Origin of the sequence: Microvirgula aerodenitrificans DSM 15089, from assembly GCF_000620105.1 — a bacterium.
Taxonomy (GTDB): domain Bacteria; phylum Pseudomonadota; class Gammaproteobacteria; order Burkholderiales; family Aquaspirillaceae; genus Microvirgula; species Microvirgula aerodenitrificans.
Genome location: NZ_KK211072.1, coordinates 1 through 55,099, shown reverse-complemented (window position 1 = coordinate 55,099; position 55,099 = coordinate 1). Strand labels below are relative to the sequence as shown.

Sequence of the window (55,099 nt, the reverse complement as noted above, 5' to 3'; positions counted from 1 at the left end):
GCCGCCGGGCCAGGCGCTCGCCCTTTTCCAGGCAGTCGGCCATCGACACGCCGTCATGCCAGTTCGCGCAGACGTGCAGCCGTTCGCCTGCCAGCACGCTGGCGGCATGGGCGATCGGCAATGCACGCTCGTCGTACTGCGGCAAGGCCTCCGCCCAGCGTGTCAGCCGCTGCCGCAGTGGTGCGGCCCGGGTCCGGCAAGTGCGCGCCAGCTCATCATTGACCCCGGCCAGCAGGGCCTGGTCATCGACGGCGTAGCGGTCGACGAACTGCATGCCGCCGACAAAACTGGTCAGCAGGGTTTCTTCCGCCGGCACGCAGTCGGGGAACAGGGAGCCGGACCAGATGGCACCGGCGGCGAACGGCCGCTCGGCACGCGGATGCAGCGCGCCGAAGCCGTCCAGCGCATGGCCAACGTCGGTGCGGCGGAACACCGTGTGCACCACCGCCATCGGCGCATAGCCAAGGCCGGCCAGATCCTGCGCCTGGCGCGGCAGCCACGGTTCGACCAGCGCCGCAGCTGCCGGCGCCGGCAGCGCCAGCACCACGGCGTCGGCCGCGATCGGCCCGGCGGCCGTCACGACCGTCCAGCCGTCGTCACCCCGTTCCAGCCCGAGTGCCGGGCACGACAGTCGCACGTCCAGCCCGGCGGCCAGCGCGCGCGGCAGGCTTTCCAGCCCGTGCCGCAGCGTGAAGCTGTCGCGGCGACGCAGGGTGTGCATGCGCTTGAGCATGCCCAGCAGGATGGAACCGGCATCGCGCTCGGCGTCATAGATCGCGGGCAGGGTCAGCGAGGCCAGCAGGTGTTCGGGATCGCCGGCAAACACACCGCCGATAAACGGGTCGATCAGCCGCTCGACCATCTCCTGGCCCAGCCGGCGGCGAAAGAATGCCGCTACCGTTTCCGGCGTCTGCCGCGGCCGGTTGCGGCGGAACGGTTCGGTCAGCAGCCGCCACTTGCTGCGGGCGCTGAAGGCGCCCCCGCACAGAAAGGCCAGCGGCCCGCCCGGCAAGGTGCGGTATTCGCCACCACGCAGCACATGACGATGGCGCGCCACATCGGCAACCGGGACGATGTCACCGTCCAGTCCGAGGCGGGCAAGCAGTGCGCGATGGCCATCATGGGCATACAGGGTGTTCGGGCCGAGTTCCAGACGACAACCGGCCTCCTCGACCGTCCTGACCTTGCCGCCGACGCGGTCCCCCGCTTCGAGCACGACCACCTCGACGCCGGCTTCGCGCAGATGCCACGCGCACGACAGACCCGACAACCCGGCACCGATCACGACGATCATGCGCGTTTCCCCCACCCCATGGATACAGCCCCCGTCAATGCGACAACGTCACCAGTATAGTGAGACGTTCCGCGCCGCCGGTTGACTGTCGACAAGGCGGGGCCCGGCGGACTCAGGCGCCGGACGGCGGAACCGGCGCTACCTTGCCGATGCCCGGTGCCGTTTTCAGCGGTGCGCCGTACTTGAAGATTTTCAGCTCGTTGGCCTCGAACGGGGTCCAGACCTCGTTGTCGGTCAGCGGCTGGGTGGCGATCACGGCCACCCGGTCGTTCGACGTGGTCAGATCGGCAAAATCGACACTGACGTCCTCGTCGACCAGGTGGGCGGTCGTGAACGGCGCCTGGCGCACGATGTAGTACAGGCTGGTCGAGCAGTGCGCGAGCATGAACTTGCCGTTCGACAGGATGAAGTTGAACGTGCCATGGCTGCGGATCCAGGCCACGGTCTCGCTGACCAGCCGGTACAGCTCGACGAACGGCGGTTCGTGGTCGAAGCGCTGGCGCAGCGTGTCGAGCAGGAAGCAGAACGCGCGTTCGGAGTCGGTGCAGCCGACGGGACGGTAGTGGCGCCCTTCCGGCGGCGCAAAGCCGTCCAGATTGCCGTTATGGGCGAACACCCAGTAGCGCCCCCACATCTCGCGCTGGAACGGGTGGGTATTCGCCAGCGACACGCCGCCCTGGGTCGCCTTGCGGATGTGGGCGATGACATTTTCGCTCTTCAGCGGATAATCGCGGATGAAATCGGCCACCTGCGATTGCGCCGACGGTTCGACATCGAGAAACACCCGGGCGCCGGCCCCCTCGAAAAAGGCGATGCCGAAGCCGTCCGCATGATGGTCGGTCAGTCCGCCGCGACGGCGGAAACCCTCGAATGAAAAGACGATGTCGGTCGGTGTATTGCAGTTCATGCCCAGAAGCTGGCACATCGGTGTGGATTCCCTGGTCTGGAGCGACGCGGGCGACCAAAGGCGGGCCCGCGCTTGCGTTTTCGGTGTACGGACCCAATCTTACCGCCTTTGCTGATGCCGGAAAGCCTGTCATGACAACCATAGTGGTGGTGAAGAAAGGCGACGAGGTGGCAATTGCCGCCGATTGCCAGTCCACCTTCGGCGACACCCGCCTGTCCGCCGTTCACGATGCCCGTTACAACAAGATCTTCCAGCTCGACGACAGCTATATCGCCATCGCCGGCTCGGCCGCGCACGACCTGGTGCTCCAGTCGGCGCTGGCCCGCCTCAAGCACCGCGATCTGTCCAGCCGCCCGGCGATCTTCGAGACCTTCCGCAAGCTGCATCCGAAGCTGAAAGACGACTTTTTCCTCAAGACCGAGGAAGAGGAGGACGACCCGTACGAGTCGAGCCAGATGACCGTGCTGATTGCCAATCCGCACGGGATCTTCGCCATCTACTCGATGCGTGAAGTCTATGAATACAACCGCTACTGGGCCATCGGCTCGGGGCGCGATTTTGCCATCGGCGCCATGTACGCCGGCTTCGACAGCGCCAGCGGTGCCGCCGATCTCGCCCAGCTCGGCGTCAGGGCCGGCTGCGAATTCGACGTCGGCTCGGCACTGCCGATGACCCTCTATACCGCCCGGCTGAGCACCGGTACCGACACCGAAACGGAGACGATTCCGACATGAAAAAAGACACGCTGCAACGCTTCCTGTTCGACGAGGCACCGGTCCGGGGCGCACTGGTGCGCCTGGACGACAGCTGGCGCGAGATCAACGCCCGCCACGACTACCCGCCGGTGCTGCGCGACCGCCTGGGCGAACTGGCCGCCGCCGGCATCCTGCTGGCCGCCAACCTGAAATTCGACGGCCAGCTGATCCTGCAGATCCAGGGTCAGGGAGCACTGCGACTGCTGGTGGTGGAAGTCAATGCGGCCACGCGCACCCTGCGCGCGACCGCACGCTGGGATGGCGAGTTGCCGGCCGATGCCGACCTCGCCACCCTGACCGGCCAGGGGCAGTGCGTGATCACCCTCGATCCGAAACAGGCCGGCGCCGAGCCTTACCAGGGCATTGTCGCACTGGAAGGCGGCAGCGTCGCCAGCCTGCTGACGCACTACATGGAACGCTCGGAACAGCTCGACACGCTGATCATGCTGGCTGCCGACGGTGATTGCGCCGCCGGCATGCTGCTGCAGAAACTGCCGGGCAGCAGCGGTGACGAGGATGACTGGCCGCGTGCGCGCGAACTGGCCGCCACGCTGAAACAGGAAGAACTGCTGACGCTGTCGGCCGATGACATCCTGTATCGCCTGTTCCACCAGGAAGTCATCCGCGCCTTCGACGCCGAAAGCGTGGCCTTCCAGTGCAGCTGCAGTCGCGAGCGCGTCGGCGGCATGCTGCGCATGATCGGCCGCGACGAGGTCGAGAGCATCCTGTCCGAACAGGGCAGCGTCGAGATCGCCTGCGAATTCTGTCAGCAGAAATACGTGTTCGACGAAGACGATGCCGCCGAGCTGTTCGCCGGTCCGCAGGACCCGATCGAGCCGGCCAGCCCGACCCGGCACTGAGCAGACTGCAGGCAAAGGTGGGCACCGACGGTTGCAGTGGCGTCGGTGCACGCCCGACTGACAGAATCCGTCATGGGCACGGCAGTCTGCCTGATTGAGCCCTGCCCCTTCCGTCCCCGCCGCCGCGGGGAAACCTCGCTTCGCTCGTCCGTTCTTTGCGGGCAAGGTCTATGGACGGTCTGACTGCTGATTAAAGGTGGGCACCGACGGTTGCAGTGGCGTCGGTGCACGCCCGACTGACAGAATCCGTCATGGGCACGGCAGTCTGCCTGATTGAGCCCTGCCCCTTCCGTCCCCGCCGCCGCGGGGAAACCTCGCTTCGCTCGTCCGGTCTTCTCAGGCAAGGGGTGATGGTCAGTCCAGAACGCCCCCGTTCATCACGGGGGCGTCTGTTCATGCACCGGTCACGACGCGGTCAGTACACCACCCGGCAGCGGATGGTGCCCGGCACCGCCGACAGTGCCTCGACCGCCGCTTCCGGCGCCGGGCTGTCGGTGTCGATGACGACATAGCCGAGCGTCGGCGTGGTTTGCAGGTACTGGGCCGAGATATTGATGCCCAGCCGGCCGAAGGTCTCGTTGATGGCGGCCAGCACGCCGGGCTGGTTCTCGTGGATATGCAGCAGCCGCGCGGTGCCCGGATGCGCCGGCAGCGATGCCTCCGGGAAGTTCACCGCGCTCAGCGTCGAGCCGTTGTTCGAGTAGCGGATCAGCTTGGCAGCAACTTCGGCGCCGATATTGGCCTGCGCCTCGACCGTGCTGCCGCCGATATGCGGAGTCAGGATCACGTTGTCGAGTCCGCGCAGCGGACTGAGGAATTCGTCGTCATTGCCCTTCGGCTCGGCCGGGAACACATCGATCGCCGCACCGGACAGGTGACCGGCATTGAGTGCCGCCGCCAGCGCATCGATGTCGACTACCGTGCCGCGCGAGGCATTGATCAGCTTGGCGCCGGCCTTCATCGCCGCCAGTTCGGGCGCACCGATCATGTTCTGCGTTTCGCGGGTTTCCGGCACGTGCAGCGTGACCACGTCGGCCGCCGCCAGCAGTGCCGCCAGCGATGCAGCCGGCTGCGCATTGCCCAGCGGCAGCTTGGTTTCGACATCATGGTAGATCACCCGCATGCCGAGGCTCTCGGCCAGGATGCCGGTCTGGGTGCCGATATGGCCGTAGCCGATGATGCCCAGCGTCTTGCCGCGCACCTCGTAACTGCCATCGGCCGATTTCAGCCAGCCGCCGCGATGCGCCAGCGCGCTGCGCTCGGGAATGCCGCGCATCAGCATGATGGTTTCCGCGATCACCAGTTCCGCCACCGAGCGGGTGTTGGAGAACGGGGCATTGAACACCGGGACACCACGCCTGGCGGCGGCGTCCAGATCGACCTGGTTGGTGCCGATGCAGAAGCAGCCAACCGCCATCAGCTTTTTCGCCGAACCGAAAACGGCGTCGGTCAGCTGGGTACGCGAACGGATGCCGACCATGTGTGCATCGGCGACCGCTTCCGCCAGCGCGTCGCCGGACAGCGACTTGGCATGACGCACGATATTGGTGTAGCCATCCGCCAGCAACGCGTCGACCGCGTTCTGGTGCACGCCTTCGAGCAGGACGATGCGGATCTTGTCTTTGTCGAGCGAATATCTGGCCATGACGCATGAACTCCTGTGCAATGAATTCCGACTTATTTACTCGGGATTATAGGCATGCGGCAGCCACGCCCGGCAAGCTTCGCGCGGCATCGCCGGCCGGGGGCTTTACGCCGCCCGCACCCTGCCGCTAGAATGCGCGCTCTTCTCGCCCGGTTCTGCCGGGCACCCAGTCCTGGGGGAGTAGCCGGCCCGCGGCAGCACAGCGGGGGCGCGTGTCAACAGACTTGGCCGACAGGCCGTGGCACGCGACGGAAAGCACAGACTTTTCGCGGCAAGACCCATGATCGCCGTCCGCTCTCTTTCGAGGCTCGGGCGACGCGCGATCATGGTGTCGTATCGAGCCTCGGGAACTCCACATGTCCGCATTCTTCATCTCCACTGGCGTCGTCGCGCTGGCCGAAATCGGTGACAAGACCCAGTTGCTGGCCTTGCTGCTCGCCGCCCGTTTCCGCAAACCGCTGCCTATCGTCGCCGGCATCTTTGTCGCCACCATTGTCAATCACGCCATCGCCGGCAGTCTGGGCGCGTGGCTGGTCACGCTGGTTTCCCCGGACGTCCTGCGCTGGGTACTGGTCGCGTCGTTTGTCGGCATGGCCGTCTGGATGCTGATTCCCGACAAGATCGACGAGGACGAAATCCGCATCCGTGATGGCGCCGGCGTGTTTACCGCGACCGTGATCGCCTTCTTCATGGCCGAAATGGGTGACAAGACCCAGATCGCGACGGTGATGCTGGCCGCCAAGTACGACGCGCTGTTCGCCGTCGTCGCCGGCACCACGGTCGGCATGATGCTGGCCAATGCGCCGGCGGTCTGGATCGGCCACAAGGCAGCCAATGTCCTGCCGACCCGCGCCGTGCACATCGTCTCGGCCTGTCTGTTCGCGGGACTCGGCATTGCGGCGGCCATGGGGATGGCGGCGGCCTGATCTGCTGCGGAAAAACACAAACCGGCGGAGTCATGCCGCCGGTTTGCTGTTTCACGATGACTCCCGTACCGTATTTCGCCGGGTGGTGCCAGCACTCGATACGGCAGATTTATCAATGACCTGGGCGCATCCGCTCGTGCACCATGTTCTCACCCGGTGCGGCACCGTGACATCACTGCCATTCCAGCTGATCCCCTGGACGGTCACAATATTCGGCATCCCTGTTGAATTCTCAAGCCAAGCTTAAGCGCCCAATCCATATTCATCAGCGATGCAACACAAGCGTACGTCATAAAAGGAGATCAAACCGGATGCAATACCTGAAGAATGCGTGTCAGCGCGTCGGCCAGCGCTCGAACGCCAGCGGCATGCCGTGCTGGCTGCCGTCGGTCAGTTCGATCTTGTCGACCCGGGCGTCGGCGGGACCGCTGTGCGCCCAGTTGATGAATGCCTCGACCGCTTCGGTCGCGCCGCAAACCAGCGCTTCGACCGTGCCGTCATGCCGATTGCGCACCCAGCCCGTGACACCGAGCTCGCCCGCCTGGGCCACCGCATTGTCCCGGTAGTACACCCCCTGGACCTTGCCGTGGATGCGCAGCAACTTGGAGTTCATTTTTCGATTTCCTCTGAGGTTGTCATTGGACAACCGCCAGTTGCCCCTGACCGGCAGGGTCCGGGCGCACGAAAGCCCGCCGTCGCGGAACGCGTCGACGGGCGAGACAGGGCACACAGCGGATACGGGCAGGCACGGGGCAATCTGGACAGGGCGGAGCGGAACCGGTCCGCGGACCGTCCAACGGTCATCACTGGGCGCAATTATGTCACAAAAATTGACCCAAAACCCCGGTACTACATTTCGGAACGCGACGCTGCACGATGGTTACGCGCAATGAACTCAGGGGTCCACGCGCTGGTAGCGCACTTCCAGGATCTCGATCTGCTCATCGCCGTCAGGGCCGCGAAACAGGATTTCGTCTCCCTCGCGTGCCTGGATCAGGGCCCGGGCAATCGGTGACACCCAGCTGATATGGCCGCGTGCCACGTCGATCTCGTCGACGCCGACAATGCTGACCGTCTGTTCCTGCCCGTTGCCGCGCAGCATGACGACGGTCGCGCCGAAGAAAATCTGGTCGGTCGGCTCGCGCCGTTCCGGATCGACCACCTCGGCCACTTCCAGCCGTTTGGTCAGAAAACGGATGCGACGGTCGATTTCCCGCAGCCGGCGCTTGCCATACAGGTAGTCGCCATTCTCCGAACGGTCGCCATTGCCGGCCGCCCAGTTGACGATCTGGGTGACTTCCGGCCGTTCCCGATGTACCAGGTGGTACAGCTCGTCCTTCATGCGCTGCCAGCCACCTGGCGTCATGTAATTCTTGCCCGAACGCGGCAACTGACGCTCGACCGGCAGGTCGTCGTCCTGTTCGTTGTCATCTTCCTGGGTAAAGGCTTTGTTCATGGCGGAACCCGGGGGAAAGGCCCGTGCCGTGGCGACGCGGAAAACCGCCGCCAGCGGCACGCAGGCGGCGGGACGCGCCAGTGCTTACTGTCGCGTCAACGTGTAATTCAGCTTGCTGTCGACCGGATTGCCGTCACTGTCCAGCATCTGCAAGTGCTTGCCGGCCAGCTGGAAATAGCGGCCCTGACCCGGCTTGTCGTAGTCGATCTCGATCTTGCGCGTGCCATCGACCACATTCCACTTGCCGGTCGACACGAACGGCTTGCCCTTGCCGAGATAGGTTTCGCTCAGCTGGTAGCTCATGTCGGCATTCAGCGTCAGGTCGGTGTCGATGCCGCTGCAGTCCGCGCACGGCAACTCGCCACGGAAACGGCCAACCATCGCCTGCTTCAGCACATCCACATCCACAGTATCGGCGATCTGCGCCGGCAGTGCCGCCGTATCGGCAGCCGGTTCCGCCTGCGCGGGACTGCCACCGCAGGCGACCAGCAAACCGCTAAGCAGCGAGGCCATGACGGCAACGATCCATCGGGACCGGTTCATGGGCTTGTTCCTCCAGGGATAAAGACGCAGCGCCCCCTCGCGGCGGCGCTGCAGACGATCAGGCGTCGTCGCTGGTTCCGGCCAGCGTCAGGCCGGCCCACTGCACCAGCTTGGCGACTTCCAGTTCATTGAGTTCGTAGAACTGCCCGCGCTTGAGCCGCGACGGCAGCGTGACGATGCCGAAGCGGACACGAATCAGGCGGCTGACGGTCAGGCCGAAGTGTTCGAACAGACGACGGACTTCACGATTGCGCCCTTCGCGCAGGCCGACACGGTACCAGTGGTTCGCACTTTCTTCCTTGTCGTCTTCCTCGCGGATGAACTGGAAGCGCGCCGGTCCGTCCTCGAGTTCGATGTCCCGGGTCGATTCCTTCATCTGATCCGGCGTCAGCGCGCCCAGTGTGCGCACGGCGTATTCACGATCGACTTCAAAGCTCGGGTGCGTCATCCGGTTCGCCAGCTCACCCGAGGTGGTGAAAATCAGCAGCCCGGAAGTGTTGACGTCGAGGCGGCCAACGGCGACCCACTTGCTGGAGCGCGTCTGCGGCAGACGCTCGAACACCGTGACCCGGCCTTCCGGGTCGTCACGGGTGACGATTTCGCCTTCCTGCTTGTGGTAGACAATGACGCGCGGCAGGCGGTCCGGCCAGCGGATGGCCAGTTGGCGACCATCGACGCGCACCTTGTCACCCGGCACGACGCGCGTGCCCGGTTCGGCCACTTCGCCATTCACGCTGACGCGGCCCTGGGTGATCATCTCGTCCATGTCGCGACGCGAGCCCAGCCCCATCAGTGCCAGCGCCTTCTGCAGGCGCATTTCGTGCAGCCCCTTGTTCGGGTCGATACGTGTTTCGCGCAGCTTCAGCATTTTCTGCTCAAGCTTGCCCGACAGATGGCGCTGCGGCATTTTCTTGGCACGAAGCACCGGCAGATAGCTGCCCGGGCGGCTTGCCGCCGGTCCGCCATTGCCTGCCTTCGGGCCACGATAGGCATTGCCTTCGCCACCGAACGGCTTCGGGCCGGACGGGCGACGGTCGCCACCGTCGCGCGGGCCGGACGGACGGCGGTCACCGCCATCACGCGGACCAGCATAGGCCGGGCGGTCGCCGCCCTGGCGCGGCGGACGATCGCCATACGGCTTCGGACCGCGGTTGAAATCACTGTCGCCACGTGGACCGGACGGACGGCGGTCGCCGCCGTCACGCGGGCCAGCATAGGCCGGGCGATCCCCGCCCTGACGCGGCGGACGGTCGCCATACGGCTTCGGACCGCGGTTGAAATCGCTGTCGCCACGCGGGCCGGACGGACGGCGGTCGCCGCCATCACGCGGACCAGCATAGGCCGGGCGGTCACCGCCCTGACGCGGCGGACGATCGCCATACGGCTTCGGACCCCGGCTGAAATCACTGTCGCCACGCGGGCCGGACGGACGGCGGTCGCCGCCGTCGCGCGGGCCACCATACGCCGGGCGATCCCCGCCCTGACGCGGTGCACGGTCACCGAACGGCTTCGGACCACGGCCGAAACCGCTGTCGCTGCGCGGGCCGGACGGACGGCGGTCGCCGCCGTCACGCGGAGCACCGAACGCCGGACGGTCGCCGCCCTGACGCGGCGGACGATCGCCATACGGCTTCGGACCACGGTTGAAATCACTGTCGCCACGCGGGCCGGACGGACGGCGGTCGCCGCCGTCACGCGGAGCACCGAACGCCGGACGGTCGCCGCCCTGACGCGGCGGACGATCACCATACGGCTTCGGGCCACGGCTGAAGCCGCTGTCGCTGCGCGGGCCGGACGGGCGACGGTCGCCGCCGTCACGCGGACCACCATAGGCCGGGCGGTCACCGCCCTGACGCGGCGGACGGTCGCCATACGGCTTCGGACCCCGGTTGAAATCACTGTCGCCACGCGGGCCGGACGGACGGCGGTCGCCGCCGTCACGCGGGCCACCATAGGCCGGGCGGTCACCGCCCTGACGCGGCGGACGGTCGCCATACGGCTTCGGACCACGGTTGAAATCACCATCACCGCGCGGGCCGCCATAGGCCGGGCGGTCACTGCCCTGACGCGGTGCGCGGTCGCCAAACGGCTTCGGGCCGCGGCTGAAGCCGCCCTCGCCACGCGGGCCGGACGGACGACGGTCACCGCCGTCACGCGGGCCACCGAACGCCGGACGGTCTCCCCCCTGGCGCGGGCCACCATAGGCCGGACGATCCCCGCCCTGGCGCGGCGCACGGTCGCCAAACGGCTTCGGGCCACGGCTGAAGCCGCCCTCGCCACGCGGGCCGGACGGACGACGGTCACCGCCGTCACGCGGGCCACCGAACGCCGGACGGTCTCCCCCCTGGCGCGGGCCACCATAGGCCGGACGATCCCCGCCCTGGCGCGGCGCACGGTCGCCAAACGGCTTCGGGCCACGGCTGAAGCCGCCCTCGCCACGCGGGCCGGACGGACGACGGTCGTCATCACGCGAGCCGCCGTAGGCCGGGCGATCTCCGCCCTGGCGCGGCGCGCCACGGCCCGCTTCCCCTTCCGGGCGGCCAAACGGCTTCTGGTTGCCACCACGCGGCGCGGAGTACGGCGCCTTCGGCTGGTCGCGGTGCGTTCGCGCGGCCGGCTGGCGGGCAGTGCGCTGGTTACTGGGCTTCGGTTTCGACATCTTCTGGGCTTTCGTTCAATGCTTGCGCCGACGCGGCGTCTTTTGCGCCCGCGTCGTCATTCGGTATTTCGGGTATGACCAGCGCGCCGATATCGGCGAGCGGTGGCAGGTCCTTCAGCGACTTCATGCCGAGATCGTCGAGAAACTTGCGGGTCGTGGCGTACAGACCGGGACGTCCCGGCACGTCCTTGTGGCCGATGACTTCGATCCAACCCCGTTCGGACAGGGTCTGCATCACATGGCTGGAAACCGAGACGCCACGAATGGACTCGATGTCCCCGCGCGTCACCGGCTGCCGGTAGGCAACGATGGCGATGGTTTCCATCACCGCGCGCGAATAGCGCGGCGGTTTCTCCGGGCTCAGTCGTTCCAGGTAAGGCTTGAATTCGGCCCGGGCGCGAAAGCGCCAGCCGCTGGCCAGCTTGACGAGTTCGATGCCCCGACCCCGCCATTCGTTCTGGATTTCCTCCACCATTTCGTAGATCAGGCCCGACTGCAGCGATTCGGTGAACAGCCGCTTCAGGTCATGGACCGACAGCGGCTCGGTCGCGACCAGCAATGCGGTCTCGATCACGGTCTTCAGGTACTTCAGATCGGTCAGTGTGCTCATGCGGGCCGTCGGTTTCGCGCGAATCAGCGGTGCAGCTCGCCTGCGGCTTCCGGCTGCCAGATCACTTCATGCACGGTCAGGCGCAGCGTCGCGCCGTCCGGCATCGGCCATTCGATCGTCTGCCCGACCGACAGGCCGAGCAGCGCCGCGCCAACCGGCGCCAGCACCGACAGCCGGTCCGGGTTGCCGTTCATGTCTTTCGGGTAAACCAGTGTGTATTCGCGGATTTCGCCATTGTCGGCGGCAAAACGCACGCGCGAATTCATCGTCACAACGCCGGCAGGCATGTCGGCGGGCTCGGCCACTTCGGCACGATCGAGTTCGCGGGCCAGTTGCCCGGCTGCGGGGAAAGCCTTGCTGTCGATATTCTCCAGCAGGGCCTCCAATCGGTCGAGATCGAGGGTGGATACGGTGATGACAGGCTGTTGCATGGTGTGCTCCGACGGAAACTCGCCCGTGCCGGGCGTGCCCGTGTCGATCCGCGCAGGCCGGCGAAATCGCCAACGGCGACAGACGCCGGGTCCGGCTACCCGACTCGGTATCCGTTCCGGCGTCTCCGCCTGCATGCTGCCACAGATGCCTTCGGGCTCGCTGCGCGGGCCGATCAAGCAAAACGGGCTGCCGGCCAGGGCAACCCGTTGCATCGCTATCTATAGACGCGATTCTAGCCGCAAATGCCCCGCTCGGCTATCGAATGTAGCGCGCGGCGACATTTTATCAAACAAAATCATTGGCTTGCATTGGAAAGCCCGGCCTCGCCAGACAGTAGCCATTCAACAATCAAATTTAAAATCAACGAGTTAGACATGATTCCGGCCAATCCAGCGCCCAGGGATCATCAAAACGGCCGAGCGCTGCCGCAAACGGCGCCGCCAGGAAATGCGTACCGGTCGTCGGCGGCTGGACATAGCGCCAGCGGCGCCCGCCCAGCTCGAAGGCGAACGCGTAGTGATGCAGGTAGGCGCGATCGGCCGCCGCATTCGCCGCATCGGCCGCGTGATACAGCGGATCGCCCAGCAGGGGGCTGCCGAGGCTTTTCAGTGCCACGCGCAACTGATGGGTGCGGCCGGTACACGGCCGCAGCAGAAAGGCGCGCACGCCGGGTTCGACCGAGACGGAGAAGAACCGGGTAATGGCCGGATTGACCCGGGTCGGCAACAGGCGCCAGCTGCCGCGGCGGCCGCGGTCCATGTCGCCGGTCACCCAGCCCTGCTTGCGCGCCGGCTTGCGATCGGACAGCGCCAGATAGAACTTGTCGACCTGGTGGTCATGAAACGCCTGCGACAGCGTACGCGCGGCATCGCGATGCGTCGCCAGCACCATCAGGCCGGAGGTGATCGCATCGAGACGATGTACCAGATGCAGGCTGTCGCACCCCAGATCCGCGCGCAGGACATCAAGCAGGCCCTGCGCTTCCTGGTCGCGATGCACGGCAACGCCCGGTGCCTTGTCGATAATGATGAAGTCGGGCTGGCGGTCGATCAGTCGGTACATGGCAGGCGGGTTTCTGGCAGGGGCGCACAGCCTAGCAGCACGCCCGCCATCGCGCCCGGCACTTTACTGTACCGTCCGGACGGTTTACATTCGGTGCCATGACGACAACGGACACCCAGAACCGCATTCTCGATGCGGCCGAACATTGCGTAATGGAACACGGCGTCGCCAATCTGACTCTGGACAGCGTGGCGGCACGGGCCGGCGTCAGCAAAGGCGGCCTGCTGTACCACTATGCCGGCAAGTATGCACTGGTGGCGGCCCTGATCGCCCGGCTGACCCGGGCGGTCGATGCCCGCATGGACGCCTACCGGCAGGCTGACCCCAGCCACGGCGCTGGCGTCCGCGCCTACCTGCTGGCCGCGCTGCCGCCTGATCTCGACAGCGAAACCGTTGCCCGGCGCGAAGCCTCGCTGATCGCCGCGCTCGGCACCCGGCCGGAGCAGGTCGCCCGCTATGCCGACCGCCAGCGCGACTGGCAGGCGCAGATCGCCGCAGACGTGGCCGACCCGCTGCTGGCCCACATCGTGCGGCTGGCCGTGGACGGCATCTGGATGAATGAAGCGTTCGGTATCGAACCGCTGGACCCGGTCACGCGGACAGCGGTGATCGAACGCCTGCTGACACTCACGCGGGAGACTTCGCTCCCCGCACAAGGAAAGGACTGACCATGGCCTGGCTCATGCTGTTTATCGCGGGTCTGTTTGAAATCGGCTGGGCCATCGGCCTGAAATACACCGAGGGCTTCACCCGGTTGCTGCCGTCAGTGCTGACCGGCATCTCGATGCTGTTCAGCATCGTCCTGCTCGGGCTGGCGCTGCGCGACCTGCCGATCGGCACCGCCTATGCCGTCTGGACCGGCATCGGCGCCGTCGGCACCGCCGCCCTCGGTATCGTGCTGTTCAACGACCCGGCCACGGCGGCGCGGCTGGTCTGCATCGGCCTGATCGTGGCCGGCATTCTCGGGCTGAAAATGGCGTCGTGAATGAATCAGACCAGCGCTGGCGCCGCCATCATCATGGCGCCAGCCGGTCGCGGCTCCAGCTGCCGTCGGCCTGCAACTGGTACAGCACGCGATCGTGCAGGCGGGACGGACGCCCCTGCCAGAACTCGATCCGCTCCGGAATCACCGCAAAGCCGCCCCAGTGCGGCGGACGCGGAACATGCAGCGCGTACTTGGCCGCGTACTGCGCAAACCGCGCCATCACCACATGGCGACCGGCAATCGGCTGGCTCTGCTCGCTGGCCCAGGCGCCGACCCGGCTCTTGTAAGGCCGGCTGTCGAAATAGCTGTCCGATGCGGCGGACGGCAGGCGCTCGACCACGCCCTCGATATTGACCTGGCGCTCCAGCCCCGGCCAGAAAAAGGTCAGGGCGATGACCGGGTTGGCTTCCAGGTGCCGCCCCTTGCGCGACTGGTAGTTGGTGAAGAACACGAACCGGCCGTTCTCGACCCCCTTCAGCAGCACCACCCGTGCCGCCGGCCGGCCCTCGGGGCTGACGGTCGACACCAGTACTGCCGTCGGTTCGACCAGTTCGGCGGTAATGGCCTCGTCCATCCAGATTTCAAACTGCCTGACCGGGTCGGCCAGACAGTCGGTTTCATTCAGCTCGCGGCTGGCGTAATCCTTGCGGATGTCGGCAATGCTTTTCATGACGATTTTCCTCCCCCGGCGCCTGACCGGCGCCGACCTGATGATGTCCAATCATACCCGCGACTCAGACGCCTTCCAGCAGCAGCAGCTCGGCCGCCGCCAGGTGTTCGGCCGAACCCAGCAGCACCAGCACGTCGTCGGCCTGCAGCACGAAGGCATCGTCCGGACCGATCACCCGACCCTGCTTGCGCTTGACCGCCCGCACCTGTACATGCAGTGCACCGAGGTCCAGTTCGCCCAGACACTGGCCGATCGATGCCGCGCCCGGCGCCAGCAGCACCGTTCCCAGCCGTGACTGCTTGGAGTCGTCCAGTGCCAGCGTGTCGTCGGTAATGCCGCGGAAGAAGCCGCGGAACAGGCTGTAGCGCTCCTCGCGCACCGAGCGGATGCGGCGCAGTACCCGGTTCATCGGCACCCCCATCGCCATCAGCGCATGGCTGGCCAGCATCAGGCTGCCTTCCATGACCTCGGCCACCACTTCGTCCGCCCCGCCCTCGCGCAGCAGGTCGATATCGCTGTCGTCGACGGTGCGCACGATAATCGGCAGGTCTGGCCGCAACGTCTGCGCCACGCGCAGGATCTGCATGCTGGCATGGGTATCGGCGAAGGTAATCACCAGCACCTTGGCCCGCATCAGGCCGGCAGCCAGCAGCACTTCCCGCTTGCCGGCATCGCCAAATACCACTGCATCGCCGGCCGCCGCCGCCTCGCGCACCCGCTCCGGATCGAGATCGAGCGCGAACAGGCTCATGTCCTCTTTTTCCAGCAGCCGCGCCAGCGCCTGGCCGCTGCGACCGTAACCACAGATGATCGCGTGCTCGTTGCGCATCATGCTCGACACCAGGATCTGGTGCAGATCGGCCGCCTGGCTGACCCAGTCCGAACGGATCAGCAGGCGCACCAGCCGCGGCGTCTGCTGGATCAGGAATGGCGACATCAGCATCGAGATCAGCACCGAGGTGATCGCCGCCTGTTCGATCGCCGGCGCCACCAGTCCCAGGTTGCCGGCCAGCGCGATCAGCACGAAACCGAACTCACCCCCCTGTGCCAGCGCCAGTGCGGTTCGCAGTGCGTCATTGGCCCGATAGCGGAAGGTTCGCGCCACCGCGAACATGACGATGGCCTTGCCCGGTACCAGCACGGCCACAAAGGCGAATACCAGCCAGAAACGCTCGGCCAGCGCGGCGAGATCGAGCCGCATGCCGATGGTGATGAAAAAGAAGCCGAGCAGAATGTCGCGGAACGGCCGGATGTCTTCCTCGACCTGGTAGCGATATTCGGTTTCGGCGATCAACATGCCGGCGACGAAAGCCCCCAGTGCCAGACTCAGCCCGGCCAGTTCGGTCAGCCACGAAATCGACAGCGTGATCAGCAGCACATTGATCATGAACAGTTCGCCCGAGCGCTGCCGGGCGACCACATGGAACCACGGCCGCAGCAGCTTCTGACCCACGGTGAACAGCAGCACCATCACCAGCACGACCTTCAGGAAGGCGATCGCCAGATCCAGTGCCAGCGTTTCGGCATTGCCGGCCAGCGCCGGCAGCAGAATCAGCATCGGCACCACCGCCAGATCCTGGAACAGCAGCACGCCGATCGACATCTGCCCGTGCGGCGCATTGAGTTCCAGCCGCTCGGTCAGCAGCTTGGACACGATCGCGGTCGACGACAGGGCCGCCACCGCGCCAAGCGTAAAGCCGGTAAGCGGCCGCCCGCCCAGCGCGATGAACAGCACCATGACTGCCAGCAGGGTCACCACCACCTGGCCGGCGCCAAGCCCGAACACGATGCGCCGCATCGCCCGCAGTTTCGGCAGACTGAATTCAAGACCGATGGTGAACATCATGAAAACAATGCCGATTTCACCCAGAAACTGGGACTGGTCAGTCCCCGCAATCAGCGCGAACCCGCCCGGGCCAACAATGAATCCCACCAGCAGGTAACCGAGCATGGCGGGGACTTTGACCGCCCGGCACAGGGTGATGACCCCGACGGCGGCGAACAGGATGGCAACGACAGGTGCTAATGAATGCATCAGGAAATCGACAGTGGCATGAAGTATCGGAAACGCCGCGAGTTTAACGCTTGGTATACTCCCCCACTACGACATCTTTTGACGGAGGGTGACAGCGCCCTCCCGACCTGACATGAATGCATCCCTGTCCGCCCATCGCCTCGCCCTTGCCCGCGATGTTCTCGCCACCGAAGCTCAAGCCATCGAGGGCGTGTCCGCACGCCTGAACGGCAGCTTTCTTGCCGCCGTCGACGCGGTGCTCGCCTGCCGTGGCCGGGTCATCGTGACCGGCATGGGCAAGTCCGGCCATATCGCGCGCAAGATTGCCGCCACGCTGGCATCGACCGGCACGCCGGCATTCTTCGTCCACCCGGCCGAAGCCGCCCACGGCGACCTCGGCATGATTGCCGCCGGCGACGTGGTGATCGCCCTGTCCTATTCGGGCGAATCCGGTGAGCTGATCGCCCTGCTGCCGGCCATCCGCCGCAAGGGCGTCACCCTGATCGGCATGACCGGCCGCGACACGTCGACGCTGGCCCGCGAATCGGACATCCATCTGGACGCGGCCATTGAACACGAGGCCGGACCGCTCGGTCTGGCACCGACCGCCAGCACCACCGCCGCGCTGGCGCTCGGCGACGCGCTGGCACTGACGCTGCTCGATGCGCGGAATTTCCGTGCCGAGGATTTTGCGCTGTCGCATCCGGGCGGCAGCCTGGGCCGGCGTTTGCTGGTCCATGTTTCGGACGTGATGCACGGCGGTGATGCGCTGCCCGTGGTCGCACCGGACGCCAGCCTGCGCGATGCGCTGCTGGAAATCAGCCGCAAGGGGCTGGGCATGACAGCCATCGCCGACGCGGACGGCACGCTGCGCGGCATCTTTACCGACGGCGACCTGCGCCGGCTGATCGATGCCGGTCAGGCGGATTTCCTCGCCACCCCGGTCGGCACGGTCATGCAGCCGGCCGCCAAGACCATTGCTGCCGACCGGCTCGCGGCCGAAGCGGTCAAGGTCATGGAGGCTAACAAGATCAACGGCCTGCTCGTGCTCGACACGAACGGCAAACTGGCTGGCGCGCTGAACATGCACGATCTGTTCCGCGCCGGTGTGGTGTAACACGATACTGACTATGCACACTGTCCATGCACTCGCAGTTCCCGTCCGCCTGCTGATCCTCGACGTCGACGGCGTCCTGACCGACGGCCAGCTGTATTTCACGCCGGCCGGCGAGGAAATCAAGGCATTCAACACCCTCGACGGCCACGGCCTGAAGATGCTGCAGAAAAGCGGCGTCGCCCTTGCCATCATCACCGGCCGCGCCTCCGGCGCCACCGAGCATCGCGCGCGCGCGCTCGGCATCGATCACCTGTACATGGGGTCGGAAGGCAAGCGCGCCGCATTCGCCGATCTGCTGGCCAGAACCGGGCTCGACGCGGCCGCCTGTGCCTATGTCGGTGACGACGTGGTCGACCTGCCGGTCATGCGCCAGGTCGGCTTCGCCGTCGCGGTGCCGGCCGCGCCCGATATCGTGCGCAGCCACGCCCACTACGTGACCGGTCGCCATGGCGGCCACGGCGCGGTGCGCGAAGTCTGTGAACTGATCATGCAGGCCCAGGGCACGCTGGACGCGGCGCTCGCGCCGTACCTGGAAGACTGAGCCATGTTCGCACTCCGCAATGCCTCGCGCCTGTTCCCGCTGCTGCTGGCCGTGATCCTGATCCTGCTGACGCTGTGGCTGGAATACCTGCTGTCGATGCTGCCGGCCGGCCGCGACCCGGTCAACCGCGGTACGGTCGAGTACATGGCGTCCGACTTTGTCGGCACCAGCTTCGACGCCAATGGCCGCATCGACCGCCACGCCTTCGGCAAATCCATGTGGCAATATCCGGAAGACAAGCGGGTATTCTTTACCGACTCGACGCTGGAACAGTACAGCCTGGGACGGAAGGATCTGTCGATCTTTACCACCAGCGGCCTGTACAACAACGATACCGGCATCGCCTTCCTCGACGGCAAGGTCCGCGCCCGGCGAGAGCCTTCGGCGCAGCATCCGCTGCCGGCCACGCTGGACACCACCCGCTTGACCGTCGATACGCGCAAGCGCACCGCCGACACCCTGGCGCCGGCAATCTACGTCGAAGGCGGCAACCGCATTGACTCGGTGGGTTTCCACTACGCCGATGCCACCCAACAATACAAACTCAAATCGCGCGTCAGGATGACTTATGCTCCGCCGAAATCCGAATAATTCCTTCCGCCTCGCCGCAGGTGCCCTGATCGTCTGCAGCGCCCTCGCCGCCCATGCCGAAAAGGCCGACCGCAGCAAACCGATCAATATCGAAGCCGACCAGGCCAGTCTCGACCAGCAGAAGGGCGTGACCGTCTACGAAGGCAATGTGATCCTGACCCAGGGCACATCGAAGCTGACCGCCGCCAAACTGACGGTGAACCAGGACAAGGCCGGCAACCAGTACGGCACCGCCATCGGCAACCCGGCCACCTTCCGCCAGCGCCTCGACCCTGACAGCGACGGCAAGGTCGAGTGGATCAACGGCAAGGGCCAGCGCATTGACTACGACAACGCCAAGCAACTGGTTACAATCTATGACAACGGCAGAGTTCAGCGCGGTGGCGACGTCGTCACCGGCAATGTGATCATCTACGACGGCAAGACCCAGCAATTCCAGGCCACCGGCACCCGCAGCGATGCCCATGGCCAGGCAATGAAGGGCGGCAAGGGCCGTGTCACCGTGGTGATCCAGCCGCGTGAAAAGAAGGAAGGCGCCAATAAATGACGCAAGCCACCAGTCGCCTCAGCGTCCGCCACCTGCAGAAGCGCTACAAGAAGCGCACGGTGGTCCAGGATGTCTCGCTGGAAATCAACAGCGGTGAGGTCGTCGGTCTGCTCGGTCCGAATGGTGCCGGCAAGACAACCAGTTTCTACATGATCGTCGGCCTGGTGCCGGCCGATGCCGGCGACATCCATATCGACGATATCGATGCCAGCCATCTGGCCATCCACCAGCGTGCCCGGCTCGGCATCGGCTATCTGCCGCAGGAAGCCTCGATCTTCCGCAAGCTCACGGTTGAGGAAAACATTCTCGCCGTGCTCGAGCTGACCGGACTGAAAGGGGCGAAGATCCAGGAAGAACTGGAGCTGCTGCTCGACGATCTGAACATCGCCCACCTGCGCGACAACCCGGCGCTGTCGCTGTCCGGCGGCGAGCGCCGCCGGGTGGAAATCGCCCGCGCGCTGGCCATGCGCCCGCGTTTCATCCTGCTGGACGAACCGTTTGCCGGCGTTGACCCGATTGCCGTCATCGATATCCAGAAGATCATCTCCTACCTGAAGGAGCGCGGCATCGGCGTACTGATCACCGATCACAATGTTCGCGAAACCCTGCGCATCTGCGATCGGGCTTACATTATCAATGCCGGCAGCGTACTTGCCGCCGGCAAGCCCCAGGCGCTGGTCGAGGACGAAAATGTCCGCCGCGTCTACCTGGGCGAGCATTTCCACCTCTAGACAGCGGCCATGAAGCAAAGCCTCCAGCTCAAGCTGGGTCAGCAACTGACCCTTACGCCCCAACTGCAACAGTCGATCCGGCTGCTGCAGCTCTCGACGCTGGACTTGCAACAGGAAGTGGAACAGTTCATCGCCGACAATCCGCTGCTGGAGCGCGACGAGGGCCGTGACGAAAACGGCGCGGAAGTCAGCGATGCCGGCGAGATTGCCATCAACGGCCATGACGAGCCGCGTGAGCCACCGCAGCAGCAGGACGGGGCCGGCGGCAACGACGACAGCGCCACCGACCTGAACCTGGTCAACGACTGGTCCAGCTACGGCCGCAACGGCAGCGACGAAGACGACGACTGGGACCCGCACCAGAACCTGACCCGGGCCACCACGCTGCGCGAGCATCTGCTGGCGCAACTGGCCGAGCTGCCGCTGTCGGTCCGCGACCGGGCAATGGCGATGGTCATCATCGAGGAACTGGACGACGACGGCTACCTGCCCTGCCCGCTGGAAGAGCTTGCCGTCCATCTGCCGGCGGAACTGGAGATCGATCCCGACGAGCTGACCGTGGCGCTGACCCTGGTCCAGCAGTTCGAGCCGGCCGGTGTCGCCTCGCGCGATCTGACCGAATCGCTGCTGCTGCAACTGGCGGCCCGGCCCGAGTCGCCGGCCAGGCCGCTGGCGCAGGACATCGTCCGCCACCACCTGCCGCTGCTCGCCAACCGCGACTTCACCCGGCTGCGCCGCGCCACCGGCGCCGACGACGAATCGATCCGGCAGGCCCAGGCGCTGATCGCCTCGCTGAACCCGCGTCCGGCCGCCGGTTTCGGCAGCGGCGACACCCACTACGTGATGGCCGACGTGCTGGTCCGTCGCGATCGCAACGGAATCTGGCTGCCCCTCTTGAATCCTGCGACTCAGCCCAAATTGAAAGTAAATCAGCTGTACGCGCAGATGCTCAGCCGGCACCGCGGCGAGGCCGGACAATTGTCCGGCCGGCTGCAGGAAGCCAAGTGGCTGATCCGCAACATCGAACAGCGGGCCGACACTATACTCAGAGTGTCGCAGGTCATCGTCGAGCGACAGCAGGCGTTCTTTGATCAGGGTGAAGTCGCAATGCGCCCCATGGTGCTGCGCGACGTCGCCGACGAATTGGGATTGCACGAGTCGACCATCTCCCGCGTGACCAGCAGCAAGTATCTGATCTGTCCGCGTGGCGTGTTCGAACTCAAGTACTTCTTCGGCACGGCGCTGGACACCGATTCCGGCGGCGAATGCTCGGCTACCGCCATCAAGGCGCGGTTGCGCAAGCTGATTGCCGACGAAGACCCGCACAAACCGCTGTCGGACAGCGTGCTGGCCGAACGGCTCGGTGACGAGGGCATCCAGGTTGCCCGCCGCACCGTCGCCAAGTATCGCGAGGCATTGCTGATACCACCGGTAAACCAGCGGAAAACGATTTAACGCGCGTCAAGGCGCGCCCCCTGCGTATCCAGCAACATGGATACGCCAGCCCACCAGAAGGAGTTAGGGTATGAACCTGAACATCACCGGCGTCCATCTCGAAGTCACTCCGAGCCTGCGCGACTACCTGTCGGAAAAAATCGACCGCATCACCCGCCACGTCGATAACGTCATTGCCGTCAACGTCGCCCTCTCGGTCGAGAAACTCGACCAGAAAGTGACGGTCGACGTTCACCTGAAGGGCAAGGACATCCACGTCGAGGAAGTCGCAGCCGACATGTATGCGGCCATTGACCTGGTTGCCGACAAGCTGGACAGACAGGTGCTGAAGCACAAGGAGAAGAGTACGGATCACTTCTCGGACAAGGCGCACAAGGCACAGGAGCTGTCCGCCGGCTCCGAAGCCTGAGCCTGAAGAAGACTCACAAGGGCAAGCGCCCGCGGTCGTCGTGCCGCTGGCTCAGGCCTGACTGAAAGGGGGGGACTGCCGGAAACGGCAGTCCCCCCGTTTGATTGCGGGCCCTCGCGCCCGGAGGGGTGCCGGCACAGGCATTCCGCTGCCGGTCTGCCCTTTGCTGGTGCAGACCGGCCGGGGTGCCCACTAATGCGGCAGACGCTCCCGCCGTAACCGGCTAGAATGGCCCCGTTTTGATTACTCGTACTCGTTGACGACCATGAGTCTGATCGCAAAGATCCTGCCCAGCACCGACCACCTGCTCGTCGATCTCGACGTCAGCAGCAAGAAACGCGTGTTCGAGCATGTCGGCATCCTGTTCGAGAACGCCTACGGCATTGCCCGCAGCACCGTTTTCGACAGCCTGTTCGCCCGGGAAAAACTCGGCTCCACCGGACTCGGTCACGGGGTTGCCATCCCGCACGGTCGCGCCAAGGGGCTCAAGGACGTCGCCGGCTGCTTCATCCGCCTGAAATCCCCGATTCCGTTCGACTCGCCCGATGGCAAGCCGGTCAGCCTGCTGTTCGTGCTGCTGGTGCCCGAGCAGGCAACCGACCTGCATCTGCAGGTACTGTCGGAACTCGCACAGATGTTCAGCCGCCGCCAGCTGCGCGAAGCGCTGGCCGCCGCACCGGATGCCCAGACCCTGTTCCAGCTTCTGACCACCCAGCAGGACAGCCATGCCTAGCATCACGGTCAGGAAGCTTTATCAGGACAACCGGCAGAAACTCAATCTGAACTGGGTCGCCGGCTCGTCCGGCATCGACAACCTGATCGGCACCGACGACCAGCGGCCAACCCTGGCCCTGGTCGGCCACCTGAACCTGATCCACCCGAACAGCCTGCAGGTGCTCGGCGTCGCCGAATGCGACTACCTGAACCAGCTGGGACAGGACGCGGCCCGCGAAGCGCTGGAGCAGCTGTTCCGGCTGCCGATGTCGGCCATCATCGTCGCCAACGGCCAGCCGGTTCCGGCCGCACTGAAGGCCGCCTGCGAACACCAGCGCGTGCCGCTGATCGCCTCGAGCCAGGCCTCGCCGTACCTGATGGACGTGATGCGCATCTACCTGGCGCGAGTCCTGGCGGTGTCCACCGTGCTGCACGGCGTGTTCCTCGACGTGCTCGAGGTCGGCGTGCTGATTACCGGCGACAGCGCGATGGGCAAGAGCGAACTGGCACTGGAACTGATTTCCCGCGGCCACGGCCTGGTGGCCGACGACGCGGTCGACCTGTTCCGCATCGGCCCGGAAACCCTGGAAGGACGCTGCCCGGACATGCTGCGCGACTTCCTTGAAGTGCGCGGCCTCGGCATCCTCAATATCCGCACGGTGTTTGGCGAAACCGCCATCCGGCCGAAAAAGATCCTCAAACTGATCATCCATCTGGTCAAGGCCACCGACCAGATCATGCAGGACATCGACCGGCTGGCCATCCAGTCGGAAACGCAGGAAGTCCTGAACGTCAAAATCCGCAAGGTCACCATTCCGGTGGCTGCCGGTCGCAACCTGGGCGTGCTGGTCGAAACCGCCGTTCGCAATTACATTCTCCAGCTCAGGGGCATCGACAGCACGCGCGACTTCATCGAACGGCAGACGCGCATGTTGAGGGAGCAGGAAAATGCAGCTGATCCTGATTAGCGGACTGTCCGGCTCGGGCAAGAGCATCGCCTTGCGCATGCTCGAGGACAGCGGTTTCTATTGCATCGACAACCTGCCGGCCAGCCTGCTGACCAGCGTGGTCGAGCAGGTGCGCCCGTTCGGCTACGACCATGTCGCCATCAGCGTCGATACCCGCTCCGCGGCCGCACTCGGTGCGCTGCCGGCGGCGCTGGACACGCTGCGCGCCAGCGGTGACGACGTCCGCGTGCTGTTCCTCGACGCGCAGACCGATACCCTGATCCGCCGCTTTTCCGAAACCCGCCGCCGCCACCCGCTGTCCGGCTGCGCGCTGACCATTCCCGAATCCGTGGCCCAGGAGCGGCAGATGCTGGGCGATGTCGCCGAGCTCGGCCATCGCATCGACACCAGCGACCTGTCCGCCAACCAGCTGCGCCGTTATGTGCGTACCTTCGTGTCGCTCGACATCGGCTCGCTGGTGCTGATCATCCAGTCGTTCGGCTTCAAGCATGGCGTGCCGCTCGACGCCGATTTCGTGTTCGATACCCGCTGTCTGCCAAACCCGTACTACGACCCGGAGCTGCGGCCGATGACCGGCCGCGATGCCCCGATAGCTGCCTTTCTTGCCGCCGAGCCGCAAGTCGGCCAGATGGAGGACGACATCGCCGGGCTGATCGAACGCTGGCTGCCGGCCTTCCGTCTCGACAACCGCAATTACCTGACCGTCGCCATCGGCTGCACCGGCGGCCAGCACCGCTCGGTCTATCTCGGCGAACGCCTCGCCGCCCGCCTGCGCCAGGGCGAGCAGACGGTACTGGTCCGCCATCGCGAACTCGACGAAGCATGATTCCACTCCGCGCCGGCGACGCGCTTGCGCTGCTGCTCGGCGCTGCGCTGGTCGTCGCCAGCGCCCTGCACTTCTGGCGTGACGGCATCGGCGAGACCCTGCGCGTGCGCGCCGATGGCCGGGTGGTCGAAGACCTGCCGTTGCGGCTGAACCGCACCCTGTCAGTGCCCGGCCCGCTTGGCACCACCGTGGTCGAAGTCCGCAACGGGCGTGCCCGTATCGCCACCGATCCCAGCCCGCGCCAGTACTGCGTGCGCCACGGCTGGCTGTCCCGCCCCGGCGAAATGGCGATCTGCCTGCCGAACCGGACCAGCATCGAAGTCCTGCGCCGGCAACAGGAGTACGACAGCCTTGGCTACTGAGCGCGTCATCGAGCTGCACGCCCTGCCGGCCGATCGTCGTCTGGCGCGGCTGGCCGCGCTGGCCATCGTGCTGGCGCTGTTCGACGCCGGCATTCCGACGCCGCTGCCCGGCATCAAGCCCGGTTTTGCCAATATTGTCACCCTGCTGGCACTGGAACGGCTCGGCCTGCGCGCCGCCATCGCTGTCAGCGTCCTGCGCATTTTCGCTGCCGCGCTGCTGCTCGGCAGTCTGTTCACCCCGGGCTTCTTCCTCAGCGCGGCCGGGGGGGCGGCCAGCCTGCTCGGGCTGGCGCTCGCCCATCGCCTGCCCCGCCGCCTGTTCGGCCCGGTCACCCTGTCGCTGATTGCCGCGTTCTGCCATATCGGCGGCCAGCTGCTGCTGGCCAGACTCTGGCTGATTCCGAGCAACGGCCTCGGCTATTTCGTCCCGCTGTTTGCCGCCGCCGCCTTCGTCACCGGCACGCTGAACGGTATCATGACCACCCGACTGCTCGCTTCACGCCCCCAATGACCCCTCCCGCCACTGTTACTCTGGCCCTGACCGGTGCCTCCGGCCTGCCGTACGGGCTGCGCCTGCTCGACACCCTGCTGCAGGCTGGCGTCCACGTCCGGCTGCTGTATTCACAGGCGGCACAGATCGTCGCCCGGCAGGAAATGGGCTGGACCCTGCCGTCCCGCCCGGCCGGGGTCCAGCGCGACCTTGCCGCCCGCTTTCACGCCGCAGACGGCCAGCTGGCGGTCTATGGTCGCGACGAATGGTTCGCCCCGGTCGCCAGCGGCTCGAATCCGTCCGATGCGATGGTGGTCTGCCCGTGCTCGATGGGCACGCTGGCAGCCATCGCCCACGGGCTGTCCGACAACCTGATCGAACGCGCCGCCGACGTCAGCCTGAAAGAGCGCCGCCCGCTGATCCTGGTGCCGCGCGAAACGCCGTTCTCGGTCATCCATCTGGAAAACATGCTGAGCCTGGCCCGCGCCGGCGCGATCATCCTGCCGCCATCGCCGGGCTTTTACACCCATCCGCAGACGGTCGACGACCTGGTCGACTTCGTGGTCGCCCGCATCCTCGACCAGTTGCGCGTGCCGCACCAGCTGCATGCGCGCTGGGGCGAGGCCGATCCTGCCGCAACACCGCCTGCCCCCGGAGACTGACATGAACCGCCCGATCCACACGCTTGCCACGCTGCGCCATATCGAAACCCTCGCCGGGCAGGCCGGCATGCCGCTGATGGATCGTGCGGCCGGCGCCATCGCCGACCGGGTCGAGCAGCGGATCGTGCGCGGTGAGCCGATCCTGGCGCTGGCCGGACGCGGCAACAATGGCGGCGATGCCCTGCTGGCCGCCGCCCGGCTGGCCGCACGCGGCCATCGCGTCGATGCCTGGCTGCCACTGGGCGAGCCGGCAACCGACGACGCGCGGCGTGCCCATGCCCAGGCTCTGGCCGCCGGCGTCACCCTGGTTGTCGCGCCACGCACCGCACCGGCGCTGGCACTGGACGGCCTGTTCGGCATCGGTCTGCGCCGCGCGCCCGACGCGGCCGCCTGTGCGGCCATCGACTGGCTGAACGGCATCTCCGGCCACCGGCTGGCGCTCGATGTGCCGTCCGGACTCGACGCCTGGAGCGGCCAGGTGACCGGCTGCGCCGTGGCCGCCACCGAAACCCTGACTTTTCTTGCCGACAAGCCCGGCCTGCTGACCCATGACGGCCCGGACCAGGCCGGCGACGTGCATCTGGCCACACTGGACATCCCGCCCGCCTGGTGGCCGGCAGCCGACGGCGCCTGCTACCAGCCCGACGACGACATTACGCACCGGCTGGCACGAAAACAGAATGCCCACAAGGGCAGCTTCGGCTGTGTCGCCGTGCTTGGCGGCGCGACCGGCATGACCGGCGCCGCCCTGCTGGCTGCGCGCGCAGCACTGCGCACCGGCGCCGGCAAGGTCAGGATCGGGCTGCTGGAGCCGGCACTGGCGGTCGACCCGCTATACCCGGAACTGATGCTCGACGACGCCCCCCGCGCCATCGCCCACACCGATGTCACGGTCGTGGCGATCGGCCCCGGGCTCGGTCAGTCGCCGGCGGCCGCGCAATTGCTGCGGGACACGCTGCAGCGCGGCGGACCGCTGGTGCTCGACGCCGACGCCCTGAACCTGATCGCCGCCGATGCCGGCCTGGCCGACCTGTGCCGGACCCGGGGCGCCGCAACCGTGATCACCCCGCACCCGGCCGAAGCGGCGCGACTGCTGGGCACCAGCACCGAAGCGGTACAGTCCGACCGGATCGCCGCCGTCCGCCAACTGGCCAGCCGTCTGAACGCGGTCGCGCTGCTGAAGGGCTGCGGCACGCTGGTGGCCGGGCCGGACGGCTTCTTTACCGTCAACCCGACCGGACACCCGGGCCTGGCGCAGGCCGGCCAGGGCGATACGCTGACCGGCATGATCGCCGCCCTGCTGGCGCAGGGGCTGAGCGCCGGCCAGGCGGCCCGTCACGGCGCATGGCTGCACGGCCAGACCGCGGGCAGTATCGTGGCTCAGTCGACGCGCCGGTAGCGATCGATCTCGCGACGCGCCTTCTTGGTCGGTCGCCCCTCGCTGTACGGGAAAGTCGCGTGCTCGGCCTTCAGCTGCAGCAGGCGCTCCTCGCGCCGGGCAATGCTTTCCGCCGATTCCTCATACAGCTCGCGCGCAATGGTCGCCGAACCGCGCTTGTCGGACACGGCGCGAATGGTCAGCGCATATTCGAGCTGATTCAGCCGCAGGCCGACCCGGTCGCCCACCTTGACTGCATGGGCCGGTTTGGCACGATCGCCGTTCAGGCTGACGTGACCGGCATCAATGGCCGCCTGCGCCAGCCCCCGCGTCTTGTAGAAGCGGCTCGCCCACAGCCATTTGTCCAGCCGGATCCGGCCGGTTTGCGCATCCGCCATCAGATCACCCCGAAGCCGGCCGACACCACACCGTCCAGCGTCAGCACGAGGCGATCACCGGCCGCAATGCGTGCCACGCCTTCCGGCGTGCCGGTATAGATCAGGTCGCCGGCGGTCAGCCCGTATTGGGTCGACAGATAGCTGACAATCACCGGTAGCGGAAACAGCATCAGCGCCGTGTCGCCATGCTGGCGCGTCTCGCCATTGACCTGCAGCGAGAAGGTGAAGCGCTCCGCCGCCACCTGCCCGGCCGGAACGAAGGCAGACACGCAGGAGGCCCCCGGAAAGCCCTTGGACTTGGTCCACGGCTGGCCTTTGGCTTTCATCGCCGCCTGCACGTCGCGGGCCGTCAGGTCGAGCCCGATGCCATAGCCGGCGATCGCCGACATCGCCTCCGCCGGCGCCAGGTCACGCGCGTCGCGGCCGACCAGCAGTACCAGTTCGCATTCGTGGTGGATATCGTCCGACCAGACCGGCAACCGGACCGGATCGGGTTCACGCAGCAGCGACGAGGTCGGTTTCAGAAACACCAGCGGTTCGTCGGTTTCGACGGCATTGCCGAGCTCGGATGCGTGCGCCGCATAATTGCGACCGATGCAGAAAATATTGGCCACCGCGTGCTCGCGGCCGGCAAGGGAAACAGTCGTCATGACAGTGATCGTTCGGAGAAAAGGAATACGCGCACAGCGTAGCGCAGACATGCCGCCCGGACCAGTGAGCGGACGCGAAAAGGCCGCTTCTGACGAAGCGGCCTTTTCAAATCCGGAACTGATGGGGATGGATGGCGCACCCGGAGCGATTCGAACGCCCGACCCTCTGGTTCGTAGCCAGATACTCTATCCAACTGAGCTACGGGTGCGCATGTCACACTTTTTCAGCGACGACTCCAGCGATCAGTCCGGCAGGCCGGACCCGAAACCGGCATGGCCGCGTCTCGTCGTGGAGTGGTGAAACTATGCCATAGTGGCTAACCCTCTGCAAGCGTGAAATTCGGAAACTGCAGGGGTTTTCCGGTAAAAATGCTGTGATCTGCATCAGCAACAGCTTGATTGAATGCAGCTTTATCTTATTCCCGGCAGATCGTGCCCGAGCAGCGGGGCAAGCCGGAACGTGAAAACGGCCGCTTCCTCGAAAGAAGAAGCGGCCGCCTGAATTGGCGTCCCCACGGGGAGTCGAACCCCGGTCGTCGCCGTGAAAGGGCGGTGTCCTAGGCCTCTAGACGATGGGGACATGGCGCACCCGGAGCGATTCGAACGCCCGACCCTCTGGTTCGTAGCCAGATACTCTATCCAACTGAGCTACGGGTGCGTGTGTCACACTTTGATACTATGGCGTCCCCACGGGGAGTCGAACCCCGGTCGTCGCCGTGAAAGGGCGGTGTCCTAGGCCTCTAGACGATGGGGACATCTGGCGCACCCGGAGCGATTCGAACGCCCGACCCTCTGGTTCGTAGCCAGATACTCTATCCAACTGAGCTACGGGTGCGCTGTTTTGGCAATGACAGGGTTGCCCCCGCCGCTTGTCAATTTCCTGACCGGTCCGTCTCCGTTGCCTTCGTCGGCGATCAAGGAGGCGAATTATGTACATAAACCGGTAACGCGTCAACACCCTGATCGCAACTTTTCCACCGTCGTCACAGGCAGGATTCACCCGTTCGTCATTGGCTGCCGCCGGAGACGCCAGGACCGCCACCACGGCAAAACCGCCAAACCATTGATCCGTTTCCAGGTTTCTCCAGCCGGCGCATGCCATTCATTCCCCGACGATGCAGCACGATGGACGAGTTTGCGCACAATGCCGGCCACCACGAAAGAACCGCGACCGGCCCTGGCTTCGGTTCACCGGCTCACTTTTCCGCCGCGGCCATTTCCACCCGGTTGCGCCCGTTGTGCTTGGCCAGATACAGCGCCTCGTCCGCCGCCTTCAACACGGCCGTCACGGTTCCGGCACTGCCCGGCCAGTGGGCAACGCCAAGCGACAGGGTGACCGGTTCCCCGGTCGGACAGTTGGTAGCAGCAATGCGTTCGCGCAGGCGCTCGGCGATCTGGATCGCCATGTCCAGGCTGCAACCGGGCAGCAGCATGCAGAACTCTTCGCCCCCGCTGCGACAGACCTGGTCATCACTGCGCGAGCCCTCGCACATCTGCCGGGCCAGGTACTGCAGCACCAGATCGCCCACATCATGCCCGTGCCGGTCATTGACCCACTTGAAGTGGTCGATATCCATGGCGATCACTGCAAACGGCCGTAGTTCGGCCTGCCATTGCGCCAGCGTCGCCTGCATGCCGCGACGATTGATCAGCCCGGTCAGTTCATCGGTAACGTTCTCCACATTGAGCCGGCCCAGTTTCTGGTTGATCCGGCCCAGTCCGGCCAGCACCGCCCGCTTGAGCTTGTCGGCTTCGTCATACCAGGCCCGGACCTGATTGATTTCCTCGGTCGCCGCTGGCGAATCCCAGTCCCTGGCAGTGGCGGCCAGCCTGGACAGCGGCTGGGCAATGACCCGCGAGATCCACCACACCCCGAGCACCGACAGCAGGAAGAACGGCGCCGCATGGCGGATGATGCTCAGCATCAGCGCATTCAGCCCGTCCAGGGTATCCGCCGTGGGGCGCTGGGCAACAATGCCCCACTGGGTAAGATGCATTGGCGCATAGCCGGCAAGCATGTCGACATGGCGGGAGTTGATCAGCCGCTGACTGCCTGCCTTGCCGGCAATCACCGCCTCGATGGCCGGATTTCCGTTCACCACCGTTCCGACCCGCGCGGTATCGCGGTGATAGATCAGCCGCCTTTTATTATCAACGACATACAGATAGGAACCATCGCGATAATGGTTTTCGCCCAGCAGGGACTGCAGGATATTCTGTTCGTGCAGATAAATCGTCCCTCCCAGATAGCCGAGGTAGCGTCCGTTACGGGCAAAGAGCGGATGGGAGATGAAAATGACCAGCCGGCCGGTGCTGGCAATATACGGCGGAGAAATCAGTGGTTTGCGCTTGGCCAGGGCTTCGCGAAAGCCGGCACTGTCCAGCCAGGTGCCAGTCAGGTGCAGCGACGCCGGTGAAGACGCCAGGATGTGCCCGTCCGGCCGGATGACCACGACCGAATTGAAACTGTTGGTCTGCCGCTTCAGGCGCTCGGTTTCCGCCACCAGCGATGCCGGATGCGCCATCAGCGGTGGCAGCAGATTGGCGCTGAATGCCAGCTGCTGCTGGGCCGCAGCCAGAAAATTATCCGTGCTGCTGGCCAGCTTGGTCGCATACGCATAATTTTTTTCCAGCTCCAGCTGTATCAGCAGATCACGCTGGGTCTGGTAACTGGCATACAGCGTATAACCCAGCGTCAATAACGCCATGCTCAGGGCAAGCAGCAATATCAGCTGGCGGAGGGTAATCTTTATCATGGCGTCATTATCACGTAGAGAAGCCATGGGCTGCGCATGACTTGGTAACAACACATTCGCCAAGTGTACATTCCGGATTCCAGGGAAACCCGATATTCCGGATCGGCAATGCGTGGCCGGTCAATCTACGGGAACAGGGTAAGTCCGGGAGAATCGGGAGTAAAGAAACACTAATGAAACACTGTGCATTCCATTCCCTTTCATCATGGCCCACATTCATTTTCCCGCAGGGAGAAAATGAAAATAACTTGAAGAATCAACACACAGCTGCTGGTCATATTCCCGCCCCGGCACAGACCGGCGGCGACAAAACGCCTGCAGTGGTGGTCTGACTGGGAGGGGTGTCACGCACGATGGCGGTCGACAAATATTCATGCAACTGAAATAATAACGATTCTTGTTTGCATTTGTGACGTTTTGCCACGGACCTCCTGCCCCTTCATGACTGCGCGCCACTACCTGGAACTCGTCAATTTCTTCTCCCGTTCCCTGCGTGACCGCGATGCGGCGGCGGATGTGGTTCAGGAAAGCTATTCCCGGGTGCTGGCCATGCGCCAGCCGGAGGCAGTGCTCGACCTGCGCGCGCTGCTGTACCGCATCGGCAAGAACATCGTGATCGATGACGCCCGCGCCCGGCAGGCCGAGCAGCGCATGCTCGACACGCTGGGGCTGATCAGTGCCGACAGCGCCCCGTCGCCGGAGCGCGAGGCCGATGCCCGCCAGCAATGCCGCCGCCTTGCCGCCCGGCTGGCGGTCATGCCGCGCAAGCGGCGGGAAGCGTTCATCCTGGTTCGCATCTACGGCTTCAGCCATGCCGAATCCGCCCTCCACCTTGCCACCACCGTGGCCGCCATCGAGAAACACATCGTGCGGGCCGTTTGCGATCTGTTCGATCTCGCCACGCTGCGCACAGCCTGAACCACACCATGCCCCGTCCTGAAACCGATTGCCGCCGTGAACGCCAGACCGCGCAGCGCCTGTTCGAGCACGCGCTGCTGCTGATCGCCCGCCAGCACGGCGGCGACCCGGCCCAGGCCGAGGCCTGTCACCAGGCCCAGCAGCAATGGCGGCAGGCCGACCCCTGCCACGAGGCCGCGTTCCGCGCCGCGCAGCAGGCGTGGCAGGCGACCGAAGCCGGTTCCCTGCGCGGTGCCCTTGCCCTGCCACCGGTCCGCACCGGCGCGCAGACCCTGACCCGCCGCCGGCTGATAAGCGTGCTCGGTCTGGCTGGACTGGGCCTGGCAACCGGGGGTCTCGGCCACTGGTACCGGGCCCAGCCGCTGCAGCAACTGAGCCTGCGAACCGGTCAGGGCCAGATCGGCAGCAGTCTGCTGGCCGATGGCAGCCAGCTGGCGCTGGCCGCCCGCACCGAAGCGCGGGTCCTGTACTACCGGGACCGGCGCGAAGTCCTGCTGGCGCACGGCGAGATCCGTTTCGATGTCCGCCCCGACCCCGAGCGGCCCTTCATTGTCGTAACCGACTGGGGCCGGGTGCAGGTGTTCGGCACCGTGTTCTCGGTCGCCGTTCGCCAGACCGGCATGCGGGTCGCCGTCGCCAGCGGGCGGGTCGGCGTATGGCGACGCAGCGCCACCCGGGAAGGCACCGTCGCCCTGTCGCCCGACATCGCGCTGACGGCAGGTGACAGTGCCGATATCGACCATGCCGGCCTGCGCAGCGGCCATGTCTCACCGGACGACGTCGGCGCCTGGCGCCAGGGCTGGCTGGTATTCGATGCGCAGCCGCTGTCGGTCGCGGTCGAACGCTGGAACGACTATCTGGCCACGCCGCTGGTGCTGGAACGGGATGCGGCACTGGCCGGCCTGCGCCTGACCGGCAGTTTCCCGCTCGCCCGCCCGGCGGCCTTTCTGGATGCCCTGCCGCGCATCCTGCCGGTGCGGGTCGTCCGCAGCCCGGACGGCCCGGTCCGGATCCAGGCCCGACGCTGAGGGCCGGTGACAAAATAATTGTCCGGTCATGGCGCTCCCGTTCGTCCTCACGGCAAACCCATCACAAGGACGTTCCGACATGCCCCGTGGATTTTCCCTGGCCGCCGTCACGCTGGCGGTCCTGGCTGCACCGTTTGCAGCCGCGGCCGATGCCTCCCCGGCCCTTTCCGGCCGACAGACCCTGTCGTTGCCTGCGCAGCCGCTCGGCCAGACCCTGAATGCGCTGGCCAGGCAGTCCGGTACCGCCATCTCGGTCGACGCCGCACTGATCGCCGGCCGGCGCGCCCCGGCCCTGCAGGGCACGATGACGCTGGGCGAGGCCCTGCGCCAGGCACTGGCCGGCAGCGGACTGCTGGCCACACCGGCCGGCACCGGCATTTCGGTCCACAGCGGCGACCGCGCCGGTGAGGTCGCCCTGCCGGAAGTCACGGTCTCGGCCAGTACCGGCCGCAGTGCCGTCACCGAAGGCAAGGGCTCCTACACCACCGGCTCGATGAGCACCGCCACCCGCTTGCCGCTGTCGATCCGGGAAACGCCGCAGGCGGTCACGGTCATGACCCGGCAGCAACTGAACGATCAGGCGATGACCAGCATCACCGATGTGGTCCGCAATGCCCCGGGCCTGTTTCTCAGCACCAGCAACGGGCCGGGCCGGCCCGATTTCAGCGCCCGCGGCTTCAGTGTCGACAATGTGATGTACGACGGGCTGCCGTCCAGCTACCAGGGCTGGATCGTCGGCGCCCAGGCCAATATGGCGATGTTCGACCGGGTGGAAATCGTGCGTGGTGCCACCGGTCTGGTCAGTGGCAGCGGCACGCCGTCGGCCGCCATCAATCTGGTACGCAAGCGCCCGACGGCGGCACCGAAGCTCAGCCTGACCGGCAGCGTCGGCAGCTGGGACAACTACCGGGGCGAAATCGACGCGTCCGGCAGCCTGAATGAAAACGGCACCGTCCGTGCGCGGGTGGTCGGTTCATGGCAGGACGCCCATACCTTCCGCGATGTGGAAGCCTACGACCACGGTCTGTTCTACGCCGTCGGCGAGGCCGATCTCGGCGAACGGACCCTGCTGACGGTCGGTGCCTCGTACCAGAAGGATTCCACCAACAATTTCTGGGGCGGCCTGCCGCTGACCGTGACCGGCGGCCACATGAACCTGCCGCGTTCGACCTTCCCCGGCAATGCCTGGGAACGCAAGGAGCAGAAGATCACGACCGTCTTCGGCGAGTTCAGGCATCAGTTCGACAATGACTGGAGCGTGCGGCTGGCCGCGATGCAGGCCTGGCAGGACGCCGTGTTCTCCGGCACCTATCTGGTCCGTTCCAGCCCCACCGACCTCGGCCACAACGCCTATCAGTCCGGCCACGACGAGGACCAGTCCAGCTACGATCTGTATGCCAGCGGCCCGTTTGCGCTGCTGGGACGCTCGCATGAGCTGATGGGCGGCATCAGCCGGCGCCAGACCCGGCTGGCCACGGACAACTACAGTGGCAACGGCATGATCAGCCAGCATGTCGACCCGTTCAGCTGGGACCCGCACAGCGTGCCGAAGCCCCATTTCGTCTATACCGACACCTCGCACGAGGTCACGACCCAGGAAGGCGTCTATCTGGGCACGCGCCTGAGCCTGGCCGACCCGCTGAAGCTGATCCTCGGCGCCCGCCTCGACTGGTACGACTATGAGGGCAGGTCCGAGGCCAGCGACTACAAGGTCACCCGCAACCTGACCCGCTATGCCGGCCTGATCTACGACCTCGACCGCCGGCATTCGGTCTATGCCAGCTATACCGACATTTTCACGCCGCAGACCTCGAAGGACACCAGCGGCAGGATTCTCGATCCGATCGTCGGCGAGAACTACGAAATCGGCATCAAGGGCGAGTATTTCGGCGGCGCGCTGAATGCCGCCGTGGCGCTGTTCCAGATCGAGCAGAAGAACCGGGCGCGGCTGAACAGCGACCAGAGCCTGTGCCCGACCTTTCCCGCCACGTCCTGCTACCAGGCTTCGGGCCTGGTGCGCAGTCGCGGCATCGATGTGGAAATCCAGGGCGCGCTGACCCCCGGCTGGCAACTCAGCGCCGGCTACACCTACACCCGGGCCAACTATATCCGCGACAGCGATCCGGCCAACGAGGGCAAGCGCTTCAACCCCGACATGCCACAGAACCTGTTCAAGCTGTCCACCGTCTACACCCTGCCCGGCGACCTGAGCCAGTGGCGGGTCGGCGGCACCCTGTACTGGCAGAGCGACATCTTCAACGAAGGCAGTTACGAGGGCGTGGACTTCCGCAATGAGCAGAAAGCCTATGCCGTGGCAGACCTGATGCTCGGCTACCGGGTCAACCGCCATCTGGACCTGCAGCTGAACATCAACAATGTGTTCGACAAGACCTACTACAAAGCCGTGGGCTCCGATGTGACCTGGGGACCGACCGACAGCTATGGCGATCCACGCAATGCCATGCTGACCGCCCGCTATGTCTTCTGAGTCACCGGCTCAGGTCTCGCTGAACCACTCCAGGTTCAGCGTCGTACTGTCGCCCAGATAGTCGAGCAGCCACGCCATCGCCGGCGACGGGGTATTCTGCGCCCAGGTCAGGCAGCAGGGGCTGGGGGGGTACGGACGCTGCAGCGACAGCGCAACCAGCTTCCCCGCCGCGACCAGCGGCACGGCCCGGTGCGCCGGCACCATGCCGACGCACAGGCCGTCGCACAGGCAGTCCAGCGCGGAGGCCCAGTCCGGCACCACCAGCCGGCGCTGGTTGTCCAGCATCCAGGCCTCCCGCTTCGGCAGGCTGCGCGAGGTGTCCTCCAGACACAGTGCCGGACAGGGGCGCAGCAGGTCGTCATCCAGCGGCCCGGTCAGCGCGGCCAGCGGATGCCGCTGGCCGACCACGCACAGCCAGTTCATGAAGCCCATATCGCGAAAGGCAAAGCTGCCGGCCACCGGCACGGCACGCGTGGCGCCGATGGCGATGTCGGCGCGCCCGTCGGCCAGCGCATCCCAGACGCCGTTGAACACCTCATGCCGGACGTGAAGTTCGACATCCGGGAACTGGCGATAGAAATCGACGACCATCTGCCGGCTGCGCTGCGGTTTGACGATATTGTCCACCGCGATATTCAGTTGCCCGCGCCAGCCGTTGGCGACCTGCTGGCACTGGCGCCGGGTGGCGAGCATCGTCCGGCTGACCGCTCGCGCCTCGCGCACGAACAGCGCTCCGGCCTCGGTCAGTGTCACATCCCGGTGCCGCCGCTCGAACAGCGGCACCGCCAGCCATTGCTCCAGCTGGCGCACGGTATAGCTGACGGCTGACGGCACCCGGTTCAGCTCCTGCGCGGCTGCACTGAAACTGCCGGTGCGCGCCACGGCGTCGACCACATCAAGTGAATATTCCGACCACATGCCCTTGCCTTCAATTTTTTTCATCCATCACGGCAAATATTAGCGCTTCACGTCATGGCATCCATCCGAATAAATTAAAAAAAGAGCTGACCGCTGCCTGAAAAACCGGATGAGGCGGTCATTCCTGAGAAGCAAATTCCTTGAAAGCCATGGATGAAAAAAGTGTCATGAAGTTGTCGTTCGGATTTACCTGTTATCTCGCCGGGCTGAGCATGCTCGGCTACCTGGCCACCGACATGTACCTGCCCGCCTTCGGCGCCATGCAGCACGAGCTGGGCCTGTCCGCCAATGTGATAGGCGCCAGCCTGAGCCTGTTCCTGGCCGGCTTCGCCTGCGCCCAGTTGCTGTGGGGACCGTTGTCGGACCGGCTCGGGCGCAAGCCGGTGCTGTTGCTGGGCATGGGCCTGTTTGCCGTCGGCTGCCTCGGCATGTTCTGGGTGCAGGGCGCAGTGCCATTGCTGGCGGTGCGCTTCCTGCAGGCCGTTGGCGTCTGTGCCGCGGCCCTTGTCTGGCAGGCACTGGTGATCGACCGCTACCCGGCCGACCAGGCCCGGCGTGTCTTCGCAACCATCATGCCGCTGGTGGCCCTGTCGCCGGCACTGGCCCCGCTGCTGGGTGCATGGCTGCTGAATCACCTGGGCTGGCGGTCAATCTTCGCCGTGCTGCTGGTCATCACCGTGCTGCTGCTGGTGCCGACCCTGCTGCTGCAGGAAACCCGGCGCCAGGCATCCGCCAGGGCGCGGCGCGAACGGGTCAGCTATTTTTACCTGCTGAAGTCACCACGGTTCAGCGGCAATGTGCTGATGTTTTCCGCCTGTACTGCCGGTTTTTTCGCCTGGCTGACCGGTTCGCCGTTCATTCTGGGTGAAATGGGCTACAGCCCGGACGTGATCGGCCTCAGCTATGCCGTTCCGACCCTGGCCTTCCTGGCCGGCGGATACGGCTGCCGCACGGCACTGCGCCGCCTTGACGGCAATCGCCTGCTGCCCTGGTTGCTGCTGCTGTACGGCCTCAGTCTGATCGCACTGTTCCTGGTGGCGACCCTGACCACACCGACGCTGCTGACGCTGCTGCTGCCGTTCTGCTGCATGGCACTGGCCAATGGCGCCAGCTATCCGATCATCGTCGCCAATGCGCTGATGCCGTTCCCGGACAATACCGGCAAGGCCGCCGCACTGCAGAATGCCCTGCAGTTCGGACTGTGTTTCGTGACCAGCCTGCTGGTGTCGTCCTTTGTCGCCCGTCCGCTGCTGGCGACGACCGCGACCATGCTGGCCACGGTCGCGCTGGCGGCCCTCGGCTATGCCATCCAGTCCCGCCGCCCGGCCGCGCCGGCCCGAGCGGCACCGGCCCCCGGCTGCGCGCAGTAAATCAGTCGCCCCCCCGTTCCCGCTGCAGCTGGGCGCGCTTGCGCTCGATGCCCCAGCGGTAGCCGGTCAGCAGGCCATCGCGGCGCAGGACCCGATGGCAGGGAATCGCGATGGCAAACACGTTGGCGGCACAGGCGCTTGCCACGGCGCGCACGGCCGCCGGCGCACCGATCTGCTGTGCGACGTCGGTATAGGTGACGGTCTGCCCGACCGGAATCGTGCACAGCATCTGCCAGACCCGCTGCTGGAACGGCGTGCCGCCGACATCGAGATCGAGCGCCGGGTCGCAGCCGCCGGTGTCGATCAACGCCGTCACGCGCTCCAGCTCACCGTGCAGCGGCGCCGGTTCGAGGCAGGTGCCGGGAAAGATCCCGGCCAGCTGTGCCGGCAGCGCGTCCGGCAGGTCATCCAGCAGGATGGCGCACAGTCCGCGATCACTGCGGGCCACCAGTACGGTCCCCAGCGCGCAGCGGCCCATGGCATGGCGCAGCGTGCCGCTTATCGGCTGATGACGAAAGTGCAGCCTGGGTGAGGAAAAGGCAGGCGGGTTCATGGTCCAGATCTCCCGGGTTGATTGAGGCCAGTGTGGCATGTGATCGTTCCCGCAACACTCCGCTCCTTGCGCTTGAATTGATCCTGCCGGTTTTCCGCGAAAATCCGCTGCTGGCAGATTTTCCCAATATGACGACAGCTTTATTTTTATTCAATTCAAACCATTTTTTGAAACAGCAACCGATCGCAGCGCCTGCCTGTTCATTTTTCTGATAAACCCGTTATTTCAAGGCAGCACTCTTCTCCTGCCATGCGTAATTCATTATATTTGCCGCCCGGATTCCAGCAGATCGCGTACAGGAAAGGAATCCCGGCGCTGCCTGTCGTCTCCACCTGGCGGCTGGCAATGAAATTCAGCTCATGACTTGATGCAAAACAGACTTGTCGCGGCAAAGCCTGCCGGGACTCGTGCTCATCAACGTCTCGTAACATACCGGTACAAAAGGTAAAAACATGAAGATTTCAACAAAACTGTACGGTATGGCCGTTATCAGTCTCATCGGCCTGGCCACCATGCTGTGGACGCTCTATGTGCAAATGGGCGTGGTGGAAGAGCGGGTTGTGGATGCCACGGAAAATTCGCTGCCGTCGGTCATTGTCGCCGGCGACGCCCGGGTCCAGTATCTGGAAGCCCGCCGACAGACCATCCTTCATATCGCCTATCAGGATCTCGCCAGCAAGAAAGAAGCCCAGGCCGCGCTGGAAGACAATGTCAAAAACCTGATCAAGGATCTGGACAATTACCGGAACACCCTGGTCAGCAATGAGGAAGACCGGGCCAATACCGATGCCGCCATTGCAGCCGTAAGCAAATGGCATGCGCTGATTCCCGGCCTGATCACCCTGTCGGAACAGCATGCGGGCGGGGACAACACCGCGGCCCTGCAATACCTGAAAACCACCCTGGCGCCGACGGCGGACAACACTTATGGCGCCATCAACAAGATTGTCGAGTTCAACAAGGCTCAGGGCACCCAGTCCGGCAAGGACGCCGTGCAGGCCGGCCGCAGCGCGAAATGGTCGCTGATGGCGCTGGGACTGGCACTGCTGGCCATCATCACGGCCGCCAGCCTGTGGGTCGCGCTAAGCGTCAAGCGCACGCTGGGTCATCTGGACGAGAAGATCGCCGCCATCACCAGTGAACGCAACCTGACCCTGCGCGTCGACGACAGCGGCAAGGATGAAATTTCGCAGATTGCCGGTCGCCTGAACCAGTTGCTGCAGATGCTGCAGGCCAGTTTTGCCGAGCTGACCCATATCGGTCAGGCCGTCGGCGGGCATGCGTCGGAAGTCGCCAGTTCGTCGGTGCAGATGTCGCAGGCGGTCGAACAGGTCAGCGAATCGACCTCCAGCATGTCGGCCGCGGTCGAGCAGATGACAGTCAGCGTCAACCATGTGGCCGACCGCTCGGCCCAGGCCGACTAGAGCGCCCGCGAAGCCGGAGAAGAGGCCTCGCTGGGTGCCTCGATCATCAACGACACCATCGGCATGATTCGCAGCACCTCGGACAGCGTCAAACTCGCCGCCACCCAGATCGGCAAGCTGGAAGAGAAAACCACGTCGATCGGTACCGTGGTCGGCGTGATCAAGGACATCGCCGAACAGACCAATCTGCTGGCGCTGAATGCGGCTATCGAAGCGGCCCGTGCCGGGGAGCTCGGCCGCGGCTTTGCCGTGGTCGCCGACGAAGTGCGCAAGCTGGCCGAGCGCACCGCGCAGTCGACCCAGGAAATCACCGGCACCGTGTCGTCGATGCAGAGCGATGCCAACCAGACCGTGGTGTCGATGCAGGCAGTGGTGACCCAGGTCGAAACCGGCATGGAAGCGGCCAACCGGGCGACCGAGGCCATCCAGCGCATTCTCGACCGCACCGGCGGCACGGTCGGTCAGATTGCCGAGATCTCGCACTCGATGCGCGAACAGTCCATGGCCAGCACCAATATCGCCCAGCAGATCGAACGCGTGGCGCAGATGGCCGAAGAAAGCCATTCCAGCTCGCAGAACAACTCGGCCACCGCAGCCAGCCTGAACGAACAGGCACAGAACATGCTGACCACCATCGCCCGGTTCCGGGTGTAACACCTGGCAGCGGGTATGGACTGTCCCCTGCCCGCGCCAGCTCAGCCCAGTTCGAGATACAGCTTGTAGGCCACGGTCCCGAACATCACCAGAATGCCCATGGCAAGCATGAAGATCCCGGATTTGTCGTCGCGTCGCGAATAGCCGGTCAGCAGCAGGACAAAACCGGCAAAGATCAGCGCCAGCATGATTTCAAGCGAGTTCATACCGTCCCCCGTTTTCGTTGTTGTCGCACCAGTCCGGCCATGAAACGCCAGCCTGATTGACATATCTTAGCCGAGATCATGGCGCCGCTGTCATCGTGCCGCCGGCACCGGTTCGGTGCTATGGTAGGGACGGCCATGCCGGCCTATCGGGAAAGGGATGTCGTGTCCGACGCACCGGAAGGGCTGACCTGCAGCGAAGCGCAATCCCGGCTCCGCGAGGAAGGCTTCAACGAACTGCCACGTACCGGGCATCGCTCGCTGCCCCGCATCGCGCTTGAAGTCGTGCGCGAACCGATGTTCGGGCTGCTGATCGGCGCCGGCCTCATCTATCTGCTGCTTGGCGACCATACCGAAGCCCTGCTGCTGCTCGCCTTCGCCTCGATTTCGGTCATGATCGCCATCGTGCAGGAAAGCCGCAGCGAGCGTGTGCTCGAAGCCCTGCGCGACCTGACCAGCCCGCGCGCGCTGGTCATTCGTGATGGCGAACGGCAGCGGATTCCGGGTCGCGAGGTAGTGCGCGGCGACCTGATCGTGCTCGACGAGGGCGACCGGGTACCGGCAGACGCGCAGTTGCTCACCGCCATCGACATGCAGGTTGACGAATCGCTGCTGACAGGGGAGTCGGCCCCGGTCGGCAAGGTCGCGTCCGGCGACGCGTCCCCCGGCCCGCGCCCCGGCGGCGACGGCCTGCCCTTCGTGTTTTCCGGCACGCTGATCGTGCGCGGCCAGGGAACGGCACGCGTGACCGCCACCGGTGCGCGCAGCGAAATCGGCCGGATCGGCCAGGCACTGGAAGCCATCGACAGCGCACCGCCACGCCTGACGCTGGAAACCCGCAAACTGGTCCGGCGTTTTGCCCTGTTCGGCCTCGTCGCCTGCAGCCTGACCGTCATTCTTTATGGCCTGTGGCGCGGGTCCTGGCTCGACGCGCTGCTGGCCGGCATCGCACTCGGCATGTCGATGCTGCCCGAAGAATTTCCGCTGGTCCTGACCGTGTTTACCGTCATGGGCGCCTGGCGGATTTCACGCATCCGGGTGCTGACCCGTCGCGCCTCGGCCATCGAGACGCTGGGCGCGGCCACGGTGCTCTGTACCGACAAGACCGGCACCCTGACCGAGAACCGCATGACGGTGGTCGCCCTGGCCATCGACGGCGACATCCTGCGCCTCGACGCCGGCCTGCCGCCGGCGCTGCCGGACCGGTTCCGCCACCTGATCGATCACGGACGGCTGGCCTGTGCCCCCGACCCGTTCGATCCGATGGAGAAAGCGTTCCATGCACTGGCGGCACAGCACGGCCACGCGCTGCCGCCAGCGTCGTCAACCCGGGTCCACAGCTACGGGCTGCGGCCGGATCTGCTGGCAGTGACCCAGTTGTGGCAAGGCCCCGGCGACAGCGAGGTGGTCATCGCCAGCAAGGGCGCACCGGAGGCCATCGCCACCCTGTGCCGGCTGGATGCCACGGCGCGCGCCGCGCTGGCCCGCGATGTCGACCGGATGGCCGCTGACGGCATGCGGGTGCTGGCCGTAGCGGAAGCGACGCATCACGGCAATGACTGGCCGGCATCACCGACCGCCTTTGTCTTCACCCTGCTCGGCCTGGTCGGACTCGCCGATCCGCTGCGGGCGTCAGTGCCGGAGGCCGTGCGTGAATGCCGTTCGGCCGGGCTCCGGGTGGTCATGATCACCGGAGACTATCCGGCGACGGCGCTGGCCATCGCCGGCCGGGCCGGCCTTGCCACCGACCGCTGCGTCAGCGGCGACGAACTGGCGGCCATGAGCGATGCCGAACTCGGCCGCCATGTCGCGTCGATTCCGGTGTTCGCCCGGGTCATGCCGGACCAGAAGCTGCGCATCGTTCGCGCACTCAAGGCCGGCGGCGCCATCGTGGCCATGACCGGCGATGGCGTCAATGATGCGCCGTCGCTGAAGGCCGCCGACATCGGCATCGCCATGGGCGGGCGCGGTACCGACGTGGCACGGGAGGCTGCCTCGCTGGTGCTGCTGGATGACGACTTCGGCTCCATTGTCAGGACGGTCCGCCTCGGCCGGCGCATCTATGACAATCTGCGCAAGGCCATGGGCTACATCCTCGCCATCCACGTACCGATCGCCGGCCTCGCGCTGCTGCCGCTGCTGACCGGCCTGCCCCTCATTTTTTCGCCGATCCACATCGCCTTCCTCGAGATGATCATCGATCCGGTCTGCTCGGTCGTGTTCGAGGCCGAACGGGAAGAAAAAGACATCATGCGCCGGCCGCCACGGGCGGAGGACAGTCACCTGTTCTCGTCGGGACTGGTGTACTGGAGCCTGCTGCAGGGCGCGCTGGTCTTGGCCGTGATTGCCACCCTCTATCTGCTTGCGCTGTGGCGCGGCATGCCGGAGGCCGATGTACGCGCGCTGACCTTCGTCTCGCTGGTCCTGGCCAACCTGGGGCTGGTGCTGGTCAATCGCTCGTTCGACAGCTCGGTGCGCGGGGCATTGCGCGGCGGCAATCGCGCACTGTGGTGGGTCGGGTCGGTGGCGCTGCTGCTGCTTGGTCTGGCACTAGCATGGGCGCCGGCACGCGCCCTGTTCCGCTTCGGCCCGCTGCATGTCGACGACCTCGCCATCGCGGTTGTTCCGGTGGTCGGGCTGGTCATCGTGCTGGAAGCGCTGAAGCGCTTCTGGCGTGGACGACTGACCGCCTGAACACCGTCAGCGAGTACGCAATCCGCGCAGCAGCAATTCCAGCCCGTCCAGCGCTCGCGGCAGGCGATCGTTGTCCGCCTCGCCGCCGGCGATCCACAGCGCCGCATCCACCAGGCTGCCATTGATCAGCCGTGCCAGCGCCTCCGGATCGGTGCGCTCGATCGTGCCCGCCTGCATCAGCCCGTCCAGCAACTGGTTCAGCGACTGAATGCAGTACTGCTGCGCCGCCGGCATGGCGGCACCGAGCACCGCGTAGGCATCCTGCAGCACGATGCGCTGGATTTCCGGTTCCTGTGCCATTTGCAGGTAGGCGCGGCAGCGATCGCGAAAACCGCTCCAGGCATCGGCCGCACCATCCGACACCGCCTGCAGCCGGGCATCCATCTCCGCGTCCATCTCCCTGACCACCGCCGCCAGCAGTCCTTTCTTGTCACCGAAGTGATGATAGAGCGCGCCCCGGGTCAGCCCGGCGTCGGCGGTGAAATCATCCATCGACGTATTGGCATAGCCCTGTGAGCCGAATGCCCGCCGCGCAGTGGCAAGCAGTTTGGCACGGGTTTCATCAATCATGTCGGCGCGGGCGCGGCGGGGTATCGGCATTTCCGGATCAGGCTTTCATTGACATACGCAGTGTACGTCAATACGCTGCATTCGCATACGCCGCGTATCTTTTTCCCCATGCGCGGTCACAAGAGGCTGGTTGTCATGTCAAATTCCTACCGCGAACTGTTCAACGCCCCCGGCACCACAGGCTTCGCCCTGGCCGGGCTGCTGGCCCGCATGCCGGTGTCGATGACCGGCATCGGTCTTATCACCATGCTGTCGCAACTGCGCGGCGGCTACGGACTGGCCGGCGCCGTGGCCGCGACCTTCGCCCTGGCCACGGCCGTGTTCGCACCGCAGGTGTCGCGCCGGGTCGACCGTTACGGCCAGGGGCGCGTGCTGCCGGTGGCCGCCGCCATCAGCGCAGCGGCGATGCTGGGCCTGCTGCTGTGCACCCGGCTGCAGGCGCCCGCCTGGACGCTGTTCGTCTTTGCTGCGCTGGCCGGCTGCATGCCCAGCATGTCGGCCATGGCCCGCGCGCGCTGGACCCAGGTCTATCGCGGCAAGCCGCAGCTGCGGACCGCCTATGCGCTGGAATCGGTGCTGGACGAGGTGTGCTTTATTGTCGGCCCGCCATTGTCGGTCGGGCTGAGCGTGGCGGTATTTCCGGAGGCCGGTCCGCTGGTCGCCCTGCTGCTGCTGGCCATCGGCGTGACAGCCTTCGTGGCACAGCGCACGACCGAGCCCCCGGTCCATGCCCGGCACGCCACCGATGGCGAATCGGTCATGCGTTCCGCCAGCATTCGTGCGCTGGTGGTCCTGCTGATGGCGATGGGCGCCATTGCCGCCACGGTGGACGTGGTCAGCGTGGCCTTCGCCGCCCAGCAGGGCCAGCCCGCTGCCGCCAGCATCGTGCTGTCGGTCTACGCCGTCAGCTCGTGTCTGGCCGGACTGGTCTTCGGCACGCTGAGGCTGTCCATTCCCCTGCCGCGCCTGTTCCTGTTCGCCGGGCTGGCCACTGCCGTCACCACCCTGCCGCTGCTGCTTGCCAGCGATATCCTCGGCCTGTCGCTGGTGGTCCTGGTCGCCGGCGTATTCTTCTCCCCGACCATGATTGTCGCGATGACCCTGGTCGAAACCATCGTGCCGGGCGCCCGGCTGACCGAAGGCCTGACCTGGCTGATTACCGGGCTCGGCATCGGCGTTGCCCTCGGTGCGGCCGTGTCGGGCTGGGTCGTGGACGCCTTTGGCGCGCGCGCCGGCTTCAGTGTCGCCCTGGCGGCGGGGCTCGTGGTGCTGGGCATGGCACTGTACGGCCACCATCTGCTGTGCCGGGAACTGCCCGCCACCGTGCCGGCGAAAGCATAGCAAGCGCAAGATCGTTCAAGGCAGCACCGGGGGCGCTCAGGCATGCTTTCCGCTCCGAGCCTTCCCGTCATTGCCGCCATGTCCACACCCCTCCCCGCCCGCCGCGCCTTCGTCCACGGCGCGATCGCCATCCTGCCCCTGTCGCTGGCCATTGCGCCATGGGCCATGCTGGCCGGCTCCCTGGCGATCGATGCGAAGCTCACGCCCTGGGAAGGCCAGGGCCTGTCGGTCATCGTTTTTGCCGGCGCAGCCCAGCTGGTGGCCATCGGCATGCTCAAGAGTGGCGCGGGGCTGTTCTCGATCCTGCTGACCACCCTGCTGCTGACCTCGCAGCACCTGCTGTATGGCCTGACGATGCGCCCGGTACTGTCCGGTCTGCCGGCACGCTGGCGCCTGGGGCTGGGTTTTCTGCTGACGGACGAATTCTTCGCCGTCAACAGTGCCGGCCTGCAGCAGTTCAACCGCTGGTATGCACTGGGCGCCGGCCTGACGCTGTATCTGGCCTGGAACCTGTTTACCCTGGCCGGCATCGTGCTGGGCAGCAGCATTCCGCAACTGAACCGGCTGGGGCTGGATTTCTCCATTGTCGCCACCTTCATTGCCCTGATCGTGCCGCTGGTGCGCAACATGCCGACGGTGGTCTGCGTCGCGTGCTCACTGTGCTGCTCGGTGCTGTTCAGCGACTGGCACTGGGAATCGGCCTTGGTGCTTTCCGGGCTGGCCGGCATGAGTGCCGGCTATGTCTGTCAGCAACTCAAAGGAAAATCATGATGATGACGGCCCTGATCATCGGCATGGGTCTGGTGGTATTCGCCAACCGCTATGTGTTTCTCGAACCGCGCCTGCCACTGCGTCTGGGCCGGCAGGCCCGGGCCTTCCTCGGCTTCGCCGTGCCCGGCATGCTGACCGCCATCTGCGGGCCGATCGTGTTCCTGCACGACGGACAACTGGACCTGCGCCCGGACAACCCTTACCTGCTGAGTGCGCTGGCGACGATCGTGCTGGTGCTGTTGACCCGCAACACCTTGCTCAGCATGCTGGCAGGCATGACCTTCTTCTTTGTTCTTGGCAACTGGCCTGGCAGCGCATGAAAACCGCACCACAGGAACGGACCCGCTTCTGGCAGGCCAGCGCGCTGGGCAATATTGAACTGCTGCACGCCCACTACGTGCATCAGCGCTTCGCCCCGCATGTGCACGACAGCTATGTGATCACCATCATCGAGTTCGGGGCCCAGACTTTCTGGCATCGCGGCAGCGAGCATCTGGCGCCGGTCGGCAGTATGGTGCTGATCAACCCGGAAGAACGGCATACCGGCACCACGGCCCACGAACAGGGCTGGCGCTACCGGGGCTTCTACCCGGAGCGGGAACGCATCACCGAAGTGCTGGACGAGCTGTCATTGCCGCGCAGTGGCCTGCCGCTGTTCAAGTCCAGTGTGCTGCACGACCCGCAACTGGCTCGGGCCTTTCGCTGGCTGCACGGACTGGCAGAACGCGGCGCCAGTGCACTGGAGCAGCAGACCGCCTGGCGCGAGGCCGTGCTGCTGCTGGTCCAGCGCCACGCCCGGGTCGCCGAACCCCGCCAGCCCGGCGCCGCCCCCGGCGCCGTGGTCAGGGCCAGGGAGCTGCTGGACAGCCGGATCGCCTGCCCCCCGTCACTGGAAGAACTGGCGGCGGTAGCCGGGCTGTCGCCATTCCATTTCGCCCGCGTGTTTCGTCAGGCCACCGGCCTGCCGCCGCACGCCTGGCTGATGCAGCACCGGCTGACCGAAGCCCGGTCATTGCTGAAGAAAGGCTGGCTGCCGTTCCGGGTCGCGCATCACCTGGGTTTCTCCGACCAGAGCCATCTGAACCGGCAGTTCAAGCAGGCGTATGGCGTCACCCCGGGCGAGTACCGGCTTGCCAGTGCCGCCCGTCAGGCGGTCTGGAAAGAAGATGGGGAGATGGACATCAGCTGATGCCGTGCATGATCGGCATGCGTATTGCCCGTTCAGTTGCCAGATCACAAAGCGGCGGACGAAAAAAAGCCCCGACAGGATATATCGGGGCTTTTATCGTCTGACCGGCAGCTCAGGCCCGTTTCAGCCAGAAGCAGGTTCCAACCTTGTTCAATCCCTCGTAATGGGGATCGGAGAAGATCTGTTCCCGAAGCTCTTTCAGATTCTGGTTGTCAGAGGTATGGATGTACCAGTTGGGCAGGAAAATTTCGTCCCCGCCATGGCCGCCCAGCAGGTAGGCGCTCATCAGGTACTGTTCGTTGTAAATCCGCGATTCCCAGTCGGCGGGATAGTCGTCAGGCAGGAACATGTCATGAACGCCATAGACGACGCCGCGCTTCAGACGGGGCAGGATCTCGGTAAAGAATACCGTCACATCAGAATTCTGGAAGGAACGATGCGAGTTGTCGACGAACAGCACGTCGTCCTGTCCCAGTGAATCGAACACCTCGACGCCCACGTCTTCCAGAGGATAGCGCAGCACTTCATCACAGATGGTATCCACTTCGGCCCGCGGCATCGGGTCGATCGACACGATCCGGGTGGAAAGTCCGAAGTCCTTGATCGCCTTGCGCGCGAACTTCGTCGAGTTGCCGGAACCGACTTCCATGTAGATCTTCGGCCGCTGCTTGCCGATCAGGTAATAAATGGAGGCAGCATCGAGACAGGGAATCCAGTTCCCGTTGTCCCAGCGCGGTTCGATGCTGTCCGCGGCTTCAACGCGGTTGATCTTCTTCAGGCCCTCGGCGAAGGAGGTCATTTCCAGCATGCGCCAGCAGTACGCATCGACCTGCTTGTCGAGCAATTTCTCCAGCGCGGCATTACGCGGCCTGGGCTGAAGGCTGTACTGATAATCAAGCGATACCTTGTAAACCATTTATTCCCTCGCCCCTGAACGAATCACTAAAAAGAGGATTGATAGCAACACCGGATCAGCTTGTCCGCAGCACGACCGCCCATTTTTCCCACGCATGCGCAATGCGCGCCGACGCCATCCGGTACCGGGCCATTATCGCAGGCAAAACGTTTTCGCTCTAACAATAAAATGGCAGCCATCCGGGCCGGCGGCCCCCGCAGCCGGAAAAACAAAAAAGCCCTGACAAGTCAGGGCTTTCGTGTTTGGGTATGGCGGAGAAAGAGGGATTCGAACCCTCGATACGGGTTTTGGCCCGTATGCTCCCTTAGCAGGGGAGTGCCTTCGACCTCTCGGCCATTTCTCCGTCAAGAGGATGCGAAATATACGTGCTGGGCGCGCTGTCGTCAACAGCTATGCGAGGCCGGATTCGACTGGCGAACGCAAGTCACTGAACGGAAATGAAAAGACCGCCATGCTGGCGGTCTCGGACTATCCATAAACCCCGCAGCGCAGAACGAGCGTAGTGAGGTTTCCCCGCGACGGCGGGGACGGAAGGGGCAGGATTCAATCAGGCAGACTGCCATGCTCACGACAGCTTCTGTCAGTCGGGCATGCACCGACGCTACTGCAACCGTCGGTGCCCGCCTTTATCAGCAGTCGTCGAAACTGAAGTTTCAGGCCTGATCGAGGCCGAATGCCTTGTGCAGCACGCGCACGGCCAGTTCCAGGTACTTCTCGTCGATCAGCACCGACACCTTGATCTCGGAGGTCGAGATCAGCTGGATGTTGATGCCCTCTTCGGCCAGGGTACGGAACATGGTGCTGGCAATGCCACAGTGCGAACGCATGCCGACGCCGACGATCGACACCTTGGCGATCTTGTCATCGCCATTGACGTCGGCCGCGCCGAGGTGGCTCTGCACGTCGCGCAGGATGGCCAGCGCCTTCTGGTATTCGCCGCGCGGCACGGTGAACGAGAAGTCCGTGGTGCCGTTGTCGCCGACGTTCTGGATGATCATGTCCACTTCGATATTCGCATCCGACACCGGCCCGAGGATCTGATAGGCGATGCCCGGCTTGTCCGGCACACCCTTCACATTGATGCGGGCTTCGTTACGGTCGAACGCGATACCGGCGACGACGGCCTTTTCCATAGTCTCATCTTCCTCAAACGTGATCAGCGTACCCTCGCCTTCGTCTTCGAACGAAGACAGCACGCGGAGCCGCACTTTGTACTTGCCGGCGAATTCCACCGAACGGATCTGCAGCACCTTCGAACCGAGCGATGCCATCTCGATCATTTCTTCGAAGGTGATGGTCTTCAGGCGACGGGCTTCCTGCACCACGCGCGGATCGGTGGTGTAGACGCCGTCGACATCGGTGTAGATCTGGCACTCGTCCGCTTTCAGCGCGGCGGCAATCGCCACCGCCGACGTATCCGAGCCGCCACGGCCGAGCGTGGTGATGCTGCCGGTCTCGTCGATGCCCTGGAAACCGGCGACGACCACGACGCGACCGGCGTCGAGGTCTGCGCGCATTTTCTCATCGGAGATCGACTGGATGCGGGCCTTGGTATGTGCGCTGTCGGTGATCATCGGCATTTGCCAGCCGGTGTAGCTGACGGCGTCGATGCCGATTTCCTTCAGCGCCATCGACAGCAGGCCGATGGTGACCTGCTCGCCGGTGGCGGCGATGACGTCGAGCTCGCGCGGATCGGGATCCGGCTGGATTTCCTTCGCCAGTGCGATCAGGCGGTTGGTTTCCCCGCTCATGGCCGAAACGACCACGACCAGTCCATGCCCTTGCGCCTTCCACTTGGCGACGCGGCGGGCCACGTTCTTGATGCGCTCTGCCGAGCCCACCGACGTGCCGCCGTATTTCTGAACAATGAGTGCCATGTTGCTAACTGCGTGGGTGATAAGAAATTTGTGACAGGATTCTTACCATACCGGGCCTGAAAAGGATAGCCGCGCGGCATGGCGCGGGAACCCCGCGCACGCGGTTACGAATGCGATGCGATGCGGCAGATAAAAGCCCGGCCGCGAAGCGTGGCAGAAAATGCCAGTGTAGTGGAATAAAACGGCGCATCACGACCGTTTCAGGGCATTTTCGATCCTGTGGCAATCCTGCCCGGAAAAACGAACGAAACTCAGTGCTGAGGCGCGCTGTCCGGCACCCGCGCCGGATGACTGTAGAGCCCGTAGCGCTGTTTGCGGACAAAGGCGGCCAGCGTCTGCCCGGATGCCTGCGCCAGTTCGACCGCCAGCGCGGTCGGGGCGGACATGGCCGCCAGCAGCTCGATGCCGACCGCCGCCGCCTTGTGCACCAGCTCGTAGCTGGCGCGACTGCTCAGCAGCGCAAAGCCCGCGCCCCAGTCGGCCTGGGCACGGGCGCCGATCAGCTTGTCGAAAGCCACATGCCGGCCCACGTCCTCACGCACCGCCACCACGCTCCCGTCCGGCGCACACCAGGCCGCGGCGTGGGTGCAGCCGGTCTCCATGGCCAGCGTCTGCCCGGTTTCCAGTTCCGCCAGCGCGCGGCCAAGCGCGCCGGGGGCCAGCTGCAGCGTCTGTCCGACATGGCCGACCGGCCGGATCGCCTGTTGCAGGCTTTCCACCCCGCACAGTCCGCAGCCGGTACGCCCGGTCAGTTGCCGCCGTCGTTCCTTCAGCGCGCTGAAGCGCGCCGACGCCAGCTCCAGATGCAGTTCGATGCCGGCCGCGCGCTCGACGGTCTCGATGGAAAAGATCTCCTCGCGCCGCCCGACAATGCCCTCGGACAGGCTGAAGCCGAGGGCAAAATCGTCGAGATCGAGCGGCGAACACATCATCACCACATGCGACAGTCCGTTGAACACCAGCGCCACCGGCACTTCGGTCGCCAGCAGATCCTCATGGTCGCGGGCGCCATCGGCGGATACCCGGCGCACCCGGCAGGGGCGGGTCGGAAGAATCGGGGTATCGAACTGGACGTCGGACATATCGCAACCTGGGTAAAACGCCGATTTTACAGGCTGCCGGCATGGCGGGTCACCCGCCCGTGCCCCGGACAGTGCTGGTCACTGTCCGCACCCAGCCGTTATCATGGTGGCGGTATCGCCATGTCCTGCCGGGCCACCACCCTGCTATACCGAAAGCGGACATGTCATGAAAAAGAACAACCCTGACCCATCGGAGGCCAATCCATGCAGGTAAACCGACGGCAGTTCTTCAAGATCTGCGCAGGCGGTGTCGCTGGTTCGAGTCTCGCCGCCCTGGGGGTGCTGCCATCGACGGCTTTTGCCGACGTGCGCGCCTACAAGCTGCAGCGAGCGACGGAAACCCGCAACACCTGTACATACTGTTCAGTAGGCTGTGGCCTGCTGATGTACAGCCTCGGCGACGGCGCCAAGAATGCCAAGGCGGAGATTTTCCACATCGAAGGCGACCCGGATCACCCGGTCAGCCGCGGCGCACTCTGTCCGAAGGGCGCCGGCCTGCTCGACTTCGTGCACAGCGACAATCGTCTGAAGCACCCCGAATATCGCGCCCCCGGCAGCGACAAGTGGCAGCGCATCAGCTGGGATGACGCGTTCGCCCGCATCGCCAAACTGATGAAGGCCGACCGCGATGCGAACTTCATCGAGAAGAACGCCGCCGGCGTGACCGTCAACCGCTGGCTGACTACCGGCTTCCTCGCCGCATCCGCCTCCAGCAACGAAGCCGGCCATCTGACGCACAAGGTCGTGCGCAGCCTCGGCATGCTTTCGTTCGACAACCAGGCGCGCGTTTGACACGGTCCGACGGTGGCAAGTCTTGCCCCAACATTCGGTCGTGGCGCCATGACCAACCACTGGGTCGACATCAAGAATGCCGATCTGGTCATCATCATGGGCGGCAATGCCGCTGAAGCCCACCCGGTCGGTTTCCGCTGGGTTATCGAAGCCAAACAGACCCGCGGCGCCAAGCTCGTGGTGGTCGACCCGCGCTTCACCCGTTCCGCCTCGGTCGCCGATTACTACGCGCCGATCCGCAGCGGTACCGATATCGCCTTCCTTGGCGGTGTCATCAACTGGCTGATTGCCAACGACAAGATCAATTGGGAGTACGTAAAGTCGTACACCAACGCAGGCTTCATCGTGCGCGACGATTACGCGTTCGACGACGGCCTGTTCTCGGGCTGGGACGCGAGCAACGGCAAGTATGCCGACAAGTCGAGCTGGAACTACCAGCTGGACGAGAACGGCATGGCCCGCGTGGACGACACCCTGACCGATCCGCGCTGCGTGTGGAACCTGATGAAGGACCACTACAGCCGCTATACCCCAGACATGGTCAGCAGCATCACCGGTACGCCGAAGGACCAGTTCCTGAAGGTGTGCGAGATGCTTGGCGAATGCGCGAAGCGCGACAAGGTCGCGACCTTCCTGTACGCACTCGGCTGGACCCAGCACTCGATCGGCGCGCAGAACATCCGCACCATGGCCATGGTGCAGACCATGCTCGGCAATATGGGCATGGCCGGCGGCGGCATCAACGCCCTGCGCGGCCACTCGAACATCCAGGGTCTGACCGACCTTGGCCTGCTGTCGACCAACCTGCCCGGCTATCTGAACCTGCCGAGCGAGAAGCAGACCGACTACGCGACCTACATCACCCAGACCACGCCGAAGGCCACGCGTCCGGACCAGATGAACTACTGGGGCAATACGCCGAAGTTCTTCGTCAGCCTGATGAAGAGCTGGTTCGGCGACAACGCCACGGCGGACAACAACTGGGGCTTCGACTGGCTGCCGAAGTGGGACAAGTCCTACGACGTGCTGCAGGTGTTCGAGCTGATGAAGCAGGGCAAGATGAACGGCTACTTCTGCCAGGGCTTCAACCCGGTGGCCGCGTTCCCGAACAAGAACAAGACCATCGCCGCCCTGTCGAAGCTGAAGTATCTGGTCATCATGGATCCGCTGGCGACCGACACTTCGACTTTCTGGCAGAACCACGGCGAGCAGAACGACGTCGACACCGCCAGCATCAAGACCGAAGTGTTCCGCCTGCCGACGACCTGCTTTGCCGAAGAAGACGGCGCCATCGTCAACTCCGGCCGCTGGCTGCAGTGGCACTGGAAGGGTGCCGATGCTCCGGGCGAAGCCATTCCCGACGTCGAGATCATGGCCGGGCTGTTCCTGAAGCTGCGCGAGCTGTATCGCACTGAAGGCGGCGCACCGTCCGATCCGATCATGAACCTGTCGTGGAAGTACCGCATACCGCATGCGCCAATGCCGGAAGAACTGGCAAAGGAACTCAACGGTACGGCACTGGCCGACATTCCGGACCCGAAGAACCCCGGCCAGTTCCTGGCGAAAAAGGGCGAGCAGGTGCCCGGCTTCGCCGTACTGCAGGCTGACGGCAGCACCGCCAGCGGGTGCTGGATCTTCGCCGGTTCCTGGACCCAGGCCGGCAACCAGATGGCGCGGCGCGACAATGCCGATCCGTCCGGCCTCGGCAATACGCTCGGCTGGGCATGGGCGTGGCCGGCCAACCGCCGCATCCTGTACAACCGTGCGTCGATGGACCGCAACGGGGTGCCGTGGGATCCGGCCCGCTCGCTGTTCAAGTGGAATGGCGAGAAGTGGGTCGGCGCCGATGTGCCCGACTTCAAGATCGACGAGCCGCCGGGCAGCCCGATGAACCCGTTCATCATGCAGCCGGAAGGAGTCGCGCGCTTCTTCGCCATCGACAAGATGGCCGAAGGTCCGTTCCCCGAGCACTACGAGCCGATGGAATCGCCGATCGGCACCAACCCGCTGCACCCGAAGGTGATCAGCAATCCGGCCGTGCGCATGTTCAAGGACGACCGCGCGCAGCTCGGCGAGCACGACAAGTTCCCGTATGTCGGCACCACTTACCGGTTGACCGAGCACTTCCACTACTGGACCAAGAACGTGCGGCTGAACGCCATCATGCAGCCGGAGCAGTTCGTCGAAATCGGCGAGGCGCTGGCAAAGGAAAAAGGCATCAGCCATGGCGACATGGTCAAGGTCAGCTCGATGCGCGGCTATATCAAGGCTCGCGCGGTGGTGACCAAGCGGATCAAGGCACTGACGGTCAACGGCAAGACCGTGCACCACATCGGCGTCCCGATCCACTGGGGCTACGAGGGCGTGGCGAAGAAGGGCTTTATCGCCAATACGCTGACGCCGTTCGTCGGTGACGCGAACACGCAGACGCCGGAGTTCAAGTCATTCCTCGTCAATCTGGAAAAAGCCTAAGGAGGGCGGACCATGGCACTGCAATCGCTTGACATCACCCGCCGCTCCGCGAGCCCGACCGCCCCGCCGCAGGCCCGGCACACGCTGGAAGTCGCCAAGCTGATCGACGTGTCGGCCTGTATCGGCTGCAAGGCCTGTCAGGTCGCCTGCTCGGAGTGGAACGACCTGCGCGACGAGATCGGCGACAACGTTGGCGTCTACGACAACCCGGCCGACCTCACCGCCCAGTCGTGGACGGTGATGCGTTATGCCGAGGTCGAGGAAAACGGCAAGCTGGAATGGCTGATCCGCAAGGACGGCTGCATGCACTGCAGCGAACCGGGCTGCCTGAAGGCCTGCCCGTCGCCCGGCGCGATCATCCAGTACAGCAACGGCATCGTCGACTTCCAGGAAGAGAACTGCATCGGCTGCGGCTACTGCATCTCC

General features: G+C 65.2%; 54 protein-coding genes, 6 tRNA genes, 1 pseudogene and 1 riboswitch (1 of these 62 cut by a window edge). Of the genes and pseudogenes, 32 read left to right on the top strand and 29 right to left on the bottom strand.

Features of this window, described 5'->3' with window-relative positions:
• A protein-coding gene (gene hemG / locus Q352_RS0118295) for a protoporphyrinogen oxidase (RefSeq protein ID WP_036386979.1) crosses the window boundary here: on the bottom strand, positions 1-1,294 show its 5' portion. It extends 26 nt beyond the left edge of the window; the window shows 1,294 of its 1,320 coding nt (coding positions 1-1,294); its start codon is at positions 1,292-1,294; its stop codon lies off the left edge, out of view.
• A 112-nt stretch (positions 1,295-1,406) separates the two neighbouring features.
• Positions 1,407-2,219 (bottom strand): class II glutamine amidotransferase, encoded by an 813-nt coding sequence (locus Q352_RS21960; protein WP_051529081.1) that lies wholly within the window; start codon positions 2,217-2,219, stop codon positions 1,407-1,409.
• 113 nt (positions 2,220-2,332) lie between these two features.
• Here Q352_RS21960 and Q352_RS21955 point away from each other — a divergent pair, with 113 nt between their 5' ends.
• Together Q352_RS21955 and hslO are read left to right on the top strand one after the other, a co-directional pair.
• Positions 2,333-2,935, top strand: a complete 603-nt coding sequence (locus Q352_RS21955) for an Ntn hydrolase family protein (protein ID WP_036386978.1) — start codon at positions 2,333-2,335, stop codon at positions 2,933-2,935.
• Entirely contained in the window at positions 2,932-3,816 is an 885-nt protein-coding gene (gene hslO / locus Q352_RS0118280; protein WP_028500552.1) for an Hsp33 family molecular chaperone HslO, read from the top strand. The genes Q352_RS21955 and hslO overlap by 4 nt, the downstream gene beginning before the upstream one ends.
• Before the next feature lie 415 nt (positions 3,817-4,231).
• Here hslO and serA read toward each other — a convergent pair whose 3' ends face one another.
• Positions 4,232-5,461 carry a phosphoglycerate dehydrogenase gene (serA, locus tag Q352_RS0118275; protein ID WP_028500551.1) on the bottom strand — a complete coding sequence of 410 codons (1,230 nt, stop codon included), beginning with the start codon at positions 5,459-5,461 and terminating at the stop codon, positions 4,232-4,234.
• Between the two features lie 163 nt (positions 5,462-5,624).
• A riboswitch (yybP-ykoY riboswitch) is annotated at positions 5,625-5,762 on the top strand.
• A gap of 55 nt (positions 5,763-5,817) precedes the next feature.
• Here serA and Q352_RS0118270 point away from each other — a divergent pair.
• Complete coding sequence (locus Q352_RS0118270) at positions 5,818-6,387, top strand: TMEM165/GDT1 family protein (protein WP_028500550.1); 570 nt, start codon at positions 5,818-5,820, stop codon at positions 6,385-6,387.
• A 334-nt stretch (positions 6,388-6,721) separates the two neighbouring features.
• Here the strand turns inward: Q352_RS0118270 and Q352_RS0118265 are convergent, their stop codons facing one another.
• The 7 genes from Q352_RS0118265 to Q352_RS0118235 all read right to left on the bottom strand — a co-directional run bounded on the left by Q352_RS0118265 (position 6,722) and on the right by Q352_RS0118235 (position 13,149).
• Entirely contained in the window at positions 6,722-7,000 is a 279-nt protein-coding gene (locus Q352_RS0118265) for an acylphosphatase (RefSeq protein WP_036386977.1), read from the bottom strand.
• A gap of 282 nt (positions 7,001-7,282) precedes the next feature.
• Positions 7,283-7,843, bottom strand: coding sequence for a transcription elongation factor GreB (gene greB, locus Q352_RS0118260; RefSeq protein WP_028500548.1), 561 nt, complete (start codon positions 7,841-7,843; stop codon positions 7,283-7,285).
• Between the two features lie 84 nt (positions 7,844-7,927).
• On the bottom strand, positions 7,928-8,386 hold the full coding sequence (locus Q352_RS22510) for a copper resistance protein NlpE (protein WP_051529080.1): 459 nt from the start codon (positions 8,384-8,386) through the stop codon (positions 7,928-7,930).
• A gap of 58 nt (positions 8,387-8,444) precedes the next feature.
• On the bottom strand, positions 8,445-11,045 hold the full coding sequence (locus Q352_RS23970) for a pseudouridine synthase (protein WP_051529079.1): 2,601 nt from the start codon (positions 11,043-11,045) through the stop codon (positions 8,445-8,447).
• Positions 11,023-11,655: an SMC-Scp complex subunit ScpB gene (scpB, locus tag Q352_RS0118245; RefSeq protein WP_028500547.1), complete on the bottom strand. Its 633-nt coding sequence runs from the start codon at positions 11,653-11,655 to the stop codon at positions 11,023-11,025. The genes Q352_RS23970 and scpB overlap by 23 nt, the downstream gene beginning before the upstream one ends.
• Before the next feature lie 23 nt (positions 11,656-11,678).
• Positions 11,679-12,086, bottom strand: a complete 408-nt coding sequence (gene rnk / locus Q352_RS0118240) for a nucleoside diphosphate kinase regulator (RefSeq protein ID WP_028500546.1) — start codon at positions 12,084-12,086, stop codon at positions 11,679-11,681.
• 361 nt (positions 12,087-12,447) lie between these two features.
• Complete coding sequence (locus tag Q352_RS0118235; RefSeq protein ID WP_028500545.1) at positions 12,448-13,149, bottom strand: TIGR01621 family pseudouridine synthase; 702 nt, start codon at positions 13,147-13,149, stop codon at positions 12,448-12,450.
• Positions 13,150-13,247: 98 nt separating this feature from the next.
• Here Q352_RS0118235 and Q352_RS0118230 point away from each other — a divergent pair, with 98 nt between their 5' ends.
• Both Q352_RS0118230 and sugE read left to right on the top strand, forming a co-directional pair.
• Complete coding sequence (locus Q352_RS0118230) at positions 13,248-13,817, top strand: TetR/AcrR family transcriptional regulator (RefSeq protein WP_028500544.1); 570 nt, start codon at positions 13,248-13,250, stop codon at positions 13,815-13,817.
• A gap of 2 nt (positions 13,818-13,819) precedes the next feature.
• Positions 13,820-14,134: a quaternary ammonium compound efflux SMR transporter SugE gene (sugE, locus tag Q352_RS0118225; protein ID WP_028500543.1), complete on the top strand. Its 315-nt coding sequence runs from the start codon at positions 13,820-13,822 to the stop codon at positions 14,132-14,134.
• A 31-nt stretch (positions 14,135-14,165) separates the two neighbouring features.
• Here sugE and pdxH read toward each other — a convergent pair whose 3' ends face one another.
• Entirely contained in the window at positions 14,166-14,804 is a 639-nt protein-coding gene (gene pdxH, locus Q352_RS0118220; protein WP_028500542.1) for a pyridoxamine 5'-phosphate oxidase, read from the bottom strand.
• A gap of 64 nt (positions 14,805-14,868) precedes the next feature.
• The gene (locus Q352_RS0118215) at positions 14,869-16,839 is read right to left on the bottom strand and encodes a monovalent cation:proton antiporter family protein (protein ID WP_028500541.1); all 1,971 of its coding nucleotides are present in this window, start codon (positions 16,837-16,839) and stop codon (positions 14,869-14,871) included.
• Positions 16,840-16,951: 112 nt separating this feature from the next.
• Between Q352_RS0118215 and Q352_RS0118210 the strand changes: the two genes are divergently transcribed.
• From Q352_RS0118210 to Q352_RS21940, 14 genes are all read left to right on the top strand, one after another.
• The gene (locus Q352_RS0118210; protein ID WP_028500540.1) at positions 16,952-17,935 is read left to right on the top strand and encodes a KpsF/GutQ family sugar-phosphate isomerase; all 984 of its coding nucleotides are present in this window, start codon (positions 16,952-16,954) and stop codon (positions 17,933-17,935) included.
• 13 nt (positions 17,936-17,948) lie between these two features.
• Positions 17,949-18,476 carry a KdsC family phosphatase gene (locus tag Q352_RS0118205; protein WP_028500539.1) on the top strand — a complete coding sequence of 176 codons (528 nt, stop codon included), beginning with the start codon at positions 17,949-17,951 and terminating at the stop codon, positions 18,474-18,476.
• A gap of 3 nt (positions 18,477-18,479) precedes the next feature.
• Complete coding sequence (lptC, locus tag Q352_RS0118200; RefSeq protein ID WP_028500538.1) at positions 18,480-19,067, top strand: LPS export ABC transporter periplasmic protein LptC; 588 nt, start codon at positions 18,480-18,482, stop codon at positions 19,065-19,067.
• Entirely contained in the window at positions 19,045-19,614 is a 570-nt protein-coding gene (gene lptA, locus Q352_RS0118195) for a lipopolysaccharide transport periplasmic protein LptA (RefSeq protein ID WP_028500537.1), read from the top strand. The genes lptC and lptA overlap by 23 nt, the downstream gene beginning before the upstream one ends.
• A complete protein-coding gene (lptB, locus tag Q352_RS0118190) occupies positions 19,611-20,345 on the top strand; it encodes an LPS export ABC transporter ATP-binding protein (RefSeq protein WP_028500536.1) in 735 nt (244 codons plus the stop codon). Before lptA ends, lptB begins: the two co-directional genes overlap by 4 nt.
• Before the next feature lie 9 nt (positions 20,346-20,354).
• Positions 20,355-21,800: an RNA polymerase factor sigma-54 gene (locus Q352_RS0118185; RefSeq protein WP_028500535.1), complete on the top strand. Its 1,446-nt coding sequence runs from the start codon at positions 20,355-20,357 to the stop codon at positions 21,798-21,800.
• Positions 21,801-21,870: 70 nt separating this feature from the next.
• A complete protein-coding gene (gene hpf, locus Q352_RS0118180; protein WP_028500534.1) occupies positions 21,871-22,209 on the top strand; it encodes a ribosome hibernation-promoting factor, HPF/YfiA family in 339 nt (112 codons plus the stop codon).
• A gap of 265 nt (positions 22,210-22,474) precedes the next feature.
• A complete protein-coding gene (gene ptsN, locus Q352_RS0118175) occupies positions 22,475-22,942 on the top strand; it encodes a PTS IIA-like nitrogen regulatory protein PtsN (protein WP_028500533.1) in 468 nt (155 codons plus the stop codon).
• The gene (hprK, locus tag Q352_RS0118170; RefSeq protein WP_028500532.1) at positions 22,935-23,891 is read left to right on the top strand and encodes an HPr(Ser) kinase/phosphatase; all 957 of its coding nucleotides are present in this window, start codon (positions 22,935-22,937) and stop codon (positions 23,889-23,891) included. Before ptsN ends, hprK begins: the two co-directional genes overlap by 8 nt.
• Positions 23,872-24,717 (top strand): RNase adapter RapZ, encoded by an 846-nt coding sequence (gene rapZ / locus Q352_RS0118165; RefSeq protein ID WP_028500531.1) that lies wholly within the window; start codon positions 23,872-23,874, stop codon positions 24,715-24,717. Before hprK ends, rapZ begins: the two co-directional genes overlap by 20 nt.
• Positions 24,714-25,079, top strand: coding sequence for a NusG domain II-containing protein (locus Q352_RS0118160; RefSeq protein ID WP_028500530.1), 366 nt, complete (start codon positions 24,714-24,716; stop codon positions 25,077-25,079). The genes rapZ and Q352_RS0118160 overlap by 4 nt, the downstream gene beginning before the upstream one ends.
• Positions 25,069-25,590 carry a Gx transporter family protein gene (locus Q352_RS0118155; protein ID WP_036386976.1) on the top strand — a complete coding sequence of 174 codons (522 nt, stop codon included), beginning with the start codon at positions 25,069-25,071 and terminating at the stop codon, positions 25,588-25,590. The genes Q352_RS0118160 and Q352_RS0118155 overlap by 11 nt, the downstream gene beginning before the upstream one ends.
• On the top strand, positions 25,587-26,231 hold the full coding sequence (locus Q352_RS0118150) for a flavin prenyltransferase UbiX (RefSeq protein WP_028500528.1): 645 nt from the start codon (positions 25,587-25,589) through the stop codon (positions 26,229-26,231). The genes Q352_RS0118155 and Q352_RS0118150 overlap by 4 nt, the downstream gene beginning before the upstream one ends.
• Position 26,232: 1 nt before the next feature.
• Complete coding sequence (locus tag Q352_RS21940; RefSeq protein ID WP_036386975.1) at positions 26,233-27,630, top strand: NAD(P)H-hydrate dehydratase; 1,398 nt, start codon at positions 26,233-26,235, stop codon at positions 27,628-27,630.
• Here the strand turns inward: Q352_RS21940 and Q352_RS0118140 are convergent.
• The 8 genes from Q352_RS0118140 to Q352_RS0118105 form a co-directional block, all read right to left on the bottom strand.
• Positions 27,612-28,007: an RNA-binding S4 domain-containing protein gene (locus tag Q352_RS0118140; protein WP_028500527.1), complete on the bottom strand. Its 396-nt coding sequence runs from the start codon at positions 28,005-28,007 to the stop codon at positions 27,612-27,614. The two genes, Q352_RS21940 and Q352_RS0118140, sit on opposite strands and share 19 nt — an antisense overlap.
• Positions 28,007-28,657 carry a fumarylacetoacetate hydrolase family protein gene (locus Q352_RS0118135; protein WP_028500526.1) on the bottom strand — a complete coding sequence of 217 codons (651 nt, stop codon included), beginning with the start codon at positions 28,655-28,657 and terminating at the stop codon, positions 28,007-28,009. The genes Q352_RS0118140 and Q352_RS0118135 overlap by 1 nt, the downstream gene beginning before the upstream one ends.
• A gap of 132 nt (positions 28,658-28,789) precedes the next feature.
• Positions 28,790-28,866: transfer RNA gene (locus Q352_RS0118130), tRNA-Arg, on the bottom strand.
• A gap of 295 nt (positions 28,867-29,161) precedes the next feature.
• A tRNA-Glu gene (locus tag Q352_RS0118125) sits at positions 29,162-29,237 on the bottom strand.
• A gap of 1 nt (position 29,238) precedes the next feature.
• Positions 29,239-29,315 (bottom strand) — tRNA-Arg (locus tag Q352_RS0118120).
• Positions 29,316-29,336: 21 nt separating this feature from the next.
• Positions 29,337-29,412: transfer RNA gene (locus Q352_RS0118115), tRNA-Glu, on the bottom strand.
• Positions 29,413-29,415: 3 nt separating this feature from the next.
• Positions 29,416-29,492, bottom strand: a tRNA-Arg gene (locus Q352_RS0118110).
• Between the two features lie 361 nt (positions 29,493-29,853).
• Positions 29,854-31,413, bottom strand: coding sequence for a sensor domain-containing diguanylate cyclase (locus Q352_RS0118105; protein WP_028500525.1), 1,560 nt, complete (start codon positions 31,411-31,413; stop codon positions 29,854-29,856).
• Between the two features lie 441 nt (positions 31,414-31,854).
• On the opposite strand from Q352_RS0118105, the gene Q352_RS0118100 reads away from it, so the two are divergent.
• The 3 genes from Q352_RS0118100 to Q352_RS0118090 all read left to right on the top strand — a co-directional run bounded on the left by Q352_RS0118100 (position 31,855) and on the right by Q352_RS0118090 (position 35,847).
• The gene (locus Q352_RS0118100; RefSeq protein WP_028500524.1) at positions 31,855-32,331 is read left to right on the top strand and encodes a sigma factor-like helix-turn-helix DNA-binding protein; all 477 of its coding nucleotides are present in this window, start codon (positions 31,855-31,857) and stop codon (positions 32,329-32,331) included.
• Positions 32,332-32,339: 8 nt separating this feature from the next.
• Positions 32,340-33,359, top strand: a complete 1,020-nt coding sequence (locus Q352_RS21935) for a FecR family protein (protein WP_051529077.1) — start codon at positions 32,340-32,342, stop codon at positions 33,357-33,359.
• 79 nt (positions 33,360-33,438) lie between these two features.
• The gene (locus Q352_RS0118090; RefSeq protein WP_084300389.1) at positions 33,439-35,847 is read left to right on the top strand and encodes a TonB-dependent siderophore receptor; all 2,409 of its coding nucleotides are present in this window, start codon (positions 33,439-33,441) and stop codon (positions 35,845-35,847) included.
• A gap of 9 nt (positions 35,848-35,856) precedes the next feature.
• Here the strand turns inward: Q352_RS0118090 and punR are convergent, their stop codons facing one another.
• Positions 35,857-36,789 carry a DNA-binding transcriptional activator PunR gene (gene punR, locus Q352_RS0118085; protein WP_211249654.1) on the bottom strand — a complete coding sequence of 311 codons (933 nt, stop codon included), beginning with the start codon at positions 36,787-36,789 and terminating at the stop codon, positions 35,857-35,859.
• Between the two features lie 143 nt (positions 36,790-36,932).
• Between punR and punC the strand changes: the two genes are divergently transcribed.
• Positions 36,933-38,135 (top strand): purine nucleoside transporter PunC, encoded by a 1,203-nt coding sequence (gene punC, locus Q352_RS0118080; RefSeq protein WP_028500521.1) that lies wholly within the window; start codon positions 36,933-36,935, stop codon positions 38,133-38,135.
• 1 nt (position 38,136) lies between these two features.
• On the opposite strand, the gene Q352_RS0118075 is transcribed toward punC, so the two are convergent.
• Together Q352_RS0118075 and Q352_RS23645 are read right to left on the bottom strand one after the other, a co-directional pair.
• Entirely contained in the window at positions 38,137-38,688 is a 552-nt protein-coding gene (locus tag Q352_RS0118075) for a methylated-DNA--[protein]-cysteine S-methyltransferase (protein WP_051529076.1), read from the bottom strand.
• A 200-nt stretch (positions 38,689-38,888) separates the two neighbouring features.
• The gene (locus Q352_RS23645; RefSeq protein WP_156952610.1) at positions 38,889-39,119 is read right to left on the bottom strand and encodes a hypothetical protein; all 231 of its coding nucleotides are present in this window, start codon (positions 39,117-39,119) and stop codon (positions 38,889-38,891) included.
• Positions 39,120-39,140: 21 nt separating this feature from the next.
• Here Q352_RS23645 and Q352_RS22500 point away from each other — a divergent pair, with 21 nt between their 5' ends.
• A complete protein-coding gene (locus tag Q352_RS22500) occupies positions 39,141-40,112 on the top strand; it encodes an MCP four helix bundle domain-containing protein (protein ID WP_084300387.1) in 972 nt (323 codons plus the stop codon).
• Between the two features lie 24 nt (positions 40,113-40,136).
• Positions 40,137-40,766 (top strand): annotated as a pseudogene (locus Q352_RS21930) (methyl-accepting chemotaxis protein); the annotation flags it as partial.
• A gap of 41 nt (positions 40,767-40,807) precedes the next feature.
• Here Q352_RS21930 and Q352_RS23825 read toward each other — a convergent pair.
• Positions 40,808-40,972, bottom strand: coding sequence for a hypothetical protein (locus Q352_RS23825; protein ID WP_169735668.1), 165 nt, complete (start codon positions 40,970-40,972; stop codon positions 40,808-40,810).
• Between the two features lie 162 nt (positions 40,973-41,134).
• Between Q352_RS23825 and Q352_RS0118055 the strand changes: the two genes are divergently transcribed.
• Positions 41,135-43,663 carry a cation-translocating P-type ATPase gene (locus Q352_RS0118055; RefSeq protein WP_028500517.1) on the top strand — a complete coding sequence of 843 codons (2,529 nt, stop codon included), beginning with the start codon at positions 41,135-41,137 and terminating at the stop codon, positions 43,661-43,663.
• 6 nt (positions 43,664-43,669) lie between these two features.
• On the opposite strand, the gene Q352_RS0118050 is transcribed toward Q352_RS0118055, so the two are convergent.
• A complete protein-coding gene (locus Q352_RS0118050) occupies positions 43,670-44,263 on the bottom strand; it encodes a TetR/AcrR family transcriptional regulator (protein ID WP_036386974.1) in 594 nt (197 codons plus the stop codon).
• A 105-nt stretch (positions 44,264-44,368) separates the two neighbouring features.
• On the opposite strand from Q352_RS0118050, the gene Q352_RS0118045 reads away from it, so the two are divergent.
• The 4 genes from Q352_RS0118045 to Q352_RS0118030 all read left to right on the top strand — a co-directional run bounded on the left by Q352_RS0118045 (position 44,369) and on the right by Q352_RS0118030 (position 47,534).
• Positions 44,369-45,574, top strand: a complete 1,206-nt coding sequence (locus Q352_RS0118045; RefSeq protein ID WP_028500515.1) for an MFS transporter — start codon at positions 44,369-44,371, stop codon at positions 45,572-45,574.
• 78 nt (positions 45,575-45,652) lie between these two features.
• Complete coding sequence (locus tag Q352_RS0118040; protein ID WP_028500514.1) at positions 45,653-46,345, top strand: AzlC family ABC transporter permease; 693 nt, start codon at positions 45,653-45,655, stop codon at positions 46,343-46,345.
• The gene (locus tag Q352_RS0118035) at positions 46,342-46,665 is read left to right on the top strand and encodes an AzlD domain-containing protein (RefSeq protein ID WP_036386973.1); all 324 of its coding nucleotides are present in this window, start codon (positions 46,342-46,344) and stop codon (positions 46,663-46,665) included. The genes Q352_RS0118040 and Q352_RS0118035 overlap by 4 nt, the downstream gene beginning before the upstream one ends.
• Positions 46,662-47,534, top strand: coding sequence for an AraC family transcriptional regulator (locus Q352_RS0118030; protein ID WP_028500512.1), 873 nt, complete (start codon positions 46,662-46,664; stop codon positions 47,532-47,534). The genes Q352_RS0118035 and Q352_RS0118030 overlap by 4 nt, the downstream gene beginning before the upstream one ends.
• Before the next feature lie 112 nt (positions 47,535-47,646).
• Here Q352_RS0118030 and Q352_RS21925 read toward each other — a convergent pair whose 3' ends face one another.
• From Q352_RS21925 to fdhD, 4 genes are all read right to left on the bottom strand, one after another.
• Complete coding sequence (locus Q352_RS21925; protein ID WP_084300385.1) at positions 47,647-48,450, bottom strand: class I SAM-dependent methyltransferase; 804 nt, start codon at positions 48,448-48,450, stop codon at positions 47,647-47,649.
• Between the two features lie 249 nt (positions 48,451-48,699).
• Positions 48,700-48,793, bottom strand: a tRNA-Ser gene (locus tag Q352_RS0118020).
• A gap of 310 nt (positions 48,794-49,103) precedes the next feature.
• Entirely contained in the window at positions 49,104-50,327 is a 1,224-nt protein-coding gene (locus Q352_RS0118015) for an aspartate kinase (RefSeq protein ID WP_028500511.1), read from the bottom strand.
• 251 nt (positions 50,328-50,578) lie between these two features.
• Positions 50,579-51,409, bottom strand: a complete 831-nt coding sequence (gene fdhD, locus Q352_RS0118010) for a formate dehydrogenase accessory sulfurtransferase FdhD (RefSeq protein ID WP_084300383.1) — start codon at positions 51,407-51,409, stop codon at positions 50,579-50,581.
• 204 nt (positions 51,410-51,613) lie between these two features.
• On the opposite strand from fdhD, the gene fdnG reads away from it, so the two are divergent.
• Entirely contained in the window at positions 51,614-54,673 is a 3,060-nt protein-coding gene (gene fdnG, locus Q352_RS0118000; RefSeq protein WP_156952609.1) for a formate dehydrogenase-N subunit alpha, read from the top strand.
• Between the two features lie 12 nt (positions 54,674-54,685).
• On the top strand, positions 54,686-55,099 hold a 414-nt coding region (locus Q352_RS0117995; RefSeq protein WP_036386992.1), incomplete at its 3' end, for a 4Fe-4S dicluster domain-containing protein.

Excerpts from the sequence above, each read along its gene's own strand:
- Q352_RS21960 (WP_051529081.1), bottom strand. The coding sequence starts at position 2,219 with ATGTGCCAGCTTCTGGGCATGAACTGCAATACACCGACCGACATCGTC.
- Q352_RS21955 (WP_036386978.1), top strand. The coding sequence starts at position 2,333 with ATGACAACCATAGTGGTGGTGAAGAAAGGCGACGAGGTGGCAATTGCC.
- hslO (WP_028500552.1), top strand. The coding sequence starts at position 2,932 with ATGAAAAAAGACACGCTGCAACGCTTCCTGTTCGACGAGGCACCGGTC.
- serA (WP_028500551.1), bottom strand. The coding sequence starts at position 5,461 with ATGGCCAGATATTCGCTCGACAAAGACAAGATCCGCATCGTCCTGCTC.
- Q352_RS0118270 (WP_028500550.1), top strand. The coding sequence starts at position 5,818 with ATGTCCGCATTCTTCATCTCCACTGGCGTCGTCGCGCTGGCCGAAATC.
- Q352_RS0118265 (WP_036386977.1), bottom strand. The coding sequence starts at position 7,000 with ATGAACTCCAAGTTGCTGCGCATCCACGGCAAGGTCCAGGGGGTGTAC.
- greB (WP_028500548.1), bottom strand. The coding sequence starts at position 7,843 with ATGAACAAAGCCTTTACCCAGGAAGATGACAACGAACAGGACGACGAC.
- Q352_RS22510 (WP_051529080.1), bottom strand. The coding sequence starts at position 8,386 with ATGAACCGGTCCCGATGGATCGTTGCCGTCATGGCCTCGCTGCTTAGC.
- Q352_RS23970 (WP_051529079.1), bottom strand. The coding sequence starts at position 11,045 with ATGTCGAAACCGAAGCCCAGTAACCAGCGCACTGCCCGCCAGCCGGCC.
- scpB (WP_028500547.1), bottom strand. The coding sequence starts at position 11,655 with ATGAGCACACTGACCGATCTGAAGTACCTGAAGACCGTGATCGAGACC.
- rnk (WP_028500546.1), bottom strand. The coding sequence starts at position 12,086 with ATGCAACAGCCTGTCATCACCGTATCCACCCTCGATCTCGACCGATTG.
- Q352_RS0118235 (WP_028500545.1), bottom strand. The coding sequence starts at position 13,149 with ATGTACCGACTGATCGACCGCCAGCCCGACTTCATCATTATCGACAAG.
- Q352_RS0118230 (WP_028500544.1), top strand. The coding sequence starts at position 13,248 with ATGACGACAACGGACACCCAGAACCGCATTCTCGATGCGGCCGAACAT.
- sugE (WP_028500543.1), top strand. The coding sequence starts at position 13,820 with ATGGCCTGGCTCATGCTGTTTATCGCGGGTCTGTTTGAAATCGGCTGG.
- pdxH (WP_028500542.1), bottom strand. The coding sequence starts at position 14,804 with ATGAAAAGCATTGCCGACATCCGCAAGGATTACGCCAGCCGCGAGCTG.
- Q352_RS0118215 (WP_028500541.1), bottom strand. The coding sequence starts at position 16,839 with ATGCATTCATTAGCACCTGTCGTTGCCATCCTGTTCGCCGCCGTCGGG.
- Q352_RS0118210 (WP_028500540.1), top strand. The coding sequence starts at position 16,952 with ATGAATGCATCCCTGTCCGCCCATCGCCTCGCCCTTGCCCGCGATGTT.
- Q352_RS0118205 (WP_028500539.1), top strand. The coding sequence starts at position 17,949 with ATGCACACTGTCCATGCACTCGCAGTTCCCGTCCGCCTGCTGATCCTC.
- lptC (WP_028500538.1), top strand. The coding sequence starts at position 18,480 with ATGTTCGCACTCCGCAATGCCTCGCGCCTGTTCCCGCTGCTGCTGGCC.
- lptA (WP_028500537.1), top strand. The coding sequence starts at position 19,045 with ATGCTCCGCCGAAATCCGAATAATTCCTTCCGCCTCGCCGCAGGTGCC.
- lptB (WP_028500536.1), top strand. The coding sequence starts at position 19,611 with ATGACGCAAGCCACCAGTCGCCTCAGCGTCCGCCACCTGCAGAAGCGC.
- Q352_RS0118185 (WP_028500535.1), top strand. The coding sequence starts at position 20,355 with ATGAAGCAAAGCCTCCAGCTCAAGCTGGGTCAGCAACTGACCCTTACG.
- hpf (WP_028500534.1), top strand. The coding sequence starts at position 21,871 with ATGAACCTGAACATCACCGGCGTCCATCTCGAAGTCACTCCGAGCCTG.
- ptsN (WP_028500533.1), top strand. The coding sequence starts at position 22,475 with ATGAGTCTGATCGCAAAGATCCTGCCCAGCACCGACCACCTGCTCGTC.
- hprK (WP_028500532.1), top strand. The coding sequence starts at position 22,935 with ATGCCTAGCATCACGGTCAGGAAGCTTTATCAGGACAACCGGCAGAAA.
- rapZ (WP_028500531.1), top strand. The coding sequence starts at position 23,872 with ATGCAGCTGATCCTGATTAGCGGACTGTCCGGCTCGGGCAAGAGCATC.
- Q352_RS0118160 (WP_028500530.1), top strand. The coding sequence starts at position 24,714 with ATGATTCCACTCCGCGCCGGCGACGCGCTTGCGCTGCTGCTCGGCGCT.
- Q352_RS0118150 (WP_028500528.1), top strand. The coding sequence starts at position 25,587 with ATGACCCCTCCCGCCACTGTTACTCTGGCCCTGACCGGTGCCTCCGGC.
- Q352_RS21940 (WP_036386975.1), top strand. The coding sequence starts at position 26,233 with ATGAACCGCCCGATCCACACGCTTGCCACGCTGCGCCATATCGAAACC.
- Q352_RS0118140 (WP_028500527.1), bottom strand. The coding sequence starts at position 28,007 with ATGGCGGATGCGCAAACCGGCCGGATCCGGCTGGACAAATGGCTGTGG.
- Q352_RS0118135 (WP_028500526.1), bottom strand. The coding sequence starts at position 28,657 with ATGACGACTGTTTCCCTTGCCGGCCGCGAGCACGCGGTGGCCAATATT.
- Q352_RS0118105 (WP_028500525.1), bottom strand. The coding sequence starts at position 31,413 with ATGATAAAGATTACCCTCCGCCAGCTGATATTGCTGCTTGCCCTGAGC.
- Q352_RS0118100 (WP_028500524.1), top strand. The coding sequence starts at position 31,855 with ATGACTGCGCGCCACTACCTGGAACTCGTCAATTTCTTCTCCCGTTCC.
- Q352_RS21935 (WP_051529077.1), top strand. The coding sequence starts at position 32,340 with ATGCCCCGTCCTGAAACCGATTGCCGCCGTGAACGCCAGACCGCGCAG.
- Q352_RS0118090 (WP_084300389.1), top strand. The coding sequence starts at position 33,439 with ATGCCCCGTGGATTTTCCCTGGCCGCCGTCACGCTGGCGGTCCTGGCT.
- punR (WP_211249654.1), bottom strand. The coding sequence starts at position 36,789 with ATGAAAAAAATTGAAGGCAAGGGCATGTGGTCGGAATATTCACTTGAT.
- punC (WP_028500521.1), top strand. The coding sequence starts at position 36,933 with ATGAAGTTGTCGTTCGGATTTACCTGTTATCTCGCCGGGCTGAGCATG.
- Q352_RS0118075 (WP_051529076.1), bottom strand. The coding sequence starts at position 38,688 with ATGAACCCGCCTGCCTTTTCCTCACCCAGGCTGCACTTTCGTCATCAG.
- Q352_RS23645 (WP_156952610.1), bottom strand. The coding sequence starts at position 39,119 with ATGTTACGAGACGTTGATGAGCACGAGTCCCGGCAGGCTTTGCCGCGA.
- Q352_RS22500 (WP_084300387.1), top strand. The coding sequence starts at position 39,141 with ATGAAGATTTCAACAAAACTGTACGGTATGGCCGTTATCAGTCTCATC.
- Q352_RS23825 (WP_169735668.1), bottom strand. The coding sequence starts at position 40,972 with ATGAACTCGCTTGAAATCATGCTGGCGCTGATCTTTGCCGGTTTTGTC.
- Q352_RS0118050 (WP_036386974.1), bottom strand. The coding sequence starts at position 44,263 with ATGCCGATACCCCGCCGCGCCCGCGCCGACATGATTGATGAAACCCGT.
- Q352_RS0118045 (WP_028500515.1), top strand. The coding sequence starts at position 44,369 with ATGTCAAATTCCTACCGCGAACTGTTCAACGCCCCCGGCACCACAGGC.
- Q352_RS0118040 (WP_028500514.1), top strand. The coding sequence starts at position 45,653 with ATGTCCACACCCCTCCCCGCCCGCCGCGCCTTCGTCCACGGCGCGATC.
- Q352_RS0118035 (WP_036386973.1), top strand. The coding sequence starts at position 46,342 with ATGATGATGACGGCCCTGATCATCGGCATGGGTCTGGTGGTATTCGCC.
- Q352_RS0118030 (WP_028500512.1), top strand. The coding sequence starts at position 46,662 with ATGAAAACCGCACCACAGGAACGGACCCGCTTCTGGCAGGCCAGCGCG.
- Q352_RS21925 (WP_084300385.1), bottom strand. The coding sequence starts at position 48,450 with ATGGTTTACAAGGTATCGCTTGATTATCAGTACAGCCTTCAGCCCAGG.
- Q352_RS0118015 (WP_028500511.1), bottom strand. The coding sequence starts at position 50,327 with ATGGCACTCATTGTTCAGAAATACGGCGGCACGTCGGTGGGCTCGGCA.
- fdhD (WP_084300383.1), bottom strand. The coding sequence starts at position 51,409 with ATGTCCGACGTCCAGTTCGATACCCCGATTCTTCCGACCCGCCCCTGC.